Consider the following 57,485-nt stretch of genomic DNA (forward strand, 5'->3'; position numbering starts at 1 on the left):
TCGGCGAAGACCGCGGGCAGCTGGTTGTTCTGCTGCAGGAACTGCATCAGCTGCTGGGGGGCGATACCGTACTGACGCGCCATCAGCACCAGGTGCTGGGTGAGGTCGTTCTGGCCGACCTGGATCTCCAGCTGGTCCCCGAGCGCGTCGAGCAGCAGCTGCGTCTTGACCGACTTCTCGGCCTCGGTGCGGGTCTCGGCGTCGAACTCGGCCCGCGAGGACCCCTTGTCGGCCAGCGCCTCGGCGAACTTGTTCTCGTCGTGGTCGAGACCGTGCAGGGCATTGTGCAGGGCGTTGTCGACGTGCGCCTGCACCACGGCCTCGGGCAGCGGCATCTCCACCTGATCGACCAGCGTCTCCAGCGTCGCCTCTCGGATCTTCTCGGCCTGCTGGATGCGCTTGGTCCGGGCTACCTGCTCGGTGAGGCTCTCCCGCAGCTCGACGATGGTGTCGAATTCGCTGGCCAATTGAGCGAACTCGTCGTCGGCCTCGGGCAACTCGCGTTCCTTGACCGACTGGACCGTCACGGTCACCTCGGCTTCCTTGCCGGCCTGCGGGCCGGCGGCCAGGGTGGTGGTGAAGGCCTTGCTCTCACCGGCCGAGAGCCCCACGATGGCGTCGTCGAGTCCCTCGATGAGCTGACCCGATCCGACCTGGTGCGACAGCCCCTCGGTGCTGGCCCCCTCAACGGCTTCCCCGTCGATGGTGGCGTCCAGGTCGATCGAGACGAAGTCGCCCTCGGCGGCCGGCCGGTCGACGCCGGTCAGCGTGCCGAACCGGGCGCGCAGCGACTCCAGCTCGGCGTCCACCTCGACGTCGCCGACCTCGATCGGGTCCACGCTGATCTTGAGCTGCTCGAGGTCGGGCAGCGCGATCTCCGGGCGCACGTCGACCTCAGCGGTGAAGGTGATCTGGTCACCATCGTCAAGCTTGGTGACCTCGATGTCGGGCTGACCGAGGGGCTTGAGGTCCGAGCTGGTCACCGCCTCGCTGTAGCGACTGGGCAGCGCCTCGTTGACCACCTGCTGCAGCACCGCGGCGCGGCCGAAGCGGGCCTCGATGAGCTTGGCCGGCGCCTTGCCCGGCCGGAAGCCCGGCATCCGCACCTGCTGGGCCAGCTGCTTGTAGGTCCGGTCGAAGTCCGGCTGCAACTCGGTGAACGGCACCTCCACGTTGATGCGAACCCGGGTCGGGGTCAGCTGCTCGACGGTGCTCTTCACGGGCGTACTCCTCGATATCGTTGACGGTCAGTCGTGCCAGTGCGGCGCGCGCTGCTGGTCGGGGTGACAGGATTTGAACCTGCGGCCTTCCGCTCCCAAAGCGGATGCGCTACCAAGCTGCGCTACACCCCGCACTGACCAGGCGATCCTACGGCCCGGCGCGCGCGGCAACACAGCCGCCCGCACCGGGGGTGCCAATTGGATTGGAGTCGACAACGCCGGTACAGTCTGCCCTGAATATTGCGGGCGTAGCTCAATGGTAGAGCCCTAGTCTTCCAAACTAGCTACGCGGGTTCGATTCCCGTCGCCCGCTCGATACGGGGATTTTCCCTGGCAGGAAGGCACGCCTATGGGCGGCACACGGCACGTCCAGATTCACGGGTCGTGCTCGCCGCGCTTCGAACGGGTGCGGTATGAGTTCGAGCGCAATTTCACCCTGCGCGAGGAGCTCGGGGCCGCGGTCGCGGCGTACGTAGATGGCGAGCTCGTCGTCAACCTGTGGGCCGGGTCGACCGACGTCGAGGGCCTACATCCCTGGCGGGAAGACACGCTGAGCACCGTGCTGTCCGGCACCAAGGGACTGACCAGCACCTGCGTGCACCGGCTCGCCGAAGCCGGCGAACTGGATCTGCGCGCCCCGGTGGCGCACTACTGGCCGGCGTTCGGCCGGGCCGGTAAGCAGGACATCTCGCTGGCCATGGTGCTGGCCCACCGCTCCGGGGTGATCGGGCCGCGCGAACCGATGCACTGGCGCGACGTCACCGACTGGGACCTGGTCTGCGAACGGCTGGCCGCCGCCGAACCGTGGTGGCGGCCGGGCACCTCCCAGGGCTACCACATGACGACCTACGGCTTCATCATCGGCGAGGTCGTCCGCCGAGTGACCGGTATGACGGTGGGCCAGTATCTGCACAGTGAGGTCGCCGGTCCGCTCGGCGCCGAGGTGCACATCGGTGTGCCGGCCGACCAGCAGCCCTACCGCTGCGCCGACCCGGTGGGCAAACCGACGATCCGGGAGATGCTGGCCTCGGCCGGTGCACCGAAACGTCCGACCTCCTTGGACAACCATTCCAAGGCGGGACTGGCCGTCGCGATGGGGTTCGCCCCCGACGACGAGATCGCCACCAACGACCTGACGCTGTGGCGGCAGCTGGAGTTTCCCGGCACCAACGCCCAGGTCTCGGCGCTGGGCATGGCTACGTTCTACAACGCGCTGGTACAGGAAAAGCTACTCAGCCGTCCCGCCATGGACCGGCTTCGGGTGTTGCAGGGCGGCACCGAAACCGACCTGGTGCTCGGGCCGCGGGTCGCCGAGCACGGCTGGGGCCTGGGCTACATGCTCAACGCCCAGGGGGTCAACGGACCCAACCGGCGGATCTTCGGTCACGGCGGCCTGGGCGGCTCGTTCGCGTTCGTCGACCTGGAGCACCGGATCGGCTACGGCTACGTGATGAACCGGTTCGACCACACCCAGGCCAACGCCGACCCGCGCAGCGTGGTGCTGTCCAACGAGATCTACCGGGCGCTCGGCGTGCCCATCCGGCCGAGGCGGGAAACCGTCTACGACGACTAGGTCTGGCAGGACGGGCACCAGAACACGTTGCGCCCCTCCAGTTCCGCGGTGCGCACCGCGGTTGCACACAGCCGGCACGGATCGCCGGCCCGGCGGTAGACGTAGGTGCGCGGCTTGCCGGTCGCATATGCGGGTGCGCCGTGATCGTCCTCCGGCCGGACCACGACGATGTTGCCGCGGCGCAGTCCAACCTTCATCAACGCCACCAGATCCGCCCAGACCGCGGCGAATTCCGCTTCGCCGATCTCGGTGCCGGGCCGGTACGGGTCGATCTGATGCCGGAACAGCACTTCGCTGCGGTAGACGTTACCGACCCCTGCGAGCACCGACTGGTCCATCAAGAGCGCGGCGATAGCCCTGCGGGACTTGGCGATTCGCTTGAAGGCCAGCGCCGGGTCGGCGTCGCCGCGCAGCGGGTCCGGCCCGAGTCGCGCGATCACGTCGGCGGCCTGCGCCTCGTCGATCACCTCACAGGCGGCCGGGCCGCGCAGGTCGGTGCCGTATTCGGCGCCGATCATGCGCATCCGGACCTGGCCGACCGGTGCCGGCACGCCGTCGGCGAGGCGGAATTCGGTGAAGTGGCCGTAGATGCCCAAGTGGACGCGCACGATCGGGCCGCCGGCGTAATGGTGGAACAAGTGCTTGCCCCAGGCCTCGGCGCGGGTCAGCGGCCGGCCGTTGACGGCTGCGGCGCCGGATTCGAACCGGCCCTGCGGACTCGACACCGCCACCGGGGCGCCGGCGAAGCGGCGCTGATGCAGCCGCGCCAGCCGGTGCAGGATGTGCCCCTCGGGCATGCCGGACCGTCGCCGTGGGTCAGGCCGGGGCGCCGGGCACCGGCGGCGCCTCGTGAGTGCGTTCGTAGGCCGACAGGATGTCGATGCGGCGCTGGTGGCGTTCGGCTTCCGACCACGGCGTGCTAAGGAATGCGTCGACGATCGCGAGCGCTTCAGCAGTGGAGTGCATCCGGCCGCCGATGCCGATCAGCTGGGCATTGTTGTGCTCCCGCGCCAACTGCGCGGTTTCGGTGCTCCACGCCAACGCACACCGCGCCCCGGGCACCTTGTTGGCGGCGATCTGTTCCCCGTTGCCGGATCCGCCGATCACGATGCCCAGGCTGTCCGGGTCGGCCACCGTGCGCGTCGCCGCGGCGATGCAGAATGCCGGGTAGTCGTCCTCGGCGTCGTAGCCGTAGGCCCCGCAGTCGACCGGCTCGTGCCCGGCCTGCTTCAGGTGCTCGACGATCTGCTCTTTGAGTTCGTAACCGGCGTGGTCGCAGCCGAGGTAGACGCGCATGGCGGTCATTGTCTCAGACCCGACCCGCTCCCAGCTCACGCCGGTATCAGTCGAATTCGGGCCCCTCAGCGCGGGTGCGCTTGAGCTCCCAGAAATGCGGGTAGGACGCGAACGTCACCGACGCGTCCCACAGCGCACCGGCCTGCTCGCCACGCGGGATGCGGGAGAGCACCGGTCCGAAGAACGCCACCCCGTTGACGTGGATGGTCGGGGTGCCGACGTTCTTGCCGACGGCGTCCATCCCGGCGTGGTGGCTCTTGCGCAGCGCTTCGTCGTAGCTGTCGGTGGTGGCGGCGTCGGCCAGTTCGGCCGGCAGGCCCACCTCGGCGAGCGCACCGGTGATGACGTCAGGGAAGTCTTTGTTGTTCTGGTTGTGGATCCGGGTTCCCATCGCGGTGTACAGCGGGCGCAGGACTTCGTTGCCACGCTGCTGCTCGGCGGCGATCGCCACCCGCACCGGGCCCATCGCCTTCGTCAAGCCCTCGCGGTACTCGTCGGAGAGATCGTCGCGGCCCTCGTTGAGGACGGCCAGACTCATCACGTGGAAGGTCACATCGATATCGCGAATCTTCTCGACCTCCAGGACCCACCGCGAGGTGATCCAGGCCCAGGGGCACAGCGGGTCGAACCAGAACTCGACTTTCGACTTGGTTGACATGCACGGTCCTCTCTCGGAAGGGCGATCGCCCTGCACAGCCATGGCCACCGTGTTGACGTTTTACTCTCCGTTGCCGCTGTCGCTGCCCGAGTTCTCCGCCGAGCGGTCATCGTATTTGGGGTTGCCTTCGTCATCGAGCCAATCGCTGACCGCGGTTCCGCTGACCGTCCCGCCGGTACCCGGCATGACGGCGGTCGGCCGATGATCCTCGGTGCCAAGCTGCTTCTTGGCTTCCTCGATCTGCTCCGGGGTGGGCTCGGGTTTCTCGGTCCTGGGAGCCTCGCCCTCGACCGGTTCCTGGCGCGGCTCTTCATCCTGTGCGCTCATCGCAGACCGTCCTTCGCCGAGATTCCCCTACGGTCAAAACTCTACCGTGAACGGCAGCTCGGGGGCGTCGAGTGGCGCGCAGCCGCTACTGTTGGCGGGCGTGGCACTTCCCAACCTCACCCGCGACCAGGCCGCCGAACGCGCCGCTGCGGTCACTGTCGGCAACTACCGGATCACGCTCGATTTGACCGACGGCAACGGCAGGCCGGGCGAGCGCACCTTCCGCTCCACCACCACCGTCACCTTCGACGCCCTGCCCGGCGCAGAAACGGTCATCGACCTAGCCGCCGAGACCGTCCGCAGCGCCACCCTCAACGGCCGCGCGCTCGACATCTCGGCCTACGACGAGTCGACCGGCATCACCCTGCCCGGCCTGGACACGCACAACGTCGTCGAGATCGACGCCGACTGCTACTACTCGAACACCGGTGAGGGTCTGCACCGCTTCGTCGACCCGGTCGACGACGAGGTGTACCTGTACTCCCAATTCGAGACCGCCGACGCCAAGCGGATGTTCGCCTGTTTCGATCAGCCGGACCTCAAGGCGACCTTCGACATCACCGTCACCGCACCGGAGCACTGGCAGGTGGTATCCAACGGCGCCACGGTCGCGGTCGAGTCGGGGGTGCACACGTTCGCGACCACGCGCAAGCTGAGCACCTACCTGGTGGCGCTGATCGCCGGACCGTACGCCAAATGGGACGACGTCTACCGCGACGAGCACGGCGAGATCCCGCTGGGCCTGTTCTGCCGGGCCTCGCTGGCACCGCACATGGACGCCGAGCGCCTGTTCACCGAGACCAAGCAGGGATTCGGCTTCTACCACCGCAACTTCGGCACGCCGTATGCGTTCGGCAAGTACGACCAGCTGTTCGTCCCGGAGTTCAACGCCGGGGCGATGGAGAACGCCGGGGCCGTAACGTTCCTGGAGGATTACGTCTTTCGCAGCAAGGTGACCCGGGCGTCCTACGAGCGGCGCGCCGAGACCATCCTGCACGAGATGGCGCACATGTGGTTCGGCGACCTGGTCACCATGCGTTGGTGGGATGACCTGTGGCTCAACGAATCCTTCGCGACCTTCGCCTCCGTGCTGTGTCAGAGCGAGGCGACCGAATACACCAACGCCTGGACCACATTCGCCAACGCGGAGAAGTCGTGGGCCTACCGCCAGGACCAACTGCCGTCGACGCATCCGATCGCCGCCGACATCCCGGATCTGGCCGCCGTCGAAGTCAACTTCGATGGGATCACCTACGCCAAGGGCGCATCCGTGCTCAAACAGCTGGTGGCTTATGTAGGGCTGGAACACTTCCTGGCCGGGCTGCGCGATTATTTCGCCGCACACGCCTTCGGCAACGCCACCTTCGACGACCTGTTGGCCGCACTGGAGAAGGCATCCGGGCGTGACCTGTCCGACTGGGGTCGCCAGTGGCTCAAGACCACCGGGCTGAACACCCTGCGCGCCAACTTCGATCTCGACGATGCCGGGAAGTTCACCCGGTTCGCCGTCACCCAGGACGGCGCCGCCCCGGGCGAAGGCGAGACCCGGGTGCACCGGCTGGCCATCGGTATCTACGACGAGGACGGCACCGGGCGCCTGGTGCGCACCCACCGCGAAGAACTCGACATCGAGGGTCCGGCGACGGCCGTGCCGGCGCTGGAAGGGGTTTCGCGCGGCAAGCTGATCCTGGTCAACGACGACGACCTGACCTATTGCGCCCTGCGACTGGATGAGGAGTCGCTGGCGACCGCCCTGGAACGCATCGCCGATATCGCCGATCCGTTGCCGCGCACGCTGGTGTGGTCGGCGGCTTGGGAGATGACCCGGGAGGCCGAGCTGCGCGCCCGGGATTTCCTGGCACTGGTGCAAGGCGGTATTCAGGCCGAAACCGAGGTCGGGGTCGCCTCGCGGCTGCTGCTGCAGGCGCAGACCGCGCTGGGGTTCTACGCCGACCCCGGCTGGGCCGCACAGCACGGCTGGCCGGCCTTCGCCGACCGGCTGCTGGAATTGGCCCGCGCTGCCGAAGGCGGCTCCGATCACCAGCTGGCCTACCTCAACGCACTGTGCACGTCGGTGCTGTCCGAGCGGCACGCCGCGGTACTGGCCGCGCTGCTCGACGCCGACCCGGCGGATCAGGGGTTGGCCGGTCTGGCGGTCGACACCGATCTGCGCTGGCGGGTCGTGGTGGCCCTGGCCCGCAGCGGCGTGCTCAATGCCGAGGCGATCGACGCCGAGGTTCGACGCGACCCCACCGCGGCCGGCCAGCGCCAGGGCGCCCAGGCCGCGGCGGCGCGACCGCAAGCAGCAGTCAAACAGGCGGCGTGGCAGCAGGTGATCGAGGACGACACCCTGGCCAACATCACCGGCCGGGCGATCATCGCCGGGATCGTCCAGCCCGGGCAGGGCGACCTGTTGGCACCGTTCACCGAGAAGTACTTCGCCGCGATCCCCGGTGTCTGGGAACGGCGCTCCAGCGAGGTGGCGCAGACGGTGGTGGTCGGTCTGTACCCGGGATGGGACGTCAGCCAGGCCGGGCTGGACGCCGCCGATACGTTCCTAGCCGATCCCACGGTGCCCTCGGCGCTGCGGCGGTTGGTCCTGGAGGGCCGGGCCGGGGTGGAGCGGTCGCTGCGGGCACGCACGTTCGATAGCGCCTGAACAGACGCCGCTTGAACAGCGGGCTTACCGGTATCCCCCGTCGGACAATCCGGCGTCGGCCTCAAAACTGTTGATGCCGCGAAGGATCCGGGCCTTGGCCTCTTCGGCGAGATAGCGTGCGGGCATCTGGATCGGGCCCAGGGCGGCCCACTGCTGGGCGTGAATCTCCTCGTGATGCAGCACCCTGTCCAGATCGGGCCCACCGCTCGAGATCCGTCCGGATTCGACGATGTCACGCAGCTGGTGAGCCGGGTCGGAGATCCGCGTGACGTTGACCATGAACAGGTCGCCCCACATGGTGCCGGCTCGTCGGCTGAGCTGGGCGTGAAACCGGTTACCCCCCAAGCCCATCAGTACGCCATTGGGGGTGGTGACCAGGCAACCGCCGGTGTTGCCGATACCCCAAACAGCCTCGTAGCTCCAGCGATTCGCGTGCTGCCGCGCGACGATCCGCCCCACCTCGGTGGCGCCGTACGGTGTTTCGGGAAAGTCGTTGCCGCTGCCGGTCCGGCCGTAGCCGGTGCCGGCGTTGAGGATGTAGGTCAGCAGTGTCGCGTGGCGGGCTTGCTTGGCGCCGGCACCCCGGGGAATCACGAAAAAGCTCTTACCGTCGGGGTCGGTGATCTGCTCCATCGCGTCGAGAGCCCGAAAGCTGTCGCGGGTGATCCGCCGCTGACGGACGATGTCGGCCACGTCCCGGGGGGCGACCCCGCGCCGGTCGAGGTTGGCCAGCCAGCTGCGATGCGCCGGGGACGCGGTGACCGCGACAGCGCGACCTGAGCCGGGCACGCTTGCGACCGAGACGACAGCGACTAGGCCGGGGGGATGCCGGCGCTGAGCACCTGCACCGCGCTGACCAGGCCGCCGATCAGGTCGCCGTCGGTGAACGCCGCGGCGGCGGCGGCCACACCTTGGGGAGCCGCCGCCGGGGCGATGCGCGCACCCACGCCGGCGCCGTAGACCACCTCGATGGCCCGCTGGTCCGGCGAGACCGCGACCAGCACCGCGTCATTGGGGGTGGGCACCTTTGCCAGGATCTCGCCGGCCCGCGCGGCGGTGTCTGACCCCAGGTCGCCGATGTAGACGGCGAACCGGGCACGCGAGGCCCGCGACGCGTAGGTCAGAGCGTCATCGAGGGCCACCAGCCCCTTGACCGGGAACGGATAGTGCAGCGACGCCTCGCCGGGCTCGGTGACCCCGGAGATCCGACCGCTGTAGGTGATCGCCGAGCCGTACGGCAGATCCGCCGGATCGATCGTCGCGACCTCACCAGTTGCCACTGGCTGCACCCCCCACGCTGAACTCGGACTTGCCGTGACCGTGCCCGCCACCGACGACCTCATCGGTCGCCGCCCACAGGATCGGTGGATGCGTCCAACTGTCCGACATCTGGTAGACGGCCGCACGCGGGCCCTTTTGCATCCAGATCCGCGCTGACAACAGCAAGACCAGCACTACCGGAATGCCGACGAAGTAGCCGAGGAATGACAACACGCTCACGCCGTAGACCGTATCCCACCGCCGATTGACCGGTGCGGGAACCCGGCCCGAGGCGACTACGCCGGCGATCCCGGCCGACTATGTTCGGCGGCATGGTTTTGGCAGCGGCAGTTCAGTTGGAAGCGGTGCTCGGCGATATTCCCACCAACCTCGCGGCCTGTGAACGGCTGGCCGACGAGGCGGGGCGAGCCGGCGCCGCGATCATCGCGCTTCCGGAGTTCTTCACCACGGGGATCGGTTTCGAGCCCTCCTTGGCCACCGCTGCACTGCCCCCCGACGGTGCGGCCACCGAGTTGCTCACCGCCCTGGCCCACCGGCACCGAGCGCTGGTCGGCGGATCCTTCCTGTGCCGCGACGCCGACGGACACGTCCGCAACGCCTACCTGCTCGCCGATCCCGACGGCGTGGTGGGCCGCCACGACAAGGACCTGCCGACGATGTGGGAGAACTCCTTCTATACCGGCGGCGACGACGACGGCGTGCTCGATGCGGCCGATCACCCGGTGGGGGCGGCGGTGTGCTGGGAGCTGATGCGCACCCAGACCGTGCGCCGGCTGCGCGGCCGGGTGGACCTGGTGATGACGGGCTCGGGTTGGTGGTCGATTCCGCGGTGGCGACCGCACGCGCTCTTCGACCGCTTGGAACGCAATAACGCCCGCACCGCCCGGCACGCGGCGGCCTCGTTCGCCCGGTACGTCGGTGCGCCGGTGGTGCACGCCGCCCATGCCGGTGCGCTGTCCTGCGCCATGCCCTGGGTGCCGATGACCTATCGCGGACACTTCGAAGGCGCCACCCTGATCGCCGCAGCGGACGGCATCGTCGTCGCCGAACGGCGCGCCGAGGAAGGCGAAGGGGTGGTACTCGGCGACATCACGCTGCAGCGCCAACCCCCCCGGCTCGAACCGCCGGCCGGTTTCTGGCTGCATCCCCGAGGGACGCTGCCCACCGCGGTGTGGCACTACCAACGCTGGCATGGGCGGCGCTGGTACGAGCGCCATGTAGTCCAGGCCGGATAGCTCAGGCGGCGCCTTCACCGAGGTAGCGCATCCACACCGGATCGAGGTCGTTGATCACCGCCAGCAGGCGCCAATGCTGACCCTTCGGCGACGTCGGCACCAGCCGCAGCGTCCACCCGAGCTCGGTGAGCAACCGGTCCGCCTTGCGGTGATTGCAGGCCGAACAGGCGGCCACACAGTTCTCCCAGGAGTGGTCGCCGCCGCGACTGCGCGGCACCACGTGATCAACGGTGTCGGCCTTGCCGCCGCAGTAGGCACAGCTGTGCCGGTCACGGTGCATCAGCGCGGCGCGGGTCAACGGAATGCGGGCACGGTAGGGCACCCGGACATACGACCGCAGCCGGATCACCGACGGCACCGGCACCGAGCGGGTCGCCGAATGGATGACCGGGCCGGCCGGGTCGTCGTGCACCACGTCGGCCTTCCCGCAGATCAGCATGACGATGGCGCGCCGCAGCGGAAGCGCCGTCAACGGCTCGAAGGTGGAGTTCAGCAGCAACACCCGCCGGCGGGTCCAGATCGACGCGGCATCAGACCCGGGGACCGGACCGGAAGTGGCGACCGAGTGCAGGCAGGGGGCAGCGGCAAGCCCGGAAAGGCTCGCCGTGGGGGCACCGGGTCGGCGGTGGCCCCGGCGTTTCATATCCGGCTTCGGGGGCGGTTTTTGTGCTGCACCATAAATCCTCCGCCGAACAGTTCACCATGATTCGGCGCTGGTCGCACGCCTATTTCCTGTGTGTTCTCGGCATGTTCTCGGCAGGAATCGTCGATGCCCCACAATGGTGGGCGATGCAGCCGATCGAAGAGCCCTCGTTTTATGACGCCGTCGGCGGTGCGGAAACCTTCCACGCCATCGTCTCGCGGTTTTATCAACTAGTCGCCCAGGACGCGATCCTGCGCCCGATGTACCCCGCCGACGACATGGACGGCGCCGAGGAACGCCTGCGGATGTTCCTCGAGCAGTACTGGGGCGGGCCGCGCACCTACACCGACCGCCGCGGCCACCCGCGGCTGCGGATGCGCCACATCCCCTATCGCATCGGCCCGCTGCAGCGCGACGCCTGGCTGCGCTGCATGGTCACCGCGGTCGACGAGATCGACTCCGAGACCCTCGGAGACGAACATCGCGCCGAACTGTTGCACTACCTGCACTCAGTGGCCGACTTCCTGGTCAACGCACCGATCTGATGGGCGCCGAGAACCCGTGGTGGGCCAGCAGTGTGTTCTACCAGGCCTACCCGCGCTCCTTCGCCGACAGCAACGGTGACGGGATCGGCGACCTGGACGGGGTGATCGCCCACCTGGACTACCTGCAGGCTCTGGGGATCGACGCGATCTGGCTGAACCCGGTGACGGTGTCGCCGATGGCGGACCACGGCTACGACGTGGCGGATCCGCGCGACATCGATCCGCTCTTCGGCGACCTGGCGGCGCTGGACCGGCTGGTGACCGCCGCCCACGAACGTGGGATCAAGCTGACCATGGATTTGGTGCCCAACCACACCAGTTCGGCGCACCCGTGGTTCGTCGAGGCGCTGGCGTCCGCACCGGGCAGTCGCGCACGGGCACGCTACTTCTTCCGGGACGGCCGGGGGCCGAACGGGGAGCTGGCGCCCAACAACTGGGTGTCGGTGTTCGGCGGGCCGGCATGGACCCGGGTCACCGGACCCGATGGCCCCGGCCAGTGGTACCTGCACCTGTTCGACCCCACCCAACCGGATCTGAATTGGGACAACCCGGAGGTGAGGGGCGATTTCGAGCAGACCCTGCGGTTCTGGCTGGACCGCGGCGTGGACGGCTTCCGGATCGATGTCTCCCATGGCATGGCCAAGCCGCCCGGACTGCCCGACATGCCCGTCACCGACGTGGAACTGCTGGCGCACCGCGACGACGACCCACGGTTCAACCAGCCCGGCGTCCATGCGATCCACCGTGCGATTCGCGCCGTCTTCGACGACTATCCGGGCGCGGTGTCCGTCGGCGAGGTCTGGGTGCACGACAACGACCTGTTCGCCGAATACCTGCGTCCGGACGAACTGCACCTGGCCTTCAATTTCCGGCTGCTCCAGGCCGACTTCGACGCGGCCGGGATCCGTGACGCGATAGAGAACTCCCTGGCCGCGGTCGCATCGGTGGACGGCACCGCTACCTGGGCGCTGGAGAACCATGACGTGCAGCGGTCGGTCACCCGCTACGGCGGCGGGGCGGCCGGGCTGGCGCGGGCCCGGGCGATGGCGCTGGTGCTGCTCGCGCTGCCCGGGGCGGTGTTCGTCTACAACGGCCAGGAGTTGGGGCTGCCGGAAGTCGAGTTGCCCGATGCGGCGCTGCAGGATCCGGTGTGGGAGCGCTCCGGACACACCAAACGCGGCCGGGACGGCTGTCGGGTGCCGATGCCGTGGTCGGGCGACGTGCCGGCGTTCGGGTTCTCCGAGCGGACCGACACCTGGTTGCCGATGCCGGCGCAGTGGGCGCCGCTGACCGTCGAACGTCAAGCCGGTGACGCCGGCTCGACCCTGGCGCTCTACCGGCGAGCGATCAAATTACGTAGCGCGCACGTCGGTTTGGATGCCCGGGTCGAATGGCTGCCCGCGCCGGACGGGGTGGTGATGTTCCGGTGCGGCGGGCTGGTGTGCGCGCTCAACGCCGGCGACCAACCAGTGGCGCGGCCGGAGGGTCAGCTGATCTTGGCCAGCGCACCGGCGGCCGACGGTGTCCTGCCGCCCGACACCGCGGCGTGGCTGGTCTGACCGGCACTCACCGGAGATACTTCCGCAGATACTCCCGGTGCTCGGGTGACAACCGCACCAGCTTCTGCTCGTCGATGCTGAACGCGGCCAGCTGGGTTTCGGCGATCACCGCCGGCTTCGCATCGGGTGCGGCACTGACCGAGCGCACCTCGTAGCCGATGGTGAAGTCGACGGTGCGCAGCCGCGAGATCCACATCGTCACCTGCAGCGGCGAATCCGTCAGCCGCAGTTGCCCTTTGTAGGCGACCCGGACCTCGGCGATCAGCAGGCCGACACTGGTGATGTCGACCGCGAACGCCGGTGACAGGAACGGCACCCGCGCTTCTTCGAGGATGGTGACCATGGTCGCGTGGTTGATGTGCTGATACATGTCGATGTCCGACCAGCGCACCGGAATCGACGCGATGAAACCCGGTTTGCTCACGAGGTCGAGCCCCGGCCGCTGGCGCGGGTCATGCTGCGGATCTGTCGGGCCGCCACCGAGAGGGTGGCCAGGTCCCGCTGGTCGGACTCGTAGATCTGGGCCAGCGTGCGCCGCGCCCGGTCCACCCGTGAGCCGTTGGTCGATTCCCATTCGGTGATTTTCTGCATCCCGTCCTCGTCCGGTTCGCCGACCGCCAGCACGTCCAGGCATAACGATCGCACCGAATTGTAGATGTCGTCGCGGATCGCCAACCGCGCCAAGGCATGCCAGCGGTCATCGCGGGGCAGTCGGGCCACCGCGGTCAGCAGCCCGTCGGTGCCGAGCCGATCCATCAACGCGAAGTAGGTGTCGGCGACTTCGGCGGGGTCGCGGTCGGTGATGTCGGCGACATCGATGACATCGAGCAGGCTGTAGCGGTACAGGCCCGTGGCGATGTCGGCGGCGAGGTCCTGTGGTACGCCCTGGGAGCGGAACTCTCCGATGTGCTTGGCCACGATGGCGGCGTCGTCGCCGCGCAGCCATTGCGACATCTGCGGCGTCAACTGGCTCATCGTTTCGCCGAACCGGTTGATCTCGGCGCCGACCGCCAGCGGCTGCGGACGATAGTTGAGCAGCCAGCGTCCGGCGCGGTCGATGAGCCGACGCAGATCCAACGTCATCCGGTCGGTCACCGCCACCGGCAGTCCGTCGCGCTCACCGGCATCCCGGATCCGGCGCCACAGCTCGCCCACCCCGAAGATCGCGTCGGTGGCGACGTAGGCCCGAACCGCGTCGATGAGGTCGACGCCGGCGTCCTCGGTGATCCGGAAGGCGTAAGTGATACCGGCGGTATCCACCACGTCGTTGATCAGCATCGTGGTCACGATCTCGCGGCGCAGTTGATGCGAGCGGATCTGGTGGGCGAAGCGCTGCTGCAGCTGTGAGGGAAAGTACTGCGGCAACCGGGCGGCGAACACGTCCTGTTCCGGCAGGTCAGTGGCCAGCACCGCCGCCTTGAGCGTCAGTTTGACGTGAGCCATCAGCGTCGCCAGCTCCGGTGAGGCCAGACCCAGCCCGGCCTCGGCGCGCCGGGCGATCTCCTTCTCCGAGGGCAGTGCCTCCAGCTCGCGGTTCAGGCCGCGGTCGGCGACCAGGTGCCGGATCTGGTCGGCGTGCACCGGCAACAGACTGGCGGCATTGGCGCGGCTGGTGCCCATCAAATCGTTCTGCGCGCTGTTGTCAGCCAGCACCAGCGCACTGACCTCATCGGTCATCGAAGCCAGCAGCTGCGGCCGGTCGGCGACGTCGAGCTTGCCGACGGTGACCAGGGAGTCGATCAAAATCTTGATGTTGACCTCGTGGTCGGAGCAGTCGACACCGGCCGAGTTGTCCAGCGCATCGGTGTTGATCCGGCCGCCGGACAGGTCGTACTCCACGCGGCCCAACGGGGTGACCCCGAGGTTGCCACCCTCCCCGATCACCTTGGCGCGCACCTGGTTCCCGTTGACCCGCACCGGGTCGTTGGCACGGTCGCCGACGTCGCTGTCGGATTCGTACTCGGCTTTGACGTAGGTGCCGATACCGCCGTTGAACAACAGGTCGACCGGCGCACGCAGGATGGCCCGGATCAGCGCGGGCGGTGTCAGCTCGCCGGTGTCCTCGTCGAGACCCAGTACCGCCCGTACCTCGGAGCTGATCGCTATCGACTTCAGCTCCCGCGGATAGACACCGCCACCGGGACTGATCAGCGACTTGTCGTAGTCGTCCCAGCTGGATCGCGGCAGGTCGAACATCCGCTGACGTTCGGCGAAGGACCGGGCCGGATCCGGGTCGGGGTCCAAGAAGATGTGCCGGTGGTCGAATGCGGCCACCAGGCGGATGTGTTCGCTGCGCAGCATTCCGTTGCCGAACACGTCGCCGCTCATATCGCCGATGCCGACGACGGTGAAATCCTCGGTCTGCGTGTCGACGCCCATTTCCCGGAAGTGCCGCCGGACCGATTCCCAGGCACCCTTGGCGGTGATGCCCATCTCCTTGTGGTCGTAGCCGACCGATCCCCCGGAGGCGAACGCGTCACCGAGCCAGTAGCCGTAGGACTGCGCGACCTCGTTGGCGATGTCGGAGAAGCTGGCGGTGCCCTTATCGGCGGCCACCACCAGATAGGCGTCGTCGCCGTCGCGCCGCACCACCTGTGGTGGGGCACTGACCGCTCGGGTGGCGTGGTCGACATTGTCGGTGACGTCGAGCATGCCGGAGATCAACAGCTTGTAGCAGGCGATCCCCTCGTCGCGGGTCGCTTCGCGGTCGGTGGCCGGGTCGCCGGTGGGCGTCGGCGGGCGTTTGACCACGAACCCGCCCTTGGCGCCGACCGGGACGATGACGGCGTTTTTGACCTCCTGGGCCTTGACCAGCCCGAGGATCTCGGTGCGGTAGTCCTCGCGCCGGTCCGACCAGCGCAGGCCGCCGCGGGATACGAACCCGAACCGCAGGTGCACCCCTTCGACGCGGGGCGAGTAGACGAAGATTTCGAATTTGGGGCGCGGCAGCGGCAACTCGTCGATCAGCCCGGCGTCCAGCTTGAGCGCCAACACGTTCTGCGCACGAGCCGAATCCGCGCGGGTGACAAAGTAGTTGGTGCGCAGCGTGGCTTGAATCAGCGAGGCCAGCGCGCGCAGCACCCGGTCGGTGTCCAGGCTCACCACCGCATCGATGCCCGCCGCGACGTCCGCGGCAGCGGCTTGGGCATCGCGGCTGCGGGACTCCCGGGACGGGTCGAACAGTGCCTCGAACAATGCCACCAAGGCCCGCGCGGTGTCCGGATGCTCGTTGAGCACCGACGCGATGTGGTTCTCGCTGTAGGGAAAACGCGCCTGGCGCAGGTATTTGGCGTAACCGCGCAGCACCACCACCTGCTGCCAGGTCAGCCCGGCCCGCAGCACCAGCTCGTTGAACCGGTCGACTTCAACCCGTCTCTCCCAGATCGCGGTGACCCCGTCGGCGAATCGTCGCTGGGCCGCATCGCGTTCGGCGCCGGTTGCCGGTATCTCGATGCTGGCGTATGGCGACACCTTGAACTTGTAGATCCAGACGGTCAGACCGTCGGCGCGGGCCACGGTGAACGGACGCTCCTCGAGCACCACCACGCCCATGGACTGCAGCATCGGCAGCAGTTGGCTCAGTGACGCGCCGCGGCCGCCGAGGAACCAGGTCAACAGGACCGCGTCGTCGGTGCCGTAGCCGGAGACCACCAGGCGGACCGAGCCGTCGGCGAGTTCCTCGATGATCGCGATGTCGTCGACGGCCTCGGCCGGGGTGACGGCCTGTTTATAGGTTTCGGCGAAGGCCGCCGCGTAGTGCTGCGCCTGGCTCTCTGCCGGGGTTCCGGCCGCAGCGCCGATCATCCGATCCGCCCAGGTGCGGCTGGCCTCGGTCAACCGCGCCTGGATCCGCACCCGGTTGGCCTCGGAGGTGTCCACGGTGCGCGCCTTGGGATCATCGGGCAACCGGACCATGAAATGGATCAGCGCCCAGGGAGCTTCGCTGACCCGGGCGCTGTATTCCACACCGACACCGCCGAATTCGGCGGCCAGAATGTCCTCCATCTGCAGCCGGACCGGCGTGGTGTAACGATCGCGCGGCAAATAGACCAGGCAGGATACGAAACGTCCGGTGCGGTCGCCGCGCAGGAACAGCAGCGCGCCGCGCCGCGAGCCCAGATCGGCGACGGCCATCGCCATGTTCAGCAGTTGCTCGGAGCTGATCGCGAAAAGCTCTGAGCGCGGGACGGTTTGGATGATATCGAGCAGCAGCTGACCCGGGTGGCCGGGCTCGCTCTCGGACAGGGCCAGCGCCTGACGCACCGTCCGGGAGATGACCGGGATCTCGAAGACGTCGGCGTTCATCGCCCCGGCGGTGAACAGCCCGACGAAGCGGTGCGCGACGATGTCGTCGCCGGTGTTCTCCCGGATCACCACGACGTAGGTGTGTGAGCCGAACCGCATGTAGCTGGGCACGGTGGCCTGCGCCAGCGTCAGCAGATTGTCGCCGGTGAGCATGGGCCGCAAGGACTTACGCACCCGCAGCACACCCATCCGGTCCGCGTCTTCGACCAGCACCTGCCCGTCGCGCACCACCCCGCGCTGGTAGCCCAGCAGTACGAAGTGCCCGTCGGCCAGCCAGCGCAGCAGCGCGGCCACATCGTCGCGGTCCGGCGCGGTGTAGTGACCTTGCGGGTCGGTTTCGACGTCGACGGCCAGCGCGTCGAGCGCATCGTGCATGGATTGGGAGTCGGCGGCCACCTGACGGACGTCGGCCATCACGTGCGGCAGCAGTTGTTCGGCCTCGGCCAACGCCTCGCGGCTGACCGACGGCGAGAGCTGGACGTGGATCCAGGTTTCCGAGCCGGCGGCGCCGTCTGCGGATCTCGGCTCCACACTGCGCAGTTCGCCGTCGGCATCCCGGTGCACGGTGAACACCGGCGTCATGATGCCGAGGTAGGCCACCCCCAGGCGGTGCAGCAGCACGGCGACGGAATCCACCAGCATGCCGGCATGCCCGGTGACCGCTTGCAAGGCCGGGCCGAATCCGGCCGGGTCGTCCGCGGTGTAGACGCCGACCCGGGTCTCGCCGGCCGGCCGATGTTGGGCCAGCCGGGCGTGGGCCGCCAGTAGCGCCGGGGCCACAGTCGCCGTGGCGCCGGTTCGATCGGCGGACTCAGCACCGCCGGTGTCGTCGCCGCCCAGCGCATCGCTGTGCGGTCCGCGATGGGTGGCGAGATAGGCGGCCGCGACCCACTCGGGGATGTCGTGCGGCCGAGCGGGATCGGGAAACGTCGTCCATGCGGCCGATCGCCGCTCGGTGGATCCCGTCATCCCCACCCCTCCTGACCAAGTGTCAGTTCCGGCAGCGCCGCTACCGGACTTACCTTAATCGCGGGTGAGTCTGCGGTGGGTCACTCGATGCGGGCGCGCCGCCTCGGCCCCCAACCGTTCCACCTTGTTCTCCTCGTAGGCGCCGAAGTTGCCCTCGAACCAGAACCACTTGGCCTCTTCGTCGGCGTCGCCCTCCCAGGCCAGGATGTGGGTGCAGGTGCGGTCGAGGAACCACCGGTCGTGGGAGATCACCACCGCACAGCCGGGGAAATTCAGCAACGCGTTCTCCAGCGACCCCAGGGTTTCGACGTCCAGGTCGTTGGTCGGCTCGTCGAGCAGGATCAGGTTCCCGCCCTCTTTGAGGGTCAGGGCCAGGTTCAGCCGGTTGCGTTCCCCGCCGGAGAGCACCCCGGCCGGCTTCTGCTGGTCGGGTCCCTTGAAGCCGAACGCCGACACGTAGGCCCGCGACGGGATCTCGTTCTGGCCGACCTGGATGTGGTCGAGCCCATCGGAGACCACCTCCCAGACCGTCTTCTTCGGGTCGATGCCCGCCCGGGACTGGTCGACGTAGCTCAGCTTGACCGTCTCACCGACCTTGACCGTGCCGCTGTCGGGTGCCTCCAGTCCGACGATGGTCTTGAACAGCGTGGTCTTGCCGACACCGTTGGGGCCGATCACGCCGACGATGCCGTTGCGGGGCAGGGTGAACGACAGATCCTTGATCAGCAAACGTCCGCCGAACCCCTTGTCGAGGTTTTTAACCTCCACCACCAGGTTGCCCAGCCGCGGCCCGGTCGGGATCTGGATCTCTTCGAAGTCGAGCTTGCGGGTCTTCTCGGCCTCGGCCGCCATCTCCTCGTAGCGCTGCAGCCGGGCCTTGTTCTTGGCCTGGCGGGCCTTGGCGCCCGAGCGCACCCAGGCCAGTTCCTCTTGCAGCCGTTTCTGCAGCTTGGCGTCCTTGCGGCCCTGAACGGCGATCCGCTCGGCCTTCTTCTCCAGATACGTCGAGTAGTTGCCTTCGTAGGGGTAGGCCCGGCCGCGGTCGAGTTCCAGGATCCATTCCGCGACGTTGTCGAGGAAGTAGCGGTCGTGGGTGACCGCCAGGATCGCCCCCGGGTAGGCGGCCAGGTGCTGTTCGAGCCACTGCACGCTCTCGGCGTCGAGGTGGTTGGTCGGCTCGTCGAGCAGCAGCAGGTCGGGCTTGGACAGCAGCAGCTTGCACAGCGCGACGCGGCGCCGCTCGCCACCGGAGAGGTTGGTGACCGGCTCGTCGGGCGGCGGGCAGCGCAGCGCGTCCATGGCCTGCTCGAGCTGGGAGTCGATGTCCCACGCGTTGGCGTGGTCGAGTTCCTCCTGCAGCCGGCCCATCTCCTCCATCAGCTCGTCGGTGTAGTCGGTGGCCATCAGTTCGGCGACCTCGTTGAACCGGTCGAGCTTGACCTTGATGTCGCCCAGACCTTCCTCGACGTTGCCGCGGACGGTCTTCTCCTCGTTCAACGGCGGCTCCTGCTGCAGGATGCCGACACTGGCCCCGGGGGCCAGGAATGCGTCACCGTTGTTGGCGGTGTCCAGCCCCGCCATGATCCGCAAGACGCTCGACTTGCCGGCCCCGTTGGGGCCGACCACACCGATCTTGGCCCCCGGCAGGAAACTCAACGTGACGTCGTCGAGGATGACCTTGTCGCCGTGCGCCTTGCGGACCTTCCTCATCGTGTAGATGAACTCAGCCATACCGCGGTGTCGCCTCCTGGTCTCGCGAATTTGCTCGTCGACCATCCTAGGCGGTGGATTCACCCCGCTGTCGGCTGCGCTCAGGCCGTCAGCGCCATCCCGTCCTCGGCATCGTCGTCGGCGCAGGCCGGGCAGTCGGCCTCCGCAACCGCGGTTGCGGCCGGCGGATTGTCCGGTCCGGCGGCGATGATCCTTTCCACCCGGGCCGCGCAGCGCGCCAGGTTGGGCCCGACCGCGGTCGCGCGCAGCTCCACCGACGATCGGCGATTGCCGTCCTTGTCCTCGTATTCACTGGTGAATACGTCCCCGACCACGATCACCGGCAACCCCTTGCTCAGCGACGCACCGACGCCGGTGACCAACCGGTCCCAGCAGGTGACCGTCAGGTACAGGGAGTTACCGGGCTCCCAGTTTCCGTCGGCGCCGCGCTTGCGCGAGTTGCTGGCGATCCGGAACTTGATCAGTTCGTGCTCCCCCACCCGGCGCCGGATCGGGTCGCTCGCGACGTGGCCGATGATGGTCAACGGAGTTTCATACATTGCACGTTTCCTTCCTGGTTGCGGCGGAGCTGACAGGTCCGCCGGTGCTGCACCCATTGAGCCCGGCGGACCCGACAACCAGGCCCGCGCAACCGTCGCGGGCAACGGCAACTGTGGAAGAAACGCGAACTGGGGACTACCTCGCGGCGAGCGGTTACACCCGCGGCTTGCCGACGCGCACCGGCGCATTCCAGTTCGAGAACGTCATCACAACGGACTCGTCGGCACCGGACCCCAGCTTGAGCGCAACCAGGTGACGATCACCGGTCTCCTCGATCCAGACCGTGCACGACGTCCGTTTGGCGGCCGGCAACTGCGGCACGATCTTCTTGGCCGCGCGGGCCGACACCTGGCCGCTGATCCGGACGGTGTGCACTTCGTCTGAGCCGAGATCGATCGTCTCGCGGCCCTCGACCTCCGGGTCGATGAAGTCGGTCAGCATGTCGGCTAGTCCGGTCTCCGGGCTCAGGATCGACGCCACGTCGAAGAAGTTCGCAGCCGGCCCGTAGTCAATCCACTGGTCATCATCTTGCGACACGTAGAGGTCTCCGCCGAACACTACGAACTCCACGTAGGCCGGAGCCCCCCGGTACTTGATCTTGGCGTAGCCCTTCGCCGCCTCGGCAGGCTGCCGGGTCACGTCGCCGTCGAGCGCGGTGATCGCCATATTCTCGATGCTGCTGCTCGCCGACAAACTCAGGTGCGCGCTGTCGACTCTTGCGGTGGTGGCGCTGGACTCCTTGAGAATCGCCGCGGCGGTCGGCAGTGGCTCACTGGCCTTCTTCGAGGACGTGGGCGACGGCTTCGAGGACGTAGCCGATCCGGTAGCCGAAGATGGTTCGGGCGCCGACGACGGCGGCGGCGCGGAGGTCGATGCGGTGGTCGATTGGACTGTCGGGGTGACAGCAGACGACGAAACCGACGGCGCGGTTGAAGGGTTGGACGAGCAACCGGCGACCAGGGCAGCAGCGGCACTCGCAACAGTCAGTACGGCGGGGAGCCTGCGCATGCCCGTCATGCTAGGTGCCCTCGAACCGGCGGACCCGTCAGGGGCACCGGGCGGCGAGGCAACCGTTGGTATACCTTGCTTGCGGTGGATACCAAAGGCCAGTCCGGCAGCGGTGCACACACTTACCGCAACACATGGGCACGCGACGAAATCCGGGTCTCGGACCCGAAAGCCATGCGACGCTCGATTGCCGGCACTGCTGTCGGCAACTTCATGGAGTGGTACGACTTCGGCATCTACGGCTTCCTCGCCACCACGCTCGCGCAAGTCTTCTACCCCGGCGACAGCTCCAGCGCGGTGGGCCTGATCGCCACGTTCGGCACCCTGGCCGCGGCCTTCGCGGTGCGGCCGTTCGGCGGGATATTCTTCGGCGCACTCGGTGACCGCATCGGCCGCAAAAAGGTCCTGATCATGACCGTCTCGCTGATGGCGGTCGGCACCACGATCACGGGACTGCTGCCGTCCTACGAAGCGATCGGGATCTGGGCTCCGGTCCTGCTGATCCTCACCAAGCTCATGCAGGGCTTCTCCACCGGCGGCGAGTACGTCGGCGCGATGACTTACGTCAGCGAACACGCCCCGGACCGCACCCGCGGCGCGCTGACCGGATATCTGCCGTTGGGCACCCTGGGCGGCTACATCACCGGCGCCGGCGTGGTCACCCTGATCCAATCCCAACTGCCGGTGTCCGACATGCTGCACTGGGGCTGGCGAGTCCCCTTCCTGCTGGGCGTGCCGCTGGCCCTCATCACGCTGTTCATGCGGCTGCGCATCGATGAATCACCGGCCTTTGAAGAGCTAGGAAACGCCGATGCGGACAACTCGGTGGCCAGCGAAACCGGGTGGCAGCAGTTCCGGCAGACCGTCGTGGGACAGCGCAGCGGACTGCTGATCTGCATGGGCCTGGTGCTGGCCGAGAACGTCACCAACTACATGCTCACCGGATACCTGCCGACGTATTTCAAGCAGGTCGGCGGTATCAGCGGCAGCCGCGGGCTCACGATGATCGTGGTGGCGCTGCTGCTGATGTTGGTCGTCGTGATGCCGCTGGCCAGATTGTCCGACCGCATCGGCCGCAAGCCGCTGCTGTGGACCGGCAGCAGCCTGCTGATCTTCGGCTCCGTTCCGGCGTTCCTGCTGATCCGCCACGGCGGCAACTATCCGATCCGGCTGCTCGGTGTGCTGCTCATCGGGCTGATGCTGGTGTGCTTCAACAGCACCACGCCGTCGACGCTGCCCGCGCTGTTCCCCACCCAGGTGCGCTTTTTCGCGGTGGCCATCGGATTCAACATCTCGGTCTCGACGTTCGGTGGCACCACTCCCCTGATCGCCGAGACGCTGGTGTCGGGAACCGGCAACGTGATGGTGCCGGCCTTCATCCTGATGGCCGCGGGCGTCGTGGGCGCGATCACGCTGTGGTTCACGCCCGAGACGGCCGGAAAGGTCCTGCCCGGCTCGGGGCCGTCGGTGGCCACCGAACAAGAAGCCGACGCGATCGCCGAGGCCGGGCTACCCGATTGACGGCTCAGCGCTGCCCGAGCGCGTCACGGCGGGCCGCCTCGGCCAGCATCGCGTTGTAGGCGGCCAGCTCGGCGTCCTCGTCCCGGTCCGCGGAGCGGTCGAGCCGCTTGGCGGTCCGGGCGTCACTGCGATGCCACTGCACCAGCAACGCGATCATCACCAGCACCAAGGGCAGTTCGCCTCCCGCCCAGGTGATGCCGCCGCCCAGATGCTGATCTCCGGCCAGGTCGGCGTGCCAGGGCAGCCGCAGGCCGGCGTAAAACCACTCGCCCAGCACCTTGTGCATGCCCATCAGGAACACCCCGAAGAAGCCGTGCAGCGGCAGCGAGGCGAACACCACCGCCAGCTTGGCCAGCGGTGAGATCGGCCGCGGGGTGGGATCCACGCCAATCACCACCCAATAGAAGAGGTAACCGCTGAGCAAAAAGTGCACGTTCATCGCGACGTGTCCCGCATGGCTACCGACGATCGAGTCGAAAATGGTGGAGAAGTACAGCCCATAGAAGCCGGCGACGAAGATCACCGCCGCGACGATCGGGTTGGTGAGAACCCGTGAGACCCGGCTGTGCAGCGCCGCCAGCAGCCATTCCCGCGGGCCGGGCGGCTCGCCGCGACCGGCGGCCGGCAGCGCCCGCAGGGCCAGCGTGGTCGGCCCGCCCAGCACCAGCAGGATCGGCACCAGCATCGACAGCATCATGTGGACGACCATGTGCATGCTGAACATCGCCGGCATGTAGCGCCCGGTTCCCGACGAGGTGGCGATCAGCAGGGTGGCACAGCCCAGCAGCCAGGCGGTGGTGCGGCCGGCCGGCCAGGCGTCGCCGCGGCGGCGCAGTCGCAGCACCCCGGCCAGGTAGACGGCCGCCAGCACCAACGCGGCGGTGCCGAAGATCACGTCGAACCGCCAGTCGAACAGGATGCGCGCCACGGTGGGCGGGCCGGCGAGGTCGTAGCCGATCTTCACCATCGGGATCGACGGGTTGAGCACCGGCGGCGGGGGCGGCGGGGTGCGGCCCAGGCCAACCGCGATACCGAACGTGACCGCGAAGATGACGGCTTCGATCAGGGCCAGCCGGATCAGCGGTCCCCGCGCATCCGGTTCGGTCTGCAGCGCCGCTATTCCGCGGCGCCGCTGGCCCCAGCCGAGAACTCCGAGGGCGCACAGCGCGACGAACTTGGCCAGCACCAAGCGGCCGTAGTCGGTGGTCAGCACATCGGAGGGGGCCAGCCGCACCAGCGCGTTGAGCACCCCGGACACGCCCATGGCCACAAAGCACCACAGCGCCACGGCCGAGAACCGCCGCGCCGCCAGATCGGCGTGTTCCCCGCCGCGCAGCGCGTGGACCAGCAGGGCGAGCAGACCGCCGGCCCACAGCCCCGCGGCGACCAGATGGATCAGCAGACTGTTGGTGGCCAGGTCATGGGATCCGCCGGCCGCCGAATGCCCGGTCAAACCCAACGGGACCAACGTCAGCAACGATCCGGCCAGCAGCGCCGGCGTCCAGGACCAGCGCAACACCGGCAGGCTCGCCAGGGTCAGCGCCGCGGCCAGCAGCGCGGTCCAGCGCCACGCGGATGCGGTGTTGACCAGGCCGGCCAACGACCACGTCCGCACCGGGTCGAGAAGCTCAGACAGCGGGTGGCCGGAGACATCGGAGATGGTCAGCGGAACCAGCAGCGCCGCACACACCGCCCAGGTTCCCAGCGCTTTGGTGCCCAGCCGCAGCGCACGGTAACCGGCGGCGTCGAGCACGCCGCTGGATTGCGGGGGCACCAGAAAGGCGGCGAGCAGAAACGAACCCACCGCCAGCACCGCGGCGATCTCGCCGGCGGCCCGCACGAACGGCAGCCCCAGCGTGGTCACCGGGCCGGGGTCGGGCAGGCCGGTCGCGGTCAGCGCGTCGGCCAACGCCAGCGCGGCGATCCCGCCGGCGGTGCAGCCGGCCAGGATCGCCACCCCGGCCAGCACCGGCAGGTACCGGGCCGAGCGGGCGCGGGTCGGAATCGCCGTCATGGCCCCCAGCGTATGGCGTACGCCGGGCTCACCACGTAGCGAGGCGCTGCCGGGCTACCGGCCGCCGCGCGCCCGCCGGAGTCGCCGTGCCTCGGCATCTCGGGCGAAGAACTCCCGGCGGGCGATTCGGGCGATGTGGTCGGAGTCCTTCAGGATGCGTCGCAATTCGCCACGGAACGCCCTGCGGCGGTCCGCCAGATCCGGGGCGTCCTGCAGCAGTTGCTGATCGGCGACCACCTGCCGCGCGGTGGCGAACAGCAGGGTGGACACCGACTCGCTGCTGCGGATCCGCCCCTGGGCCACGTATTGGCGACCCACACCCAGCGCCAGCTGGGTCAGCTCCTTCTCGCCGATGTCGGCCGGCGCATCGCAGAGGACGTCGGCGACGATCTCGTACGCCTCGAAGAACACCCGCAACATGACGTCGGACATCACCGGCTTCTTCTCCGACAAGATCCCGTCGATCTCGGCGCCGCCGGCGGCGACGCGGGCCTCCCAATCGGTGAACCAGGACATCTCCTCGGCGATGTTCTCGCGGAACGCCGCCGAGTCGGCGAAGTAGAAGTCGAACTTGAGCAGATCGCGCAGCCGCATCGCCTGGTCCCAGAACGCGTCGAGCCGGTCGCCTTCACCGCGGCCGGCATGGGCCAGGGCCAGCTCGACGATCGAGGTCTCCAGGAAGGCGTGGATCACCGAGTTGCGGTAGAACGAGGCGGCGTGTTCGTCCTCGGGGGCGATCCGCCACACCGACTCACGCCCGCCGTCGACCCGAGTGACCGGATGCGCGTTGGATAGCGCATCCACTGCCGCTCGCACCCCATCCCGGGTTCGCAGCCGCAGCGCACTGGTGGAGATCGGGGTCTGCTTGCGTTCCAGGTAGTCCAGCCCCTCCTGCAGCGAATGGTGGATCTGCTCCAAGGTCAACGCCAGCCCGTGCGTGGTCAGCAGCAGCGCGGACACCAGCCCGGTCGCGCTGATCGGGGTGACGCGCTGAATGCGCCACGCCACTTCGATGGCCATCTTCTGCATCGCCAGTCGCTTGGCGTCCGGGTCGCTGGCCGCGGGCCCGTCGCGTGAACCGAGGTACTGACGCATCGAGACCGCCTCGGGGAAACGCACGTAGATCTTGCCGTAGTTGCGTTCGCCCTGGGCCTTGATGAACCGGTACAGCCAGCCGACTCCCTCCGGCGTCTTCTCTCCGCCGCGGGCATAGGCGGCATATTCGGCCGTCTCGTGCAGCTGGTCGAAGCTGATCGAAACGCCCTGCAGCAGAACATCTTCGGTGCGGCCATCCAGGTAAGCGTCCGCGACGTAGGTCATCAGCCCCAGCTTGGGGGGCAGCATCTTGCCGGCGCGTGAGCGGGTGCCCTCGATGGACCAGCTCAGGTTGAACCGCTTCTCCATCACGTAGCCGACGTACTCCTTGAGCACGTACTTGTACAGCGGGTTGTTGCCGATGCTGCGCCGGATGAAGATGACCCCGGAGCGGCGCAGCAACGGTCCCATCAGGCCGAACGACAGATTGATTCCGGCGAACACGTGCACCGGCGGCAGGCGGTTCTCCTGCATGGCCACCGGCATTACCGCACCGTCGATGTAGGACCGGTGCGAGAACAGCAGCACCGCGGGATGGTTCTCCAGCGCGGTACGCAGCGCGGCGACCTGGTACTCGTCGTAGTCGATGTCGGGGTCGAAGCCGCGGCTGAGCAAGCGGGTCAATACGCCGACCAGGTCGACCGAAACCCGACTCCAGCCGGTGGACAGCTCATCGAGCATCTTGCCGGCCTCGTCGAGTGTGGCACCCGGAATGGCCTTCAGCCCGTCACGAAATCGGGTGGACGCCAGGATCTCCGGCTTCACCAGCCGCGGCGACTTGTACTGCGGACCCAGAATCCGGTACTCGGCGCGCTCCAGCGCCAGCACCGCTCGGCGGGTGACGAAATGCGCGAAGTCCCGCGGATTCTCGCCGACGGTGTTCGCACTCCACTGCGCGCGCAATTCGGCGACGCTGGCCGGCTCACCGGCCACCACCCGGGCCAGCGACGGTTCGGTGCCTACGATGCGCCGCTGTTGACGTTCATTGGGCTGGTAAGGATTCCGGCCGGGTAGCAGCGCGATGACCCGGGACAGCGCCGAGGCCTCGGCACGTGGCATCCAGAACACCCGAACCGGCAGGACCGAGCGCTGTTCGTCGCGTTCGAGTTGCCCCACCAGCCGGGCCATGACCGAGGGCGGCCGGTCCGGCGAGATCTGCATCAGTTCGGTGCGGTCGCCGGGTTGCGTCTGGCGATACCGGTCCAGCCACTCCTTGACCAGATCGGCCTCCACCGGCGTCGACACGAACGCCAGCACCAGCGTGTCGCCGGTGTCGTTGGACCCAGAGGTGTCAGCGGAGTCGGTGGCCGGTGATGTCGTCACTGCCTGCCTTTCGGGCCGGCGTTCTTTTTGGCCGGAGCCTTCTTGGCCGGGGCCTTTCTGGCTGGGGCTTTCTTGGCGGGGGTCTTCTTGGCCGGGGCCTTCTTGGCGGCGGCCTTCTTGGCTGCCTTCTTCTTGACCGGCTTGAGGTCCGGCAACTCGTCGACCGGCCAGTCAGCCAGCGTGTCCAGGTAGAGCTGACGAACCTGCGCGATCCGATCGGCCAGATTGTCGACCGTCCAATCGTCGACCGGGATCGCCGGGAATACCGCGACATCGACGGTGCCGGGGTTGGCGCTCATCGAGTCTCGGGCGGCGACCACTTCGGCGTTGCGGATCACGATCGGCACGATCGGGATCCCGGCGGCCATCGCGATCCGGAACGGCCCCTTCTTGAACGGCCCCACCCCGGTGGTATCGACCCGAGTGCCCTCCGGGGCGATCACCACCGACAGTCCCCGCTTGGCGCGCTCTTCGACCTGGTGCAGGGATTCCACCGCCGAGGCCGCGTCGTCCCGGTCGATGAACACCATCTCGGTGAGCTTGCCCAGCGGCCCGGCGATCGGGTCGCGCTCCAACTCCCGCTTGCCGACGCTGATCCAGTTGTCGCGCACCAGCGATGCGGTGATCACCGGGTCGACTTGGTTGCGGTGGTTGAAGATGAACACCGCGGGCCGGGTTGCGGTGAGGTTCTCTTTGCCGATCACGTTGAGCCGCACGCCATTCAGGGTCAGCAGCAGGTGCGGGAAGTACGCGGTGAAGAAATTGACGCCGCGGCGCCGGCTGCCGCTGAGCAGTCCCAGCCCGATCGCCCCCGCGCCGACGGGCACCATCGACCCCAGACCGGCCAGGTTGCGCAGCTGGCCCACCACACCGCTGCCGCGGCTGCTGAACCGCAGGATGGGCCAGCCTCGCTTGCGCGCGACCGAGGCCATCTTGCCCTCGGGGTTGGTCGGGCGCGGGTTGCCGACCAGATGCATCAGTGCAACGTCCTCATCGCCGTCGGCGTAGAAGTAGCTGTCCTGCAGGTCGATGTCGTGCTCAGCGGCGAACTTCTGCACGGCGGCGGCCTTCCCGGACCCCCACAGGATCGGTTCGGCCACCGCTCCGGTGAGTACGCCGTTTTCGTCGGTGACGAACGCGTTGGTGAGCGTGTTGGTGATGCCCAGGAACCGGGCGACCGGCTCGGCCTGAATGGTCAGCGCCGACGAGCTCAGCACCACGGTGTGCCCGCGCGCCTGGTGGGCCCGCACCAGTTCGCGCATCTCCGGGTAGATCCGCTTGGCGATCTTCTGGACGAACATCCGCTCGCCGATCTCGTCGAGATCAGTGATCGAGCGGCCCTGCAGCGCCGACGACGCCTTGGTGATGAGCTGTTCGAATTCGATGCGGCCGAGTTGGTGGTTGAGCCCGGCCTGGATCATCCCGAACAGCTCCAGCAGGCCCATGTCGCGGCTGCGGACTCGCTCCCGGGTCAGGATGACGGCGGTGAAGCCGGCGACGAGGGTGCCGTCCAGGTCGAAGAAGGCGCCGATCTTGGGTCCGGGCGGGCTGGCGGCGATCTCGGCCACCGAACCGGGCAGCCGCATGTCCCGCGGTGGTGGCGTCTTGGTGTCATCGCTCATGACTGGCCACCCGGATCGAATGATGCCGGCACGCAGTGCGGCGACGGGTCGCCGGCGAGCGCCAGCACTTCGTCGAAACCCTCGACCAAGCAGCGGGTGAACAGCTTCTCGTCGCGGACCGCGGCCCGGTCGTAGCGGACCGTGATGGAGCATTCACCGCCGCGCGAGATCAGCACCACCATCATCGCCACCCCGGGCAGCGGCCCGATCCCGTAGTGCCGCAACACTTTGGCTCCGGCGATATAGGTATCGCCGGGATAGAACGCCACGTTGCTGGCTTGCACGTCCGCCGCGACCACCGACTCGGTCATCTTCTCCAGCACCGGGGACGGGAACACACTCAACAGTGGCGCGATGGAGCCGATCACGTCCATCGCGGGTTCTTCGCGCCGCTGGGTCATCTGCGAGCGGATCCGCATCATCCGTTCCACCGGGTCGGCGACGCCGACCGGAGCGGCCAGGTTCACCCCGGTGAACCGGTTACCGCCGGCCGGATCGGCCTCGGCCCGCAGATTCACCGGGATCGCCATCGGCAACGTGGCGATCGGCACTCCCAGCGCCCGGTGATAGCGCCCCAACGCCCCCGACAGCGCGGCCAGGTAGGCGTCGTTGATCGACCCGCCGCCGGCCTTGGCTGCCCGGTGCAGATCCGACAGCCGGATGTCGAGCGCCTGGGTGCGACTGGCCAGGCTGCGCCGACGCAGCAGCGGCGAGGGCTGGGCCGCCTGGCTCATCACCCGCGCACCGGAGCGGGCATAGCCGATTACCCCGGACACCGCGGACAGCGGATCACGCACCGTGCGGGTCGCCATCGACAGGATCCCGACCAGCGCGTCGCGGGTGCCGCCGAGCACCGCAGCCGGCAGGTGGTTGATGCCGTCGCGCATCAGGTCGTTTGATGACAGGTCCTGCGGGACCGGTTGCGGCGGCATCGCCCGAGCGGGCGGGTCGCGTTCCAGGTCGTAGATCTGACCGAACATCGCGGCGCCGCCCACGCCGTCGGTGACCGCGTGGCTCAGATGCAGCAGGGTGGCGGCCCGCTCGCCTTCCAGCCCTTCCACCAAGGTCGCCGCCCACAGCGGGCGCTGAATGTCCAGCGGTGATTGCAGGCTCACCTCGGCCAGGTCGAACACCTGGCGCAGCCCCCCGGGCTCGGGAACCCGAAGCCGCCGGACGTGGAAGTCCAGATTGAAATCGGGGTCCACCACCCAGCGCGGCGCGGCCGTGGGCAGCGTCGGCACCACCACCTTCTGGCGCAGCCGAAGCACCCGCCGGGAGACGTTCTCGAACAGGCCGCGGAAGCGCTCCCAGTCCGGGGTGGTGTCGAGCAGTTCCAGGCCCATGATCCCCGAACGGGTGCGGGGATTCGCCTCGCCGCGGTGCAATAGATAGTCGACGGCGCCGAGTTCGGTCGGCAGACCCGCGGCGTCGACCAGGTCACCCACGTGCAACTCCCGCGGGCTCGCGGGCCGGGCCGTCCCGGTGCACCAATGCTGCGACCACCACGTTCCTCTCCTGGCTCCCAGTCTTCACGAGCACCATTCAACGCTAATTGGTTGGCTATGGCGACGGGTGTCGATTCCGCAGATCGGGGCCATGGGCCGCAAAACGAAATACTCTGCTGGCCGGGTGAATTGGAAACCGCCGATCCACCCGGCCCGCGATATCGTTCGGTCGCCGCCGACCCGGCGTCACCAGCCGATAAACTGGGCGCACTGCCTCCGTAGCTCAGGTGGATAGAGCACATGACTTCTAATCTTGTGGTCGCTGGTTCGAGTCCAGCCGGGGGCGCAGGCAGCCGAGGCGATGCGCAAGGGCGCTCTGGCGCGTGACATTGTGTCGCAGACCGGCAAAGATACCGGAGAAACCGGGAAAGGTAGGCCAATGAGCCACGAACGTACGATCATCCTCTACACCGCCTTCATGATCGCGCTGGTGGTGGCGTCCGCCGTGATCATCGCCTGGGTCGCCTGACCGATTCACCCGTCGAATACCGTCATCCGCGATGACTGATTCCGGCCTCGTCTTGTTCAGTGTCACCGATCGGGTGGCGCTGATCACGGTCAACGATCCCGACCGGCGCAACGCGGTCACCGGCGCGATGTCGGCGCAGTTGCGGACTGCGGTGGAGCGCGCCGAAGCCGACCCGAACGTGCATGCGGTGATCGTCACCGGCGCGGGCCGGGCGTTCTGCGCCGGCGCCGACCTCTCGGCGCTGGGTGCCGCTACCGAAGATGGGCTGTTGGCGCTGTACGACGGTTTCATGGCGGTCGCGCAGTGCGCGCTGCCGACCATCGCCGCGGTCAACGGCGCCGCGGTGGGCGCCGGGCTGAACCTGGCGTTGGCGGCCGACGTGCGGATCGCCGGCCCGGCAGCCCTGTTCGACACCCGGTTCCAGCAGCTGGGCCTGCACCCCGGCGGGGGCGCCACCTGGATGCTGCATCGGGCGGTGGGACCCCAGGTGGCGCGGGCCGCGCTGCTGTTCGGCATGCGTTTCGACGCCGAGGCCGCGGTGCACCACGGGTTGGCGCTGCAGGTCGCCGACGACCCGGTCGCCGCGGCGATGACGCTGGCCGCCGGGCCCGCGTCGGCACCGCGAGACGTCGTGTTGGCCACCAAGGCCACGATGCGGACCACCGCCAGTCCCGGCGCGGTCGAGGGCGACCAGCACGAGTTCGCCAAACGCACCGAGCTGGGCCCGCAGGCGGCGACGGTCGAGTCACCAGAGTTCGCCGCCCGGCTGGCCGCAGCACAGCGCAGATAGCCCCGCCGGCTACAGATCCACCAGCGCGGTATCGGGATGTTCGATCAGATCGCGTAGCGCACAAAGGAATTCGGCGACCTGCGCGCCGTCTGCGATGCGGTGGTCGAACGCACACGTCAAGGTCATCTGCGGACGCGCGACGACGGTGTCGCCCAGGGCGACCGGGCGCGGTTTCAGCGAACCCATGCCCAGGATGGCCGCCTCGGGGTAGTTGATCACCGGCACTCCGTCGTCGAGGCCCAGGGCGCCGAAGTTGGAGACGGTGAACGTCGAGCCCTGCAGCTCGGCGGGTTGCAGGCTGCCGGCCCGGGCACCGGCGATGAGCCGGGCCACGCAGTCGGCGAGCTCTCGCGTGGTCTTGCGGTGCGCGTCGAAGACCACCGGCACCAGCAGGCCGCGGGGGGCGGCCACCCCGACACCGAGGTGTATGCCCCGATGGGCGCAGATCCGCGGTCCCTCCGGTGCGTCGACCCAGGTCGCGTTGAGCACCGGGTGTCGCAGCAAGGCGATGACCAGCAGCCGCAGCGTCAGCACGAACGGCGTGATCGCCGCACCGTCCGCGCCGTCGGCAAGCCGATCGCGCAGCTGTAGCAGGTTGGCGCAGTCCACCTGGACGCTGCCGTGCGCGTCGGGGATCCGGCTGCGCGACAACGTCATCCGCTCTGCCATGGCAGCCTGCACCGGACTCGGCGGACGCAGCTCGTCGCCGGACCGATCGCCGGCGGCCGCACGCACCCCGTCGGTGGTGATCACACCGCTCGGGCCCGGTGCTACACCGCCCAGATCGACACCCAGTTCGGCGGCGAGCTTGCGGGCGGCCGGCTTGGCCCTGGGGCGCCCGGTGGTGGCGCAGCCGCGGCGGCTGGTGTCGAAGGCGTCGTCGGCGCCGTAGCCCACCAGCACCGGCGTCCGCTCCGGCGGGGCGACCTCACCGGCCCCGGCCGACGTCTCGATGCGCACCAGCGGCGCCCCGACCGCGAGCACAGCGCCTTGCGGGCCACCGAGTTCGACGATGCGTCCGGCGTACGGGCTGGGGATCTCGACTTCGGCTTTGGCGGTCTCGACCGAGCACAACACCTGGTTGAGCTCCACCTGGTCGCCGACAGCGACGTTCCAGCTGGTCACCATCACCTCTTGCAGCCCCTCCCCGAGGTCGGGGACCGCAAAGGTCTTCGGCTCGGTGCTCACGGCATCTCCAGGACCCGCTGGAGGCTGTCCAGCAGCCGGTCGGGGCCCGGCAACCAGAGCCGTTCCAGCCGGGCCGGCGGATAGGGGGTGTCGAATCCGGTGGCGCGCAATACCGGCGCCTCCAGTTCGTAGAACAACTCCTCTTGGATGCGCGCGGCCAGTTCGGCGCCATAGCCGAGGTTTCGCGGGCCCTCGTGCAGCACCACACATCGCCCGGTGCGGCGCACGGATTCGGTGACGGCGTCAAAATCGAGCGGCACCAGGGAACGCAGGTCGACCACCTCCAGGCTCCAACCATGCTCTTGGGCAGCGATGTCGGCTGCCGACAGCGCGGTGGCCACCCCGCCGCCGTAGGTCAGTACCGTGACGTCGGTGCCCGAACGGCGTACCGCGGCGCATCCGATGCCCGGCGCCGGATGTTCGGTGTCGACGGCTCCGCGGGCCCAGTACCGCCGCTTCGGTTCCAGGAAGATCACCGGGTCGGGCGTGGCGATGGCGTGCCGCAGCAGCCAGTAGGCATCCGAGGGATCGGCGGGGACCACCACCTTGAGCCCGGCGGTGTGCGCCCAATAGGTTTCGGTGGATTCCGAATGATGTTCGGCCGCACCGATTCCGCCGAACGATGGGATGCGCACGGTGACCGGCATGGAAATCTCACCGCGGGTGCGGGTCCGGTACTTCGCCAGGTGGCTGACCATCTGGTCCAGCGCCGGGTAGCTGAACCCGTCGAACTGGATCTCCGGGACCGGGATGAACCCGCGCACCGCCAGCCCGATGGCTATGCCGATGACCGCGGACTCGGCCAGCGGTGTGTCGAAACAGCGTTGCTCCCCGAAGGTTTCGCCCAGCCCTTCGGTCACCCGGAACACTCCGCCCTGCACGCCGACGTCGGTGCCGAACACCAGCACCTTGGGATCGGCGTCCATCGCGTCACGCAGCGCCCGGTTGAGTGCGGCCACCATGGTCAGCTCTTCGGTGCGCGTGCTTGCGCCGGTGACCGGCGCTGGGGCCGGCGAGCAGGTCGGCGGTTCGAGGATCTGGGTCATCAGCGCTCCCTGGCCAGCTCGGTGCGCAGTGCGCGGCGTTGCTGCTGCAGTTCCGGGGTGATGTCGGCGTACACGGAGGTGAAGACCTCGTCGACGTCGAAATCGGCCGCACCGACCGTGGCGTCGCGCAACTCGGTGCGCAGCCGCTGCGCCCGGGCCGTGACCCGGTCCTCGAGGCGCTGCGACCAGACGCCGGTGTTGCGCAAGTAGTTGCGATAGCGCGGAATCGGATCCAACGCAGTCCACCGCTCGAGTTCGGCGTTGCTGCGGTAGCGGGTCGGATCGTCGGAGGTGGTGTGCGGGCCGAGCCGGTAGGTGACGGCCTCGATCAGGCTCGGCCCGCCGCCGGTCCGGGCCCGCTCGGCCGCTTCGGCCATCACCGCGTAGCAGGCCAGCACATCGTTGCCGTCCACCCGGATCCCCGGCATCCCGTAGCCGATCGCCTTGTGCGCCAGCGACGGCGCGGCGGTCTGCCGGTGCAGCGGCACTGAGATCGCCCACTGGTTGTTCTGCACGTAGAACACGCACGGGGAGGTGAACACCGCGGCGAAGTTCAGGGCCTCGTGGACGTCGCCCTCGCTGGTGGCGCCGTCACCGACGAATGCGACCGTGACCGAATCCTCGCCCAGCCGTTGGGCGCCCATCGCCGCGCCCACCGCGTGCAGCGCCTGGGTGCCGATCGGGATCGAGATCGGTGCACAGCATTTGGCGGTGAAATCCAGTCCGCCGTTCCAGGTTCCGCGCCAGGCGGCCGCCAGGTTCCAGGCCGGGATGCCGCGGGCGATGAGCACCCCCAGCTCCCGGTACTGCGGGAACAGCCAGTCGGTTTTGCGCAGGCAGGCGGCGGCTCCGACCTGGGCTGCCTCCTGGCCGCGGCAGGAGGCGTACAACGCCAGCTCTCCTTGGCGCTGCAGGTTGATCAGCTCGGTGTCGAACTCGCGGGTGAGCACCATCAACTCGTAAAGCCAGCACAGGGTTTCCTCGGGCAGATCCCGGCCGTAGCGATCCTCGTCGGTCGGCGCGCCGTCCGGCCGCACGAGCTGCACGGGTTCGAGGGCGACCTCGGGACCGGTCATTCCTGGCAGCTGGCCCATGCGAGCCTCCTTGTGACGCTGATCTCATTATGCCAGCGCCCCGGGGCCGCCCGGCTGATCTCGAGCGGTCGACCGAACGTGTCGCGCGGGGGTCAGCGTGGCCGCCGGTAGGGCTTCAGGTAGGCCGGCAGCGGGATGTCCGGGTCGAGGTCGTCGGCCGGCTCGGGAGATCCGGCGGTCATCGCCAGCGGCACTACTCCGGCCCAGTGCGGCAGGGTGAGGTCTTCGGGGTCGTCGGCCGGGCCGCCGGTGCGCACCTTGGCGGAGACCTCGACCATTTCCAGTGCCAGCACGGCGGTCATGGCCAACTCGCGGTCATTGGGCGGTCTGCTGTCGGCGGCACGGCCGGACACCGCATGGTCGGTCAGGGCTGCCAGCGCGTCGAGCTTTTCGTCGCGGTCGGTGACCAGATGGGCGGCGCCCAAGACGACCACCGAGCGGTACGCGAGCGAGTGATGCATTGCCGAGCGGGCCAGCACCAGGCCGTCGACCAGGGTGACGGTCACGCAGACCGGCAGGCCCTCCGGCGTTTTCGCGGCCGCCAGCATGGGCCCGCTGCCGCTGGAGCCGTGCAGGTACAGAACGTCGCCGCGGCGGGCGTGGGTGGTCGGCAGCACCACTGGGGAACCCGCGTTGAGGTAGCCGAGGTGACAGACCAGGCTCTCGTCCAGGATGCGATGCACGGTGGCCCGGTCATAGCGGGCCCGCTCCCGGTACCGGGTGGGGGTGGTGCGCGGCGTGGAGGAATAGTTCCCGGGCATCGCACTGCCTCTCACTATTGTAATAGTGCATACTGCATATTGTGGCCGTACAATATCCTATCGCCGGTGACGGCGCCGAGTCGATAGCCGCCAGCATCGAACAGGGCATCTCCGAGGGCGCCGTGCCACCCGGTGCCGTGCTCCCCCCGATCCGCGGCCTGGCCGCCCAGCTCTCGGTGAACCCCAACACCGTCGCCGCCGCCTACCGTCTGTTGCGCGACCGCGGGGCCGTCGAAACCGATGGGCGGCGCGGCACTCGGGTGCGCGACCGGCCGGCGACCACGCCACGCTCGCTGCGCGGGTTGACGATTCCGGCCGGTGTGCGCGACCTGTCCACCGGTAACCCGAACCCGGCGCTGCTGCCGATCGCCGCTGCTCGGCTCTCGGCGCCCGCCACTCCGGTGCTGTACGGACAGCCGCCCATCGCACCGGCGCTGGCCGACTACGCGCGGACCACGCTGGCCGCCGACGGGGTGGCGTCTGAACACCTTGCAGTGACATCAGGCGCCCTGGACGCGATCGAGCGGGTGCTTGCAGCGCACCTGCGCCCCGGTGACCGGGTCGCCGTCGAAGATCCCGGCTGGTCCAACCTGCTCGACCTGCTCGGCGCGCTGGGGCTGACTCCCGAACCGGTCGGCGTCGACGACGACGGCCCACTGGTCGCCGACCTGACTCGGGCACTGCGCCACCGAGTGCGGGCGGTGGTGGTGACCAGCCGCGCCCAAAACCCTACCGGCGCAGCACTTTCGAAACAGCGCGCCAACGCGTTACGCAGCCTGCTCGCCGAAACCGACAACGATGTGCTGCTCGTCGAAGATGATCACTGTGCCGGCATGGCCGGGGTCGCGCTGCATCCGCTGGCCGGGGTGGTGCGGCACTGGGCGTTCGTACGTTCGACGGCCAAGGCCTATGGCCCGGATCTACGGCTGGCAGTACTGGCCGGGGACCAGCGCACCGTCGAGCGGGTGCACGGTCGGCAGCGGCTCGGGCCGGGCTGGGTCAGCCACCTGCTGCAGGACCTCGCCGTGAGCATGTGGCGCGATACGGCGGCGACTCGACTGGTGGCCCACGCCGAATCCAGCTACACCGACCGGCGCACTCGACTGTGCGCGGCGCTGGCCGAGCACGGCATCGCCGCCGGTGGCCGCTCCGGACTCAACGTCTGGATACCGGTGGCCGACGAGACGGCGGCGATCACCCGGTTGCTCACCGCTGGCTACGCCGCCGCCCCGGGGAGCCGGTTCCGGATCGGTAGCTCACCGGGAATCCGCGTCACCATCGCCGATGTGGCGCGCACCGAGATCGAACCGCTGGCCGACGCCATAGCCGAGGCCGCAACCGGTACCGGACGCGCGAGCGTGTGACGGGGCTGTGCTATCCGGTCACCGCGAAGATGCCGTGCGCCCCGTTCTCGGCGTGCCGCATGTCGTGATCCATGAACGGGTAGTGGCCCGGTTCGGGGAAGCTCAGCTCGACGAAACCGCCTTGGGCGGGCGCCAGATCCAGGACTTGCGATCCTCCCGGCGGGTCCCCGTCCTCAGGAGGCCTCAGCAGCCAGGCGCCTTCCTTGTAGACGGTGTCGAACTGCGTCCCGACGATGTGGAACGCGATCGCGTCGCCCGGTCCGGCGTTGACCACCCAGACCCGTACCCGCTCACCGGTGCGCGCCGGCAGCGGGGCGTGCATGTACTGGGCCGCGGTGCCGTTGAACATCCAGCCGTCGGGCCGTCCGGCGCGAATCGCCGTGGTCTTGGCGTCGGCGTCCGGGGCACCGGCGTAAAGCTGCGCGCCGACCAGCGCGTACTCGCGGTCCACGGCCGGCAGTCCGGGCGGGTCGATGATCACCGCGCCGTACATGCCGTTGGCGATGTGCAGCGTCATCGGCGGCGTGCTGCAGTGATACAGCCAGGCACCGGCCCGGCGCGCGGTGAACCGGTAGACCAGCCGCTCCCCCGGCTCCAGGGTGCGCATCGGCTGGTCCGGTGCGAGCGCCCCGGCATGAAAGTCGATGCCGTGGCCCATCGACGCGTCGTTGATCAAAGTGATCTCGAAGACGTCCCCGACGCGGCCGTGCAGCGTGGGGGAAGGTTCGACACCGCCGAACGTCCAGCGGATCTCGCGTCGCCCTGGTGCGACCTCCAGCTCGCGGTCCACGGCGCGCAGTTCCACCCGGTGCAGGCGGCCTGGCGTGGCGGGTGCCAGCACCGCGTCATAGGGCGTCCAGCCCGGCGAGGGGTCGGCGGCCAGGTTCAGGGTGGCCGGCGTCGGCAGTCCCGGGTCCTGGCCGCCGCCCGGGTGTTCGTGCCGTGGCATGCCACCGACGGCGCGGATCGTCAACGTCATCCCCGCGGCGCGATGGCCTGCGATATCGCACCAGGCTTCCCGATCTTGGTTCACCACACCGAGATCCAGCACCGCGGACTGCCCCCGGCTCAACCGCGGCGTGTGCTCGCCGGTGTCGACCCGCACATCGTGTGGCAGTCCGTCGATGTTGGTGAGCCGCAGCACCAGGTGCGTTCCGGCCGGCACCTCGATGACGTCCGGGGAGAAGCGCATGTTCTTGGAGGTGACCTCGACGGTGCGGACCGGACCGGTGACGCCGGTGGCACCCGACGGCGCCGGGTTGCCCATCCCCAGTCCCAGCGCCAGCGCGACCCCGGCGGCTGCGGCCAGGGCGACCACGCCGGTCACCGCACCCGAGTGCGGCTTGATCTTGTCGACATCGATGGGCCCGCGCAGCGCCACCGGCAGCGCGAGCCGCAGGGCCATCAGCAGAAAACTGCCGACCGCAACCGCGGCCAGCACCCAGCCGATCACCGGCACCGGACCGCGCCAGGGCCCGGCGACCAGCGGCACGGCGACGTTGATCGCAGCCACCCGCACCAGCCAGCCCTGATCCAGATAGGCGATGACGGCCTTGCGGATCGGCGGCCCGTTGGCCACCAGAATCGGCAGCAGCTGGCTCAGCGCACCCAGCAGGATCTGGGCGACGAAGCCCACCGCCAGCAGCGGCAGCAGGGTGTGCTCCACGAACGCGGGCAACACTTCGACGGAGCGGGCCGCGAGCAGGGCGATCACCTCGATCACGACGGCCACTCCGAGCCAGCCGGCCGCGCCGACCAGCATCCAGGCCGCCGGACCGGTGAAGCTTCGTCCCGGCCACAGCCCGGCGATGGCCAGCCCGACGCCGAGGGCGTACCCCAGTAACCCGGCCGCCGCCAGCCACCAGCTGCCCGCGAGCAGGCCCACGGTGGCGACGGCCAAGGCTGCCGTCAGGGTCGGCAGCGCACGACGGGCCATCGCGAAGCTGCGGGGGGTGATCTTCTCCCGGATCGTGGTGGGCCACAAGGTGAACAGCGTGCCGATGACGGTCAGCCCGATCCAGCCGTAGAGCATCACGTGCACGTGGGTCGTCCACAACCGCGCATACCACCGGGCGACGCCGAAGGCCATGGCCGCGCCGGTCGCCGATCCGGCCAGCAGGGCCACGATGGCGGCCAGATAAAAGCCGACGAGGTAGTCGAAGCGCGCCGAGAGCGCGGACTTCTTCATGGCGATCAACTCGGCGCCGTGGGCGACCGCGACCACCGCCACGATGGCACCGCCGAGGCCGGTCAGCGACTCGGCGCTCCAGGCGACACCGGCCAGTGCCGCGATGACCCCGATATTGAGCAGTGCCAGCTTGACCACGAGATGCCAGTGCGGCGGGTCGGGAACCCGGCACAGCGTCGTGGTGAAGTGTCCCGACCAGATCACGATCGCGTTGGTGGCAGCGCCGAGCAGCAGCGCGTGCACCGGCAGCCAGATCGGGTGCGCAAGGGCGTTGTGCCCGATCAGCAGCGCCACCGAGACGGCCAGCCAGGCCAGCACCACGATGTTGGCGCCCAGGAACACCGGTCCGCGCGGCCCGCCGCGCCGGCGGATCTTGACGGCCGGCGGCTGGGAGGACGGCAGCCCCAACTGGATCATGATCGCCAGGCTACGGTGAGCGCGTCACCCGAGGTAAGGGACTTCGGTCGTTGGTGATCGGCCGACTTGGCGTCGGCCCGGTAAGTGTGAGCGGGGCGTTGGTGTGTGAAGGACCCGAGGTCGTGGAATTCTTGATCCAATAATGTGAAGTTAGGTAGATGGAAACGCTGCGCCGCTGATAGAACTCCAACAGCGCCTTGGCCTAGTTCGGAGATCCTTCTCTTGCCATCTCGGCGATCTCGTCAACTGACCTCGATATAAAATGGCTGAAGATAGTGGAATCCGTTTGCGATAGGATCGCCGATCCGATGGGCGACGTTATTTCGGTCCGCCATGGACTGGTGGCCGGCTTCGCGCTGACGTCGCTGCTGTAGCCCTGCTTGAATAGTTGCGGACCAGACAACGGCAAGCCCAGGACCATGCGCATGAAAGATCCCCATCTCCAGAGAAGATACTTCTCAACTAACGCGAAGTTGGACAACTGCGCAGTCTCGTCGTAGCGCGGAAGGTGAAAGGACTGCGCATCGGAGACAAAGCTGATTTCACAGTCGGGGCAGTCAGTCATGACGGACGCCGGTATGTGGGACAAGTCGTTCCATTCGACCCAGGTGCAGGACAATAACGAGAAATCGTGCATCAGTTTCGAACCACTTTCAGATAGCCTCCTTCGGGCGCCAAGTAGCTGCCACTCGGAGGCCCGAACCGTCTGAGTTCGGTTCCCGCGGCCAAGTTGGCATCCGGGACGACCGTGTCTGGTATCGCGTACGGCTTGCTGGGCAGGGTGTCGGTCACCGCACTCCCCTGACCACCCGGCGGCAAGTCCCCAACCGCAGAACCCCAAGGAAACTGGGCAGATCAGCGCTTACCGCCTGCCTACAGCACAATCAAGATCAATTCGGCGGCACCGACTCACCGACAAAACATCGGTGCATCGAGGCTTAGCCATCACCGACGAATCGGTCGCGGTAGTCGCCCAGGCGAGTAGCGATCTCGTCGGCATCCAGGCCCAGGTCGGCCGGGCGGTAGTCCACCGCGCCGTAGCGACCGCGCGGGTGGTCGAAACGGAACTGCGTCATCGCCTCTCGAGCCCGGGTATCGAGCGGCTGGCCCGCGAGCTCATAGATCGCGGCAACGGTGCCGTCCTCATCGGCCATGAAGTCGTCGAACCGCACGTCGATGGACTGGCCGGCAGGCAACACATCGCGGTCCCGGAGGCACCCGGTGAGCAGGTCGTCGGCCCGGTCGAGCCAGTAGCGCGAGATCTTGACCGGGTCGGGACGGTCACACCCCATCCGCATCGCGTAGCTGATCATGGTCGCCATCGACCGGGTCACCTCGACCGGGTCCCGGTGGGTGACAACGAAGATGGCGTCGGGGAAGGTGGCATACAGCGCCGGGAACTGTTCGAGATGCTGCGGCGATTTGAGCACCCAGCGGGTCCCGCCGCGCAGCCATTGCAGCGCCTGCAAGGTGCGTTTCAAATAGGCGTACGACGCTATTTGGTCATGCGTCTTGTAATGCCGCGCGAATGCCGGTAGGTAGTAGCTACATTCGAAGAGCATCCCGGAGATGTCGTTGGCCAGCAGCTGGATCTCTTCGTGCGCGTGGTCGACGGTCATGTCGTGCATGCGCTTGAACTCGGGCATCGAGGTGTTGATCAGATCCAGGCCGACGGCGCAGCGGTCCCGCCGGGCTTGCGGATCGGGCTCGCCCGGGGTGGCGACCGGCTCCAGGCTCTCCCAGTAGGGCAGATAACGCAGCGCCGGGTCGGCGGCGATCAAATTGTGCAGGTGGGTGGTTCCGGTGCGAGGCAGGCCGCAGATGATGATGGGGCGCTCGATCGGGACACTTTCGATCTCGGGGTTCGCCGCGATCAGGTGCTCCAGCCGCAGCCGGTTGACCAGGTGGCCGGTCAGTTGCTCGAACGCCATCGCCCGCCCGACCCCGGACAGGTCGGCGTCATCGGCCAGCGACGCGCACAGCACGTCGAGGCGTTCCCGAAAGCCGTTGTCGCCCCAGTCATCCAATCCTGTTCGCTCGGTTGCGGCCTGCAGCATCGCCTCTGGCGTCAGCTGCAGCGCGGCGCCGTAACCGGCCAGTCCGTCACGCATCGGCGCGGCGGCGTCCGGGAAAACCGGGGCGGCCAGGTCCTCGAGTCGGATGGGCGCTGGCCTGGTGGCGCTCACGAGGCCAGCTCTGCGACGTCGACGACCCGGCAGCTCAGCGGCTCCGGGGTTTTCTCCGGCAGAAACCAGCGCAACCAGATCAGGCCCTTCGACCGGCCGGCGGTGGACACCCAGTTCGGATGCCCGGGATCGGTGTCGCTGATGACGATCTGCCAGGACCCGTCGGGGGCGTAGGTGACGTGCGCGCCGTTGATCGTGACCCGCTCGCGGGTGTAGTCGTAGGTGTGCAGGAACGGATTCCACAGGCACAGGTTCCAGAACACACACTCCGGTGAGGTGCCTTCGATGACCAGCGCCTGGCCCGGTTGCAGTTCGTAAGCCCCCATCGAATAGGCGGCGTCGCCGGCAGCCCAGCCCACGGTGCGACTCGGCACCGGGTAGGGCTCTTGCAGCACGTTGGCCGGCAGCCGCACCGGCGCCATGGCGGCTTGCTCACGAATCCAGGTCCGTGCCGCGCGCATCCGCCGGCTCAGATCAGCCCGGCTGTCGTGGCGCCGCGGCGTGTCATCAAGCGCCTCGATCTTCCACTGGACCCGCCGGTCGGTTCCGGGGTCGGTGAAATAGTCGCGGGTCAGGATGAACACGGCGTCGGGCTCCAGCTTGAGCCGATGTCCTTGCTGTTCCCGGGCGCTGATGACGAACTCGAAGTTACCGTCGACATCACAGCCCAGGTCACGATCGTTGATCGTGTCGATAATGCGGTCGCTATAGCGGCCGTCATCGGGGCCGCCGTAGACGGTCATGGACAGATAGACCGCGTCGCCGCGGTTGCCGGTCACCCGGTAGCTGCGGCTCGGGTCGATCGGCGCCAGCTGGTAAAAGGCATCCGAATTATCGCCGCCCCACTTGAGATACGGCCCGATCACGTCGACCAGGATCGGCTTGTCCGCATCGCCCCAGATGTAGGCCTCGGCGGCAACGCGCAGCAGGCTCAACGCCCATCGGTAGCCGTCGAGAATGTCGGCTTCCTCCAGGGGCGGGTCGGCGTCCAGCAGGCGCTGCTCGACGGCGCGGACCTCGTCGAGCAACTCGCCGAATGCGTCCGACAACTCGTCACTCATCTGGGTTCTCCTTCTGTCGAATTCCCTGTAGCAGCAAGGCGCACAGCCGCTCGGCGGCGGCGTCGACGGTGTCGGTGGCCAAGACTTGGGCAATGTAAAAACTGGTGCCCACCAGCGCGTCATACGCGATCTCGATATCGACGCCCGCGTCGACAACACCTTGGTCGATGCCGGCGCGGACCAGCGCGGCGAACGCGGTGCGGGTGGTCTCGTCGAGCAGCTCTTGGGTGCGGATGAATAGTTCCGGGTCGCGGTGCCGATCGGCCAAAATGCCCAGCGCCGCGGCGGCCACCTCGGGTGCGCGCCAGAACTCGAACACGCCAGCTACGAAGTGCCGCAGGTCGGCTTCGAAGTCGCCGGAGCCGGCCAGCACGTCGCCGACCTCGGCGGCACCGAAAACCGCGTCGAACACCAGATGCGTCTTCGACGGCCAGCGCCGGTAGACAGTCGGGCGGCTGACGTCCGCCTCGCGGGCGATCGCCTCGATGGAGACCTGGTCGTAGCCGTCGCGGGCGAGCAGCCGGCGGGCAGCGTCGGCGATGGCCTGCTCGGTGCGGGGATCGCGCGGACGTCCGCGACCGGCCGGGGCCTGGTCCTGACTCACTGCGACATCCGCCGTCGGCGACTCACGCCTAAATAGTTACATTACGTAACGTAATTTTTCAACGGTGGTGGGAGCTGCCCTGACTACGTAGTTCCGAAGGCATAGCGGTGGTACTGCGACATGTTCGCCACCGCCGGAATCAGCGACATCGCCTTGCCCAGCGCCCGGTAGCGGCGGGGAAGCTTCCCGTAGGTGTCCGCCTCGAACCAGCGCACCCATTCCAACAGCCGCGTGCCCGGGACCGCGGTCAGGATCTCGCGGGGCTCGTTGATCCCCCACTGCAGCGTCGCCCCGGAGCGGCGTACCACGGCGTTGGCCCACTGGGTCTTGATGCCCAACCGGTTGAAGGCATCGAACTGCAACTCCCCGCTCGGAGCGTGCTCGACCACTCGGCGCAGCAACGCCACGCCGTCGGATTCGCTGAGATACATGGTCAGGCCTTCGCCGAGCATCAATGTCGGTCGGTCGGTGGGGATTTCGGCGAACCACGCCGGATCGGTGACCGACGCCGCCACCACATGGTTGTGGTCCCGCTCGGGAAGCAGTTGCCGGCGCAGCTCGGCCACGTCCGGATAGTCGATGTCATACCAGTCGACTCCGTCGCCGGGTTGCAGCCGGAAGTATCGGGCGTCGAGCCCGCAGCCCACGTGCAGGACAACGGCGTCGGGGTTGGCCGCCACGAATCGGCGCGCCCACGTGTCGAAGTGCGCCGAACGGGTGGTCACCGACGGCGAACGTGCCGGAGTGATCGTGGTTCTGCGCCAGTCGTAGTCGATGCGCGCGACCGCTTCTTTGGCGTAGCGATCCCCCAGGATCGGTTCGGGAAGGTCGGCATCCAGCGCCTTGGCGTACAGCGTCGCGAGCATGGTCTGCGGGGCCCCGCGCAGGTCCACCCGTGCCTTGTCCGAGGTCATGAACTTCAAGGCTAGCGGCGCTACCGGCCGGGCGGAGCGAACTGAACACCGCGCGGTGTGGCGTTCAGTCAGTCGCTACCCACTGCCGTTCAACGGCTTTGACCAGTGCCGTCAGCGTCGCATTGACCGGGGTATGCTCGCCGACCTGCGTGGCCCGGCGCAGCACCGCACCGTTGATCACGTCGATTTCGCTGACCCGGCGGGCCTGGTGGTCCAGCAGCGCGGACGGCTTGGCATCCGGCATCTGTGCCCCGAAGGCCTGCACATGCGCGACCGGATCAGGCACGGCGATGCCGATCCCGGCGGCGCGGGCCACCGTCCAGGCTTCGGTGGCCGCGGCACGGCTCACCGCCCCCACGTCGGCGTCATCCATAACCTGCCCCACCGTCATGCCGGTCAGCGCGCACGGCGCGCTGTAGGCGACGTTGCAGATCAGCTTCTCCCACTGCATGGCGGCGATGTCGGCGACCGCGGCCGCGTCGAATCCGGCGTCGGCCCACACTCGAGCGATCTGATCGACAATCGAAAAAGGCAGTGCCGCATAGGCGCCGAACCGGACGGCGCGCATCGCGTTGTGGTGCACATGCCCCGGCGCAGGGCGCGAGGCCCCGAAACCACTGGCGATACCCACCGCTACCCGCTCGGCTCCGACGATGCCGGCGACGGTGTCGGCCGATCCCAAGCCGTTCTGGATCGTCAGCACCGGCGTGCTCTCGGCGAGCAGCGGCAGCGCCTGGGCAGCCCCGGCGCCGACATCGGCGGCTTTGACCGCCAGCACCACCAGGTCCATCGGCTCGGTCGGCGCCAAGGTGGCGGCCCGCATGGTCACCAGCTGGTCGGGGTGCGGCCCGCTGATCCGCAGGCCGTCGGCATTGATGGCGTAGACATGCTCGGCGGATCGGTCAATGGCCAGTACGTCGTTTCCGGCCGCCGCCAGCCTGCCGGCGTAAATCGAACCCATGGCACCGCATCCGATGACCGCGATCTTCATCTGCTCATCCCACCAGGTCGGCGATCGCCGCGGCCAGCTCGGGCTTCTCCTCCAGCCCAAAGCCCGCGGCGTCGGTGGGCGTGATGGTGCCGCCGGCCAGCGCGCACCCCGGCGAGTAGCCGCCGAAAGGCGCGAACACTCCGGGGTAGGACTCGCAGCCCCCCAAGCCCAGGCCCGCCGCGATGTGCAGGTTGATCAGGTGGCCGCCGTGCGGGAAGGCGCAGCCGCGGTCGAAGCCGTGCGTCTCGAGCACCTCGAGCATGCGCGCGTACTCGGTCAACCCGTAACTCAAACCGGCATCCATCTGGAAGATGTCGCGGCCCGGGCGCATACCGCCATAGCGCACCAGGTTGGTCACATCAGGCGCCGAGAACAGGTTCTCGCCGGTGGCGATCGCCCCGGGATAATCGGCGATCAGCGCCGCGTTCAGCGCGAAATCCAGTGGATCACCGGGTTCCTCGTACCAGCGCAGGCCGTAGTGGCTCAGCTCCTGCGCCCAGTCGCCGGCCGCCGCGGCGTCGAACCGGCCGTTGGCGTCGACGGCAACCCGCGCGCCGGCGCCCACCTCGTCGATCACCGCTTCGATGCGGTCCAGATCCTGGCGCATCGAGGCGCCGCCGATCTTCATCTTGACCGCTTGGTAGCCCGCGTCGAGATAGCCGGCCATCTCGGCGCGGAGCCGATCCAGCCCGTCTCCGGGGTAGTAGTAACCGCCGGCGGCGTAGACCGCAACCGCGGCGACAGCCTCTTTTCCGCCCAAGTCCCGGCCGAAGCGCCGGGCGATGGTGCGATAGGCGGGTTCGTCGGCGAGTTTGGCGTTGAGGTCCCAGCACGCCAGTTCCAGCGCTGCCGCCGCACCGGCCCGATCGCCGTGGCCGCCGGGTTTTTCGTCGGTGAGCGCCGCGCCCAGCACCCGCGCCGGATCGATGCGGCCGGTGGCATCGAGCAGCGATTCGGGGTCGGCGCGCAGAACCCGCGGGATCATCCGGTCGGCCAGGATGCCGCCTTGGGCGAACCGGCCGATCGAGTTGAACGCGATGCCGGTCACCGGTTTTCCGCTCCGGATCCGGTCGGTGACGACGGCGACCAGCGACACCGTGTGCCGGGAGAAGTCCACCAGCGCGTTGGCGATCTCACCGCGAAGCGGTACCGAGGTTTCGACGATCCGGGTGATGCGCATGCGTCGTGACTCCTCGGGGCTAGGGGTTAATCCGCTCGCCGCAGGATAGCTTCGGCGTGCCGCAGCACCGGGGAGTCGACCATCTGCCCTTCGAACGCGAACACCCCGCGCTCGTTTTGCGCTGCGGCGAGCACCCTTCGCGCCCAATCGACTTTCTCGGCCTCTGGGCGGTAGGCGTCGCGCACCACCGCTACCTGGGTGGGGTGGATGCACACCGTTGCGGCGAATCCGACCGCGGCGCCGTCGATCGCTTCGGCCTTCAGCCCGTCGAGGTCACCGATGTTGAGGTAGACGGCGTCGAGCGCCGCGCGGCCGAACGCCGATGCCGCCAGTAACACCGTCGAGCGTGCGTGCCGGGCGAAGTCCCGGTAGGTGCCGTCCGGGTGCCGGCTGGAGCCCCCGCCCATGGCCGCGACCAGATCCTCGGCGCCCCACATCATCGCCGCGCAGCCCTCGGTGGCGGCGATCTCGGTAGAAAACACCACACCGCGCGGAGTTTCCAGCAGCGCGACCACCTGCCGGGGCGCCAGCGCGGTCACCTGGTCGGCCGACTCGGTCTTGGCCAGCATCACCGTCGTGTAGGCGGTGTCCGCCAGCGCCTCCAGGTCGCGGGCCTGATCCTCGGTGCCGGCCGGGTTGACCCGCACCACGGTCCGCTGCGGGTCAAGGGGATTGTCCCGCAACGCCTCCCGCGCCGCCGGGCGGTCGGCGGCGGCCACCCCGTCCTCCAGGTCGAGGATCACCACGTCGGCCGCCGCGGCGGCCTTGGCGAAGCGTTCCGGCCGGTCTGCGGGACAGAACAGCCAGGCCGGGCCGGCGGTGTGCAGGTTCATGCCGACTCCCCTGCCGGCCGTTTGCGCACCAGGGTGGTACGCACCGCGCGCGCCACCACGTCGCCGTGCTGGTTGCGGCCGACGTGCTCGAGGGTCACGATGCCTTCCCCGGGACGGCTCTTGGATTCGCGCTTGTCGGTGCAGACCGTCTCGGCGTAGAGGGTGTCGCCGTGAAAGACCGGCTTGGGAAACGACACCTCCGAGAAACCCAGGTTGGCCACGATGGTGCCCAGCGTCAGTTGTGCCACCGACAGGCCGACCACGGTGGAGAGGGTGAACATCGAATTCACCAGGCGCTCACCGCGAAAGCCCGGCTGCTCCGCCGCCCAGGCCGCATCGAGGTGCAGCGACTGGGTGTTCATGGTCAGCGTGGTGAACAGTACGTTGTCGGCCTCGGTGACGGTGCGACCGGGCCGGTGGGCGTAGGTGGTCCCGATTTCGTACTCCTCGAACCACAGGCCGCGCTGCTCGACGGTTTTGCGTTCGTCACTCATCAGCCCATCCCCAGCGATCGTGCGATCAGCATCAGCTGCACCTCGGTAGTGCCCTCACCGATCTCCAAAATCTTGCTGTCGCGGTAATGCCGGGCCACCGGGTATTCGTTGATGAAGCCGTAGCCGCCGTGAATCTGGGTGGCGTCGCGGGCGTTGTCCATCGCCGCCTCCGAGGAGATCATCTTGGCGATCGCCGCTTCCTTCTTGAACGGCTTGCCGGCCAGCATCTTCGCCACGGCGTCGTAGTAGGCGGTGCGGGCGACGTGGGCGCGGGCCTCCATCCGGGCGATCTTGAAGCTGATCGCCTGATAGGAGCCGATCGTCTGGCCGAACGCCTCACGTTCGCCGGCGTACTTGACGCTTTCGTCGACGCAGCCTTGGGCCACGCCGGTGGCCACCGCGGCGATCGCGATGCGGCCCTCGTCCAGGATCGACAGGAAGTTGGCGTAACCCCGGCCTTCTTCTCCGAGCAGGTTCCCCTGCGGAACGCGGGCGTCGGTGAAGGTGAGCGGGTGGGTGTCCGAGGCGTTCCAGCCCACCTTGTTGTAGGCCGGCTCCACGGTGAAACCCGGTGTGCCGGAAGGGACGATGATCGTGGAGATCTCTTTCTTGCCGTCGGGCCGGGTGCCGGTGACGGCGGTGACGGTCACCAGCGAGGTGATGTCGGTGCCGGAGTTGGTGATGAACTGCTTGGTGCCGTTGATGACCCAGTCACCGCCGTCTCGCCGGGCGGTGGTGCGGGTGCCGCCGGCATCCGATCCCGCGCCGGGCTCGGTCAGGCCGAAGCCGGCCAGCGCACGGCCGGCAACCAGATCCGGCAGCCAGGTCTGCTTCTGTTCTTCGGTGCCGAACCGGTAGATCGGCATCGCGCCGAGGCCCACCCCGGCCTCCAGGGTCATCGCCACCGACTGGTCGACCTTGCCGAGCTCCTCCAGCGCCAGTGTCAGCGCGAAGAAGTCGCCGCCCATACCGCCGTACTCTTCGGGGAACGGCAGCCCGAACAACCCCATCTCGCCCATCTTGGCGATCACTTCGTAGGGGAAGCTGTGCTCTTCGTCGTGCTTAGCAGACACCGGAGCCACCACGGTGCGAGCGAACTCCGCGACCGTGTCGCGCAGGTCCTGGTATTCCTTCGGCAGCACTCCTGCCGTGATCGTCGTCATTACGCTTCTTCCTCACTCGACTCGGGAATCAGCCGGGCCAGTACCTGGTCCACAGTCACCTGATCGCCCACCGAAACCAATACCTCCACCCGCCCGCTGATCGGCGCGCTCAGGCTGTGCTCCATCTTCATCGCCTCGACCACGACAACCGGATCGCCTTCCGCCACAGGCGAATCCGAGGCGACATTGACGGCGATCACGCTGCCCGGCATCGGGCTGAGGATCTCCGCGCTGCGCGGGCCACCGCCGCGATGCACCCGGACCACCTCGGCTTCCCGCAGGTGCCAGGTGCCGCGATCATCGGCGATCCACAGCTGGCCGCCGTCCTCGGCGAACGCATAGCAGCGCCGCCGCCCGGCCAGCGTGACCACCATCCGGCCGTCCTCGACGTCGATGCTTCCGCTGTGGATCTCGCCGTCGCCGACCTGTACCCGGGCATCCGCCGGGAGCCCCCACACCGACACCGTCTCCGAGCGCAGCGGGGTGCGCATCTCGGTGCGCACCGGCGCCGGTGCGCCGATCCGCCAGCCGCTCGGGGATCCCCACAGGTCGCGCTCGCCTTGTCCAAGTTCCCATTGGCGGTAGAGCCCGCCGGCGGCCAGGACGTCGTCGGGTGCGGGTGCCGGGGCGAAGTCGGCCGATCTGATGTCGAGCAGTTCGGTGTCCAGGTCGCCGGCCACCACCCGCGCATCGGCCAGCAGGAACCGCAGGAATTCAACGTTGGTCTGCACCCCGAACACCGCCGTGCCGGCCAGTGCCGCGTCGAGTCGCGCCAGCGCCTGCGCCCGGTCGGCACCGTGGGCGATCACCTTCGACAGCATCGGGTCGTAGTCGCTGCCCACCACGGTGCCCGCCTGCAGCGACGAGTCCACCCGCACGCCCGGGCCCGGTCCATGCGGCGGTCCCAGCTTCGTCTCTCCTCCGTCGAGCCCCGCTGAACCGCCGTCTGCCTCGTGCACCGCCAGCACCCGTCCGCCGGTGGGCAGGAAGCCGCGGGCCGGGTCTTCGGCGTAGACCCGGGCCTCGATCGCGTGCCCGGTCAAGGTGATCTCGTCCTGGGCGAACGGCAGCTTCTCTCCGGCGGCCACCCGCAGCTGCCACTCGACGAGGTCCAGCCCGGTGACCGCCTCGGTGACCGGATGCTCCACCTGCAGGCGGGTGTTCATCTCCATGAAGAAGAACTCATCGGGGCGATCGGCGGAGACGATGAACTCCACGGTGCCGGCGCCGACGTAGTCGACGCTGCGGGCGGTGTTACAGGCCGCCGCCCCGATCCTGGCCCGGGTGACGGCGTCCAGCAGCGGCGACGGCGCCTCTTCGATCACCTTCTGGTGGCGGCGCTGCAGGCTGCATTCCCGTTCGCCGAGATGCACCACATTGCCCTGGGTGTCGGCGAGCACCTGCACCTCGATGTGGCGGGGCCGCAACACGAATCGTTCCAGGAACAGGGTGTCGTCGCCGAATGCCGACGCCGCCTCACGCCGCGCGGTCACCAGCGCCGCGCGCAGCTGCGCGGGTTCTTCAACCAGGTGCATGCCCTTGCCGCCGCCACCGGCCGAGGGCTTGATCAGCACCGGGTAGCCGATATCGGTGGCCGCGGCCACCAGTTCGTCATCGGTCAGGCTCGGCTTGGCCAACCCGGGGACCACCGGTACCTCAAAGGCGGCGACGGTGTTCTTGGCGGAGATCTTGTCGCCCATCACCTCGATCGCGCGCGCCGGCGGCCCGATGAACACCACCCCGGCCCGCTCGCAGGCCGCCGCAAATCCGGCGTTCTCGGAGAGGAATCCGTAGCCGGGGTGAATCGCCTGCGCGCCGGTGGCCGCGGCCGCCTCGAGCACCTTGGGAATCGACAGATAGCTGTCCAGCACGGGCGCCGGTCCCAGCCGCACCGCGGTGTCCGCTTCGCGCACATGCCGCGCGCCGGCGTCGGCGTCGCTGTAGACGGCCACCGACCGAATTCCCATCCGGCGCAGGGTGCGAATCACCCGCACCGCGATCTCACCGCGATTGGCTATCAAAACGGATTCAAACATCGCCACTCACATCCGGAAAACGCCGTAGGAGACCGGGTCCAGCGGCGCATTCGAGCAGACCGAAAGCGCAAGCCCCAGCACGGTTCTGGTATCGGCCGGGTCGATGATCCCGTCGTCCCACAGCCGCGCGGTCGAGTAGTACGGGTTGCCCTGCGCCTCGTATTGATCGCGGATCGGCGCCTTGAACGCGTCTTCCTCGGCCGGCGACCACGGCTTGCCCGCGGCATCGAGTTGTTCACCGCGCACGGTGGCCAGCACCGATGCGGCCTGTTCGCCGCCCATCACCGAGATCCGCGCATTGGGCCACATCCACAGGAAGCGCGGCGAATACGCCCGGCCGCACATGGAGTAGTTGCCCGCTCCGTAGGATCCGCCGATCACCACCGTCAGTTTGGGCACCCGTGCGCAGGCCACCGCGGTGACCATTTTGGCGCCGTGCTTGGCGATACCGCCGGCCTCGTAGTCGCGCCCGACCATGAAACCGGCGATGTTCTGCAGGAACACCAGTGGAATCCGGCGCTTGTCGCACAGTTCGATGAAATGCGCGCCCTTGAGCGCCGACTCGCCGAACAGCACCCCGTTGTTGGCGATGATCCCCACCGGATGGCCGTGAATGCGCGCGAACGCAGTCACCAGCGTCTTGCCGTACTCGGCCTTGAACTCGCTGAACTCACTGCCGTCGACGACGCGCTCAATCACCTGCCGCACGTCATAAGGCACCCGCGGGTCCGGCGGGACCACGTCGTAGAGCTCGGCTGGATTATGCCGAGGGTCGATGGAATCGCCAATTTCCCAGGGGCTTTCGTGCCGCGGCCCGAAGGTCGCGGCGATCTGCCGGACGATGCGCAGCGCGTGTTCGTCGTCATCGGCCAAATAGTCGGTGACCCCGGAGACCTTGGAGTGCAATTCGCCACCGCCGAGCTCTTCGGCGGTCACCACCTCCCCGGTGGCTGCCTTCACCAGCGGCGGACCGCCGAGGAAGATGGTGCCCTGCTCCCGGACGATGACGGCCTCGTCGCTCATGGCGGGCACGTAGGCGCCCCCGGCGGTGCACGAGCCGAGCACGGCGGCGATCTGCGGGATGCCCGCCGCACTCATGGTCGCCTGGTTGTAGAAGATGCGGCCGAAGTGCTCCCGGTCCGGGAACACCTCGTCCTGGCGGGGCAGGAAAGCGCCGCCGGAGTCCACCAGGTAAATGCAGGGCAGCTGGTTGCGCAGCGCGACTTCCTGGGCGCGTAGGTGCTTTTTGACAGTGACCGGGTAGTAGGTGCCGCCCTTGACGGTGGCGTCGTTGACGACGATCACGCATTCCCGCCCGGACACCCGTCCGATCCCGGTGATGATGCCGGCTCCGGGGCATTCGTCGTCGTACATGCCGTCGGCGGCCAGCGGAGCCAGCTCCAGAAACGGACTGCCCGGATCCAGCAGCCGGTCCACCCGGTCGCGCGGCAACAGTTTGCCCCGGGCCACGTGACGTTGCCGGGAGCGCTCACTGCCGCCCAGGGCTGCCGTCGCCAGCTTGGCGTTGAGCTCGGCGACCAGCCGCCGGTGCTCGTCGGCGAATGTCGAGGCGGTCATGAGACCGTCGAAAGATTCAACTCTGCGCCGGTTTTCGCGACGACGTCGTCGACGGAGACGCCCGGAGCGGTCTCGACCAACTTCAGGCCCGTCTCGGTGACGTCGATGACGGCCAGGTCGGTGATGATGCGGTCGACGCAGCGGGCGCCGGTCAGCGGCAGCGTGCAGTGGTCGACGATCTTGGCGCTGCCGTCTTTGGCCGCGTGTTCCATCATCACGATGACGCGGCGCGCCCCGTGCACCAGGTCCATCGCCCCGCCCATGCCCTTGATCATCTTGCCGGGGATCATCCAGTTGGCCAGATCGCCTGCCGCTGAAACCTGCATGGCGCCAAGGACGGCCACGTCCAGGTGGCCGCCGCGGATCACCCCGAACGAGGCCGACGACGAGAAGAACGATGCCCCGGGCAGCACCGTCACCGTTTCTTTGCCGGCGTTGATCAAGTCGGCGTCGATGTCCTCACGGCGCGGGTAGGGCCCGACGCCGAGGATCCCGTTCTCCGAATGCAGCACCACGTTGACCCCGTCGGGAATGTGGTTGGGAATCAAGGTGGGTAGCCCGATGCCGAGGTTGACGTACTGTCCGTCTTCCAACTCGGCGGCCACCCGTGCGGCCAGTTCGTCACGTGTGAGTGCCATCAGCGCACCGTCTCCCGCTCGATTCGCTTGGTCGGATTCGGTACGTGCACCACCCGGTGCACGTAGATACCCGGCGTATGCACCTCCGCCGGAGGGATCTCGCCGGGCTCGACGAGGTGCTCGACCTCGGCGATCGTGATGCGGCCGGCAGCGGCGCAGTCCGGGTTGAAGTTGGCGGCGGCCTCGCGGTAGACGAGGTTGCCGTGCCGATCGCCCTTCCAGGCGTGCACCAGCGCGAAATCGGTACGGATCGCCCGCTCCAGCACGTAGGTGCGTCCGTCGAAATCGCGGGTCTCCTTGCGCGGTGAGGCAACCGCCACACCGCCGGCCCCGTCGTACCGCCACGGCAGACCACCGTCGGCGACCTGGGTGCCGACACCGGTCGGCGTGTAGAACGCCGGAATTCCGGCGCCGCCGGCGCGCAGCCGCTCGGCCAGGGTGCCCTGCGGAGTCAGCTCCACCTCCAGCTCGCCGGAGAGGAACTGCCGGGCGAATTCCTTGTTCTCCCCCACATAGGAGCTGACCGTGCGACGGATCCGCTGGTGCTCCAACAGCACTCCCAGGCCGATGCCGTCCACGCCACAGTTGTTCGACACCGTCTCCAGATCGGTGACACCGAGCGCCAGCACGGCGTCGATGAGCGCCTCCGGTATGCCGCAGAGCCCGAACCCGCCCACCGCCAGTGACGCGCCGTCGGTCACGTCGGCCACGGCTTCTGCCGCCGTCGCCACGACCTTGTCCATCGCCACCAGCGCCTCCTCATTTTCAGTTAATGTTGATTAACTGACGTCAGAGAATACCATTCTCCTGCGGCCGTGTCAGCCACCCTGCACGTGCTCGATCGCCTGCCGGCGCATCTCGTCCTTGCGGGCTTGCCGGCGACCGTCAGGGGAAAGCTCTCGACGACGCGCAGATACCGCGGCACCTGGAAGTGCGCCAGCCGGCCGGCGCACGGCCGCTGACAGCTGGGCGTCGGTCCAGCGCCGGCCCGGCGGAACATCAACCAGCGCATCGCGATCCGGATCCGCACGTGCCAGATCGGCACCGATCGTCGTCTCCCACGGAGCGGGTCGGGTCTCGTCCCGGGCGTAGGACAAATCGCCACGTGCTGCGGGTCCCGCAGTTGCCATCAGGCCTCCACCGATTTCGCCCGACGCCGGGGCGTCCCCGAGGCGATGGGTGCTACGTTAGTGACCGTTAACTCAGCTGTCCATGAGGAGCGGAGGCGTGATGGCAGCATCCGCCCCGTCCGGCCCGGCGGGAAGCGACGAACCGGTCAACCGGCGTAGCCGGCTGAAGTCTGACCGGCGGACCCAGTTGCTCGCCGCCGCCGAGCGCCTCTTCGCCCAGCGCGGCTTTCTCGCGGTGCGACTGGAGGACATCGGCGCGGCGGCCGGTGTCAGCGGCCCGGCGATCTATCGGCACTTCCCTAACAAAGAAGCACTGCTGGTCGAATTGCTGGTCGGTATCAGCACCCGACTGCTGGCCGGGGCGCGCGCCGTCGAAGCGGGCGGGCACGGCCCGGAAGACGTGCTGGACGGCTTGGTCGAGTTTCATCTCGATTTCGCGCTCAATGAGCCGGACCTGATCCGGATCCAGGACCGCGACCTGGCGCATCTGCCGGCCGGGGCGCAGCGTCAGGTACGCAGCGCCCAGCGTCAATACGTCGAGGTCTGGGTGGGGGTGCTGTGCGCCCGGTACGCCGGCTTGGCCGAAGCCGACGCCCGGTTGATGGCTCACGCGGTGTTCGGCCTGCTGAACTCCACGCCGTACAGCATCAAACCGGCGGGAACCAAGTCCGCCGCCCCGGAGAGTTCCCGAGCGGTGTTGCGGGCAATGACGATCAGCGCGTTGGGCGCCGCCGGAATGTGACCGGGCTGCGCGACGTCGCGGTCGCAGGCGGCCCGGCGCAGGTACCCTGCAACCCATGAGGTGGGTATGACCGATCCGTATCGACCGGAGGGTTCCGATCAGTCCTGGCAGCGCAACGGGGCGAGCGAACCGTCGACTTTCGGCTTTCCGCCGCACGTCGATCCGGCCTATGCCGGTCAGCTTCCGTCGTACCCGGCGGGCTATCCGCCGCAGTCCCCTAACCCCACCGCCCAACTGCCGCGGCAGCACTGGGCACCACGGCAGCCCCCACCCGGCGGGCCGGCAGGCGGCAGCGAGGGCGGCCCACCGGAACCGCCGCGGTTTCCCAACTGGTTGTGGCTGGTGGCCGGTGCCGCGGTGCTGCTGGTGGTCGGCATGGTGATCGCGCTGGTGATCGCCAACGACTCGGGCCGCAATTCGGCTACGGTGACGCCTGTTTCGCCGCTGCCGACGGCCCCGAGCACGCCGATTCCCAAGCGCACCCCGGCCACCACGCCCCCACCGACGCGGTCGACGACGCCCAGCACCACCCCGAGCACCCCGCCGCCGACGACGTCGACCACCGCCGGGGTCCCCCAGACGATCGTCTACAGCGTCACCGGGACCGGCCGGGCGCTCAGCATCGCCTACATCGACACCGGCGGCGTGCTGCAGACCGAGTTCAACGTCGCGCTGCCGTGGACCAAACAGGTCACGCTGACGCCGCCGGCATCGACTGCCGCAGCGGTCACGGTGGTCAACTTCGGCGAGCAGATCACCTGCTCGGTGGCGGTGGACGGCGCCCAGGTGCGTCAGCGCACCGGGTCGATCCTCACGGTCTGCACCACAGCGGGCTAAGCCATCAACTTCGGCGCGGAACGCGCACGCCGAGCATCGCCAGCAGACCGAGCACCAGCACCGTGCACAGCCCGCCCATACCGGCCCGATCGGACCGGAAGACGTCAACGAAGACCGAGAACAGCCACGGCGCAAGGAATGACACCGCTCGGCCGGTCATCGTGTAGAGGCCGAAGGCCACCCCTTCCATTCCTGCCCGGCCTTCCTGGACCATCCGCAGCAGCAGGGTGCGCGCCGAGGACTGGGTGGGCCCGATGAACAGGCAGAGCACTAGGCCGCAGGCCCAGAAGGCGACCGGCCCGGACAAGGCCATCAGCGTGATGCCGGCGGCCACCATCGCGATCAGCGAACCGACGATCACCGTCTTGGACCCGATCCGGTCATCGAGCAAGCCCCCGGCGACCGCCCCGAGCGCGGCCACCACACTGGCGGCCACCCCGAAGATCAGCACGTCGCCGCTCGAGATGCCGTAGACGGTGACCCCGAGCACCGCCCCGAAGGCGAACACCCCGGCCAGCCCGTCGCGGAAGATCGCACTGGCCACCAGGTAGAAGACCAGGTTGCGGTCACGGCGCCATTCGGCGCTGATGTCGCGCCACAGCTGACGGTAGCCGCCGAACAGCCCCAACCGCGGCGGCGGCGCTTCATCGGCGCCGGTAAACCGGTGGGCGCTGAGGAGCAGCGGCAGCGCGAAGACGGCCAGCCACCCGGCGGCCAACAGCATCGCCGCCCGGACGTTCTGACCGTCCGCGGCGGGCAAGCCCAGCAGGCCGCGTTCCGGGCCGCTGCCCGCGATGAAGCCGACATAGACCAGCAGCAGCAAGACCACACTGCCGGCATAGCCTGCCGCCCAGCCGAATCCGGAGATCCGCCCGGAGTTCTGCGGAGTCGACACCTGGCGCAGCATGGCGTTGTAGGGGACGCTGGCCAGCTCACCGCAGGCGGCGGTCAGCGCCAGCAGCACCAACCCCGGCGCCAGGTAGGCGGGCTCATCGCGGATCAGGCTCATCGCCGCGAGCAGCACCGCCGCGGCACCGGTCAGCACCGCCAACGTCACCCGGCGGCGATGCGGGGTCGCCACCCACACTCCGATCAGCGGCGCCACCACGGCCACGGTCACCCCGGAGATCGCCAGAGTGCGGCCCAGCCAAC

At 68.5% G+C, this 57,485-nt stretch carries 50 protein-coding genes and 3 tRNA genes (1 of these 53 running past the window's edge); 12 read left to right on the forward strand and 41 right to left on the reverse strand.

What is annotated here, in order from left to right:
• Both tig and A5771_RS01060 read right to left on the reverse strand, forming a co-directional pair.
• Positions 1-1,220: trigger factor (tig, locus tag A5771_RS01055; RefSeq protein ID WP_064853356.1), on the reverse strand; the 1,220-nt coding region annotated here is incomplete at its 3' end.
• 55 nt (positions 1,221-1,275) lie between these two features.
• Positions 1,276-1,352, reverse strand: a tRNA-Pro gene (locus A5771_RS01060).
• Positions 1,353-1,462: 110 nt separating this feature from the next.
• Here A5771_RS01060 and A5771_RS01065 point away from each other — a divergent pair.
• Positions 1,463-1,533: transfer RNA gene (locus tag A5771_RS01065), tRNA-Gly, on the forward strand.
• A gap of 36 nt (positions 1,534-1,569) precedes the next feature.
• The gene (locus A5771_RS01070) at positions 1,570-2,793 is read left to right on the forward strand and encodes a serine hydrolase domain-containing protein (RefSeq protein ID WP_064853357.1); all 1,224 of its coding nucleotides are present in this window, start codon (positions 1,570-1,572) and stop codon (positions 2,791-2,793) included.
• On the opposite strand, the gene A5771_RS01075 is transcribed toward A5771_RS01070, so the two are convergent.
• From A5771_RS01075 to A5771_RS01090, 4 genes are read right to left on the reverse strand one after another with little or no spacing between them, the layout of a single operon-like run.
• Complete coding sequence (locus A5771_RS01075) at positions 2,790-3,590, reverse strand: Fpg/Nei family DNA glycosylase (protein WP_064853358.1); 801 nt, start codon at positions 3,588-3,590, stop codon at positions 2,790-2,792. The two genes, A5771_RS01070 and A5771_RS01075, sit on opposite strands and share 4 nt — an antisense overlap.
• Positions 3,591-3,609: 19 nt before the next feature.
• Positions 3,610-4,089 carry a ribose-5-phosphate isomerase gene (locus A5771_RS01080; RefSeq protein ID WP_064853426.1) on the reverse strand — a complete coding sequence of 160 codons (480 nt, stop codon included), beginning with the start codon at positions 4,087-4,089 and terminating at the stop codon, positions 3,610-3,612.
• A gap of 46 nt (positions 4,090-4,135) precedes the next feature.
• On the reverse strand, positions 4,136-4,747 hold the full coding sequence (locus A5771_RS01085; protein ID WP_064853359.1) for a DsbA family protein: 612 nt from the start codon (positions 4,745-4,747) through the stop codon (positions 4,136-4,138).
• Between the two features lie 60 nt (positions 4,748-4,807).
• The gene (locus A5771_RS01090; protein WP_064853360.1) at positions 4,808-5,074 is read right to left on the reverse strand and encodes a hypothetical protein; all 267 of its coding nucleotides are present in this window, start codon (positions 5,072-5,074) and stop codon (positions 4,808-4,810) included.
• A 100-nt stretch (positions 5,075-5,174) separates the two neighbouring features.
• Here A5771_RS01090 and pepN point away from each other — a divergent pair, with 100 nt between their 5' ends.
• Complete coding sequence (pepN, locus tag A5771_RS01095) at positions 5,175-7,733, forward strand: aminopeptidase N (RefSeq protein WP_064853427.1); 2,559 nt, start codon at positions 5,175-5,177, stop codon at positions 7,731-7,733.
• Between the two features lie 24 nt (positions 7,734-7,757).
• On the opposite strand, the gene A5771_RS01100 is transcribed toward pepN, so the two are convergent.
• From A5771_RS01100 to ctaJ, 3 genes are read right to left on the reverse strand one after another with little or no spacing between them, the layout of a single operon-like run.
• Positions 7,758-8,522 (reverse strand): hypothetical protein, encoded by a 765-nt coding sequence (locus A5771_RS01100; RefSeq protein WP_234782888.1) that lies wholly within the window; start codon positions 8,520-8,522, stop codon positions 7,758-7,760.
• A 23-nt stretch (positions 8,523-8,545) separates the two neighbouring features.
• Positions 8,546-9,013, reverse strand: coding sequence for a DUF5130 family protein (locus tag A5771_RS01105; protein ID WP_064853361.1), 468 nt, complete (start codon positions 9,011-9,013; stop codon positions 8,546-8,548).
• On the reverse strand, positions 9,000-9,233 hold the full coding sequence (gene ctaJ / locus A5771_RS01110) for an aa3-type cytochrome oxidase subunit CtaJ (protein WP_064853362.1): 234 nt from the start codon (positions 9,231-9,233) through the stop codon (positions 9,000-9,002). The genes A5771_RS01105 and ctaJ overlap by 14 nt, the downstream gene beginning before the upstream one ends.
• A gap of 92 nt (positions 9,234-9,325) precedes the next feature.
• Between ctaJ and A5771_RS01115 the strand changes: the two genes are divergently transcribed.
• Positions 9,326-10,249, forward strand: a complete 924-nt coding sequence (locus A5771_RS01115) for a carbon-nitrogen hydrolase family protein (protein WP_064853429.1) — start codon at positions 9,326-9,328, stop codon at positions 10,247-10,249.
• 1 nt (position 10,250) lies between these two features.
• Here the strand turns inward: A5771_RS01115 and A5771_RS01120 are convergent, their stop codons facing one another.
• A complete protein-coding gene (locus tag A5771_RS01120) occupies positions 10,251-10,892 on the reverse strand; it encodes an HNH endonuclease (protein ID WP_064853363.1) in 642 nt (213 codons plus the stop codon).
• A 146-nt stretch (positions 10,893-11,038) separates the two neighbouring features.
• Between A5771_RS01120 and A5771_RS01125 the strand changes: the two genes are divergently transcribed.
• Positions 11,039-11,437 carry a globin gene (locus tag A5771_RS01125; RefSeq protein WP_064853430.1) on the forward strand — a complete coding sequence of 133 codons (399 nt, stop codon included), beginning with the start codon at positions 11,039-11,041 and terminating at the stop codon, positions 11,435-11,437.
• On the forward strand, positions 11,437-12,996 hold the full coding sequence (locus tag A5771_RS01130) for a glycoside hydrolase family 13 protein (RefSeq protein ID WP_064853364.1): 1,560 nt from the start codon (positions 11,437-11,439) through the stop codon (positions 12,994-12,996). The genes A5771_RS01125 and A5771_RS01130 overlap by 1 nt, the downstream gene beginning before the upstream one ends.
• Positions 12,997-13,003: 7 nt before the next feature.
• Here the strand turns inward: A5771_RS01130 and A5771_RS01135 are convergent, their stop codons facing one another.
• The 6 genes from A5771_RS01135 to A5771_RS23680 form a co-directional block, all read right to left on the reverse strand.
• Entirely contained in the window at positions 13,004-13,402 is a 399-nt protein-coding gene (locus A5771_RS01135; RefSeq protein ID WP_428844374.1) for an acyl-CoA thioesterase, read from the reverse strand.
• Positions 13,403-13,416: 14 nt separating this feature from the next.
• Positions 13,417-18,270 carry an NAD-glutamate dehydrogenase gene (locus tag A5771_RS01140; RefSeq protein WP_064853365.1) on the reverse strand — a complete coding sequence of 1,618 codons (4,854 nt, stop codon included), beginning with the start codon at positions 18,268-18,270 and terminating at the stop codon, positions 13,417-13,419.
• Positions 18,271-18,324: 54 nt separating this feature from the next.
• Positions 18,325-20,001 carry an energy-dependent translational throttle protein EttA gene (gene ettA / locus A5771_RS01145; RefSeq protein ID WP_064853366.1) on the reverse strand — a complete coding sequence of 559 codons (1,677 nt, stop codon included), beginning with the start codon at positions 19,999-20,001 and terminating at the stop codon, positions 18,325-18,327.
• An 80-nt stretch (positions 20,002-20,081) separates the two neighbouring features.
• Positions 20,082-20,540 carry a single-stranded DNA-binding protein gene (locus tag A5771_RS01150; protein ID WP_064853367.1) on the reverse strand — a complete coding sequence of 153 codons (459 nt, stop codon included), beginning with the start codon at positions 20,538-20,540 and terminating at the stop codon, positions 20,082-20,084.
• A gap of 154 nt (positions 20,541-20,694) precedes the next feature.
• Complete coding sequence (locus tag A5771_RS01155) at positions 20,695-21,306, reverse strand: LppX_LprAFG lipoprotein (RefSeq protein ID WP_234782895.1); 612 nt, start codon at positions 21,304-21,306, stop codon at positions 20,695-20,697.
• Positions 21,307-21,310: 4 nt separating this feature from the next.
• Positions 21,311-21,490 (reverse strand): hypothetical protein, encoded by a 180-nt coding sequence (locus A5771_RS23680; RefSeq protein ID WP_064853368.1) that lies wholly within the window; start codon positions 21,488-21,490, stop codon positions 21,311-21,313.
• A gap of 233 nt (positions 21,491-21,723) precedes the next feature.
• On the opposite strand from A5771_RS23680, the gene A5771_RS01165 reads away from it, so the two are divergent.
• Positions 21,724-23,070 (forward strand): MFS transporter, encoded by a 1,347-nt coding sequence (locus A5771_RS01165; protein WP_064853433.1) that lies wholly within the window; start codon positions 21,724-21,726, stop codon positions 23,068-23,070.
• A gap of 4 nt (positions 23,071-23,074) precedes the next feature.
• Here the strand turns inward: A5771_RS01165 and A5771_RS01170 are convergent, their stop codons facing one another.
• Genes A5771_RS01170 through A5771_RS01185 form a run of 4 tightly spaced genes read right to left on the reverse strand, consistent with a single transcriptional unit; the run spans position 23,075 to position 30,569 of the window.
• On the reverse strand, positions 23,075-25,084 hold the full coding sequence (locus tag A5771_RS01170) for a cytochrome c oxidase assembly protein (protein ID WP_064853369.1): 2,010 nt from the start codon (positions 25,082-25,084) through the stop codon (positions 23,075-23,077).
• Between the two features lie 54 nt (positions 25,085-25,138).
• Positions 25,139-27,502, reverse strand: coding sequence for a glycerol-3-phosphate 1-O-acyltransferase (locus tag A5771_RS01175; RefSeq protein WP_064853370.1), 2,364 nt, complete (start codon positions 27,500-27,502; stop codon positions 25,139-25,141).
• Complete coding sequence (locus A5771_RS01180; protein WP_064853371.1) at positions 27,499-29,124, reverse strand: HAD-IB family hydrolase/lysophospholipid acyltransferase family protein; 1,626 nt, start codon at positions 29,122-29,124, stop codon at positions 27,499-27,501. The genes A5771_RS01175 and A5771_RS01180 overlap by 4 nt, the downstream gene beginning before the upstream one ends.
• Positions 29,121-30,569, reverse strand: a complete 1,449-nt coding sequence (locus A5771_RS01185) for a wax ester/triacylglycerol synthase family O-acyltransferase (RefSeq protein WP_207545367.1) — start codon at positions 30,567-30,569, stop codon at positions 29,121-29,123. Before A5771_RS01185 ends, A5771_RS01180 begins: the two co-directional genes overlap by 4 nt.
• A gap of 272 nt (positions 30,570-30,841) precedes the next feature.
• Here A5771_RS01185 and A5771_RS01190 point away from each other — a divergent pair.
• Positions 30,842-30,915 (forward strand) — tRNA-Arg (locus A5771_RS01190).
• A gap of 214 nt (positions 30,916-31,129) precedes the next feature.
• Entirely contained in the window at positions 31,130-31,888 is a 759-nt protein-coding gene (locus A5771_RS01195; RefSeq protein WP_064853373.1) for an enoyl-CoA hydratase, read from the forward strand.
• 9 nt (positions 31,889-31,897) lie between these two features.
• On the opposite strand, the gene A5771_RS01200 is transcribed toward A5771_RS01195, so the two are convergent.
• The 4 genes from A5771_RS01200 to A5771_RS01215 all read right to left on the reverse strand — a co-directional run bounded on the left by A5771_RS01200 (position 31,898) and on the right by A5771_RS01215 (position 35,977).
• Complete coding sequence (locus tag A5771_RS01200) at positions 31,898-33,076, reverse strand: dihydrolipoamide acetyltransferase family protein (protein ID WP_082946986.1); 1,179 nt, start codon at positions 33,074-33,076, stop codon at positions 31,898-31,900.
• Positions 33,073-34,122, reverse strand: coding sequence for an alpha-ketoacid dehydrogenase subunit beta (locus tag A5771_RS01205; protein WP_064853374.1), 1,050 nt, complete (start codon positions 34,120-34,122; stop codon positions 33,073-33,075). The genes A5771_RS01200 and A5771_RS01205 overlap by 4 nt, the downstream gene beginning before the upstream one ends.
• Positions 34,122-35,216 carry a pyruvate dehydrogenase (acetyl-transferring) E1 component subunit alpha gene (gene pdhA, locus A5771_RS01210; protein WP_064853375.1) on the reverse strand — a complete coding sequence of 365 codons (1,095 nt, stop codon included), beginning with the start codon at positions 35,214-35,216 and terminating at the stop codon, positions 34,122-34,124. Before pdhA ends, A5771_RS01205 begins: the two co-directional genes overlap by 1 nt.
• A 92-nt stretch (positions 35,217-35,308) precedes the next feature.
• Complete coding sequence (locus tag A5771_RS01215) at positions 35,309-35,977, reverse strand: pyridoxamine 5'-phosphate oxidase family protein (RefSeq protein WP_064853376.1); 669 nt, start codon at positions 35,975-35,977, stop codon at positions 35,309-35,311.
• 41 nt (positions 35,978-36,018) lie between these two features.
• Between A5771_RS01215 and A5771_RS01220 the strand changes: the two genes are divergently transcribed.
• Positions 36,019-37,341 carry an aminotransferase class I/II-fold pyridoxal phosphate-dependent enzyme gene (locus A5771_RS01220; protein WP_064853377.1) on the forward strand — a complete coding sequence of 441 codons (1,323 nt, stop codon included), beginning with the start codon at positions 36,019-36,021 and terminating at the stop codon, positions 37,339-37,341.
• A 10-nt stretch (positions 37,342-37,351) separates the two neighbouring features.
• Here the strand turns inward: A5771_RS01220 and A5771_RS01225 are convergent, their stop codons facing one another.
• The 16 genes from A5771_RS01225 to A5771_RS24430 form a co-directional block, all read right to left on the reverse strand.
• Positions 37,352-39,946: a multicopper oxidase domain-containing protein gene (locus A5771_RS01225; protein WP_082946987.1), complete on the reverse strand. Its 2,595-nt coding sequence runs from the start codon at positions 39,944-39,946 to the stop codon at positions 37,352-37,354.
• A gap of 202 nt (positions 39,947-40,148) precedes the next feature.
• Complete coding sequence (locus A5771_RS01230) at positions 40,149-40,583, reverse strand: hypothetical protein (RefSeq protein WP_064853378.1); 435 nt, start codon at positions 40,581-40,583, stop codon at positions 40,149-40,151.
• 301 nt (positions 40,584-40,884) lie between these two features.
• Positions 40,885-42,132: a sulfotransferase family protein gene (locus tag A5771_RS01235; RefSeq protein ID WP_064853379.1), complete on the reverse strand. Its 1,248-nt coding sequence runs from the start codon at positions 42,130-42,132 to the stop codon at positions 40,885-40,887.
• The gene (locus A5771_RS01240) at positions 42,129-43,193 is read right to left on the reverse strand and encodes a DUF1214 domain-containing protein (RefSeq protein ID WP_064853380.1); all 1,065 of its coding nucleotides are present in this window, start codon (positions 43,191-43,193) and stop codon (positions 42,129-42,131) included. Before A5771_RS01240 ends, A5771_RS01235 begins: the two co-directional genes overlap by 4 nt.
• Positions 43,186-43,797 (reverse strand): TetR/AcrR family transcriptional regulator, encoded by a 612-nt coding sequence (locus A5771_RS01245; protein ID WP_064853381.1) that lies wholly within the window; start codon positions 43,795-43,797, stop codon positions 43,186-43,188. Before A5771_RS01245 ends, A5771_RS01240 begins: the two co-directional genes overlap by 8 nt.
• An 83-nt stretch (positions 43,798-43,880) precedes the next feature.
• Positions 43,881-44,711: a class I SAM-dependent methyltransferase gene (locus A5771_RS01250; protein ID WP_064853436.1), complete on the reverse strand. Its 831-nt coding sequence runs from the start codon at positions 44,709-44,711 to the stop codon at positions 43,881-43,883.
• A 64-nt stretch (positions 44,712-44,775) separates the two neighbouring features.
• Complete coding sequence (locus tag A5771_RS01255) at positions 44,776-45,702, reverse strand: ketopantoate reductase family protein (RefSeq protein ID WP_064853382.1); 927 nt, start codon at positions 45,700-45,702, stop codon at positions 44,776-44,778.
• A gap of 4 nt (positions 45,703-45,706) precedes the next feature.
• Positions 45,707-46,882 (reverse strand): enolase C-terminal domain-like protein, encoded by a 1,176-nt coding sequence (locus tag A5771_RS01260; RefSeq protein WP_064853383.1) that lies wholly within the window; start codon positions 46,880-46,882, stop codon positions 45,707-45,709.
• Between the two features lie 26 nt (positions 46,883-46,908).
• Positions 46,909-47,715 (reverse strand): HpcH/HpaI aldolase/citrate lyase family protein, encoded by an 807-nt coding sequence (locus A5771_RS01265; protein ID WP_064853384.1) that lies wholly within the window; start codon positions 47,713-47,715, stop codon positions 46,909-46,911.
• Positions 47,712-48,209 (reverse strand): MaoC family dehydratase, encoded by a 498-nt coding sequence (locus tag A5771_RS01270; RefSeq protein WP_064853385.1) that lies wholly within the window; start codon positions 48,207-48,209, stop codon positions 47,712-47,714. The genes A5771_RS01265 and A5771_RS01270 overlap by 4 nt, the downstream gene beginning before the upstream one ends.
• Positions 48,209-49,372, reverse strand: a complete 1,164-nt coding sequence (locus A5771_RS01275; RefSeq protein ID WP_064853386.1) for an acyl-CoA dehydrogenase family protein — start codon at positions 49,370-49,372, stop codon at positions 48,209-48,211. The genes A5771_RS01270 and A5771_RS01275 overlap by 1 nt, the downstream gene beginning before the upstream one ends.
• Positions 49,372-51,408, reverse strand: coding sequence for an acetyl/propionyl/methylcrotonyl-CoA carboxylase subunit alpha (locus tag A5771_RS01280; protein ID WP_064853437.1), 2,037 nt, complete (start codon positions 51,406-51,408; stop codon positions 49,372-49,374). Before A5771_RS01280 ends, A5771_RS01275 begins: the two co-directional genes overlap by 1 nt.
• Positions 51,409-51,414: 6 nt before the next feature.
• The gene (locus tag A5771_RS01285; protein WP_064853387.1) at positions 51,415-52,986 is read right to left on the reverse strand and encodes a carboxyl transferase domain-containing protein; all 1,572 of its coding nucleotides are present in this window, start codon (positions 52,984-52,986) and stop codon (positions 51,415-51,417) included.
• Positions 52,983-53,624, reverse strand: coding sequence for a 3-oxoacid CoA-transferase subunit B (locus tag A5771_RS01290; protein WP_064853388.1), 642 nt, complete (start codon positions 53,622-53,624; stop codon positions 52,983-52,985). Before A5771_RS01290 ends, A5771_RS01285 begins: the two co-directional genes overlap by 4 nt.
• A complete protein-coding gene (locus tag A5771_RS01295) occupies positions 53,624-54,367 on the reverse strand; it encodes a CoA transferase subunit A (protein WP_064853389.1) in 744 nt (247 codons plus the stop codon). The genes A5771_RS01290 and A5771_RS01295 overlap by 1 nt, the downstream gene beginning before the upstream one ends.
• Before the next feature lie 75 nt (positions 54,368-54,442).
• Positions 54,443-54,754 carry a hypothetical protein gene (locus A5771_RS24430; RefSeq protein ID WP_165606139.1) on the reverse strand — a complete coding sequence of 104 codons (312 nt, stop codon included), beginning with the start codon at positions 54,752-54,754 and terminating at the stop codon, positions 54,443-54,445.
• A 100-nt stretch (positions 54,755-54,854) separates the two neighbouring features.
• Here A5771_RS24430 and A5771_RS01300 point away from each other — a divergent pair, with 100 nt between their 5' ends.
• Positions 54,855-55,496 carry an SACE_7040 family transcriptional regulator gene (locus A5771_RS01300; protein WP_064853390.1) on the forward strand — a complete coding sequence of 214 codons (642 nt, stop codon included), beginning with the start codon at positions 54,855-54,857 and terminating at the stop codon, positions 55,494-55,496.
• Positions 55,497-55,562: 66 nt separating this feature from the next.
• On the forward strand, positions 55,563-56,333 hold the full coding sequence (locus tag A5771_RS01305) for an MmpS family transport accessory protein (protein WP_064853438.1): 771 nt from the start codon (positions 55,563-55,565) through the stop codon (positions 56,331-56,333).
• Between the two features lie 4 nt (positions 56,334-56,337).
• Here the strand turns inward: A5771_RS01305 and A5771_RS01310 are convergent, their stop codons facing one another.
• Positions 56,338-57,485, reverse strand: the 3' portion of a protein-coding gene (locus A5771_RS01310; RefSeq protein ID WP_064853391.1) for an MFS transporter. The gene runs 166 nt beyond the window's last position; only the last 1,148 of its 1,314 coding nucleotides appear in the window; the start codon falls outside the window, past its right edge; the stop codon is at positions 56,338-56,340.

It is taken from the genome of Mycolicibacter sinensis (assembly GCF_001667375.1).
Taxonomy (GTDB): domain Bacteria; phylum Actinomycetota; class Actinomycetes; order Mycobacteriales; family Mycobacteriaceae; genus Mycobacterium; species Mycobacterium sinense_A.

What these genes read in the sequence shown, in the direction of transcription:
- A5771_RS01070 (WP_064853357.1), top strand. Translation starts at nt 1,570, where the DNA reads ATGGGCGGCACACGGCACGTCCAGATTCACGGGTCGTGCTCGCCGCGC.
- A5771_RS01075 (WP_064853358.1), bottom strand. Translation starts at nt 3,590, where the DNA reads ATGCCCGAGGGGCACATCCTGCACCGGCTGGCGCGGCTGCATCAGCGC.
- A5771_RS01080 (WP_064853426.1), bottom strand. Translation starts at nt 4,089, where the DNA reads ATGCGCGTCTACCTCGGCTGCGACCACGCCGGTTACGAACTCAAAGAG.
- A5771_RS01085 (WP_064853359.1), bottom strand. Translation starts at nt 4,747, where the DNA reads ATGTCAACCAAGTCGAAAGTCGAGTTCTGGTTCGACCCGCTGTGCCCC.
- A5771_RS01090 (WP_064853360.1), bottom strand. Translation starts at nt 5,074, where the DNA reads ATGAGCGCACAGGATGAAGAGCCGCGCCAGGAACCGGTCGAGGGCGAG.
- A5771_RS01115 (WP_064853429.1), top strand. Translation starts at nt 9,326, where the DNA reads ATGGTTTTGGCAGCGGCAGTTCAGTTGGAAGCGGTGCTCGGCGATATT.
- A5771_RS01120 (WP_064853363.1), bottom strand. Translation starts at nt 10,892, where the DNA reads ATGAAACGCCGGGGCCACCGCCGACCCGGTGCCCCCACGGCGAGCCTT.
- A5771_RS01125 (WP_064853430.1), top strand. Translation starts at nt 11,039, where the DNA reads ATGCAGCCGATCGAAGAGCCCTCGTTTTATGACGCCGTCGGCGGTGCG.
- A5771_RS01130 (WP_064853364.1), top strand. Translation starts at nt 11,437, where the DNA reads ATGGGCGCCGAGAACCCGTGGTGGGCCAGCAGTGTGTTCTACCAGGCC.
- A5771_RS01140 (WP_064853365.1), bottom strand. Translation starts at nt 18,270, where the DNA reads ATGACGGGATCCACCGAGCGGCGATCGGCCGCATGGACGACGTTTCCC.
- ettA (WP_064853366.1), bottom strand. Translation starts at nt 20,001, where the DNA reads ATGGCTGAGTTCATCTACACGATGAGGAAGGTCCGCAAGGCGCACGGC.
- A5771_RS01150 (WP_064853367.1), bottom strand. Translation starts at nt 20,540, where the DNA reads ATGTATGAAACTCCGTTGACCATCATCGGCCACGTCGCGAGCGACCCG.
- A5771_RS01165 (WP_064853433.1), top strand. Translation starts at nt 21,724, where the DNA reads ATGCGACGCTCGATTGCCGGCACTGCTGTCGGCAACTTCATGGAGTGG.
- A5771_RS01170 (WP_064853369.1), bottom strand. Translation starts at nt 25,084, where the DNA reads ATGACGGCGATTCCGACCCGCGCCCGCTCGGCCCGGTACCTGCCGGTG.
- A5771_RS01180 (WP_064853371.1), bottom strand. Translation starts at nt 29,124, where the DNA reads ATGAGCGATGACACCAAGACGCCACCACCGCGGGACATGCGGCTGCCC.
- A5771_RS01195 (WP_064853373.1), top strand. Translation starts at nt 31,130, where the DNA reads ATGACTGATTCCGGCCTCGTCTTGTTCAGTGTCACCGATCGGGTGGCG.
- A5771_RS01205 (WP_064853374.1), bottom strand. Translation starts at nt 34,122, where the DNA reads ATGACCCAGATCCTCGAACCGCCGACCTGCTCGCCGGCCCCAGCGCCG.
- pdhA (WP_064853375.1), bottom strand. Translation starts at nt 35,216, where the DNA reads ATGGGCCAGCTGCCAGGAATGACCGGTCCCGAGGTCGCCCTCGAACCC.
- A5771_RS01215 (WP_064853376.1), bottom strand. Translation starts at nt 35,977, where the DNA reads ATGCCCGGGAACTATTCCTCCACGCCGCGCACCACCCCCACCCGGTAC.
- A5771_RS01225 (WP_082946987.1), bottom strand. Translation starts at nt 39,946, where the DNA reads ATGATCCAGTTGGGGCTGCCGTCCTCCCAGCCGCCGGCCGTCAAGATC.
- A5771_RS01230 (WP_064853378.1), bottom strand. Translation starts at nt 40,583, where the DNA reads ATGCACGATTTCTCGTTATTGTCCTGCACCTGGGTCGAATGGAACGAC.
- A5771_RS01240 (WP_064853380.1), bottom strand. Translation starts at nt 43,193, where the DNA reads ATGAGTGACGAGTTGTCGGACGCATTCGGCGAGTTGCTCGACGAGGTC.
- A5771_RS01250 (WP_064853436.1), bottom strand. Translation starts at nt 44,711, where the DNA reads ATGACCTCGGACAAGGCACGGGTGGACCTGCGCGGGGCCCCGCAGACC.
- A5771_RS01255 (WP_064853382.1), bottom strand. Translation starts at nt 45,702, where the DNA reads ATGAAGATCGCGGTCATCGGATGCGGTGCCATGGGTTCGATTTACGCC.
- A5771_RS01260 (WP_064853383.1), bottom strand. Translation starts at nt 46,882, where the DNA reads ATGCGCATCACCCGGATCGTCGAAACCTCGGTACCGCTTCGCGGTGAG.
- A5771_RS01265 (WP_064853384.1), bottom strand. Translation starts at nt 47,715, where the DNA reads ATGAACCTGCACACCGCCGGCCCGGCCTGGCTGTTCTGTCCCGCAGAC.
- A5771_RS01270 (WP_064853385.1), bottom strand. Translation starts at nt 48,209, where the DNA reads ATGAGTGACGAACGCAAAACCGTCGAGCAGCGCGGCCTGTGGTTCGAG.
- A5771_RS01275 (WP_064853386.1), bottom strand. Translation starts at nt 49,372, where the DNA reads ATGACGACGATCACGGCAGGAGTGCTGCCGAAGGAATACCAGGACCTG.
- A5771_RS01280 (WP_064853437.1), bottom strand. Translation starts at nt 51,408, where the DNA reads ATGTTTGAATCCGTTTTGATAGCCAATCGCGGTGAGATCGCGGTGCGG.
- A5771_RS01285 (WP_064853387.1), bottom strand. Translation starts at nt 52,986, where the DNA reads ATGACCGCCTCGACATTCGCCGACGAGCACCGGCGGCTGGTCGCCGAG.
- A5771_RS01290 (WP_064853388.1), bottom strand. Translation starts at nt 53,624, where the DNA reads ATGGCACTCACACGTGACGAACTGGCCGCACGGGTGGCCGCCGAGTTG.
- A5771_RS01295 (WP_064853389.1), bottom strand. Translation starts at nt 54,367, where the DNA reads ATGGACAAGGTCGTGGCGACGGCGGCAGAAGCCGTGGCCGACGTGACC.
- A5771_RS24430 (WP_165606139.1), bottom strand. Translation starts at nt 54,754, where the DNA reads ATGGCAACTGCGGGACCCGCAGCACGTGGCGATTTGTCCTACGCCCGG.
- A5771_RS01300 (WP_064853390.1), top strand. Translation starts at nt 54,855, where the DNA reads ATGGCAGCATCCGCCCCGTCCGGCCCGGCGGGAAGCGACGAACCGGTC.
- A5771_RS01305 (WP_064853438.1), top strand. Translation starts at nt 55,563, where the DNA reads ATGACCGATCCGTATCGACCGGAGGGTTCCGATCAGTCCTGGCAGCGC.